Genomic DNA, 57671 nt, shown 5'->3' with positions numbered 1-57671 from the left:
GCCCTGACTTCGTCGCTGACTTCGGCTGCCGCGAGCACGCGCGCCAGTTCCACCAGCAGCGGCACACACAGCGCATTGCGCTTGTCGTGATGATTCAACGTGATTAACCAGACGAAGCGAAGTGGTTGTTCCAGCTTCAGGTACTTCAGGTCCTCGAATGCGGCCAGCGGGACCGGCGCCGCGCCGCTTCGCTCGACGTGAGTCGTGTTCATGATGAGCCTCCGTTCTCGTGTTATTTGATTGCCAGCAAGTTCGGCAGGAAGCGTGGGATATGCGGGAAGACGATGATCAGCAGCAGGTCGACCGCCAGCGCGAAGATGAACGGCAGGATCGCCCGAGTCGCTTTTTCGACGGACACGCCGCCGATGGACGCAGCCGTAAAGAGGCAAAAACCAATCGGTGGCAGGTTGATGCCGATGGCTGAGTTGACCAGTACGATGACGCCGAACACCACCGGATCGATATGCATTTGCACGACGAGCGGCAGGAACACAGGGATCACCACCGCAATACTCGAGATCGTTTCGAGTACGGTATGGGCTACCAGAAGGAAGAGATTGATCAGGATCAGCAACACGAACGCGCTGGTCGTCACGGCCAGGAAGCTGTTGGCGACGTGTAACGGAATTTGCGCCTCAATCAGATAGCGGCCGAGCACGAACGCGAGCCCGAGAAGAAACGATACCCGCGTGGTATTGATGGCCGTGCGCGTGAGTATTTCCCCGAACTGCGACAGCTTGAGCGACTTGAAGATGAAGGCGCTCACCAGCGTCACATAGAACGCCGCGACGACGCCTGCTTCTACCGGCGTGAAGACGCCGCCAAGGATCCCGCCCAGAATGATCACGGGCGTCAGCAATGCCCAGATCGCCTGTCTGAAAGTCGTCCACAGCCGCCTGGCGGAAAACGCTTCGACCGCCGTATAGTTCTGGCGCACCGCAGTCAGGTAGTTCACGAGCATGAAGGAAACGACCACCAGCAGCATCGGCACTATCCCCGCGACGAACATCGTTCCGACCGAAACGTTGGCGGTGTAGGCGTACACCAGCATGCTCATCGACACGGGCGACAGCAATCCGAGTGAGCCCGCTGCCGACTGCAGCGCGACTGCGAACGCGCGTGAATATCCCTGCTTGACCATCCCGGGGATCATGACCGAGCCGATCGCTGCGGTATCCGCAGTCGCCGAACCGGAGAGGTCGGCGAAGAACATACTCGCAACGATCGTCACCTGTCCGATGCCGCCGCGCATGAAGCCGACAAGCGCCTGCGAAAAGTCGATGATCCGGCGCGAGACGCCGCCCGCATCCATGATTGCGCCTGTCAACATGAAGAACGGGATGGCCAGCAGGCCGACGTTATTCAGGTTCGAAAACAGCTGCTGCGGAATCACCAGCAGCGGGGTTCCATTCAGCGTCAATGCAATCGTCGCCGCAATGCCGATGCAAATGGCCACCGGTACACCCAAGCCGAGGAACCCGGCGCCTAGAGCGAGTGCCCACATGTTGATTCACCTCAGATATGTTCGGAGACGCCCTGCAACAGAGACTGCCTCGTTTGCGCGCCGGGCGCGAGATGAGAAACCGCGATTCGGACCGCGGAATGAAAGACCAGCAATGCGCCGCAGACGGGAATCGAGAGATATGGGTACACCATTGAGATCGGCAGAGAGGTCGCAGTTTCGGTGCCCATCAGCTCCAGCATGTCGCCACCGTACATAAGGAAGACCACGCCGAGCGCGAGGACTACGCAGTCGGTAAGGTCCGTCAGTGTCTGCGCGAAAGCGGGCGGACAACGGTCGGCCAGTACCCGCACCTCCGGATGAACCCGCAGCTTGGCTCCTGCCGCCGCACCGAGGCACGTGAGCCACACGAACAGATAAGCCGCGAGCTCGTCGGACCACGACAGCGAGTTGTGCAGGATGAAGCGGAAGACCACCCCGAGGCCAGCGACGAACACCATCATGAGAAGTAGTCCACCGCATAGGAACAGCGTGATCTTCAGGACCAGGTCATCGATAAACAGGAGATTACGGGCAAGCTTTTCCATGGCACTCTCCCTTCATTTCGAAGCGACAGCGGACTTGTCGGCCGCCTTGATTTCCTGATAAAGCGCCTGGCCATCGGGAATGTCGCTGAGCAGGCCCTCGCGCGCCCTTGCGGTCGCGGCGGCCCACGGCACCGTGTTTATCTCGGTCACCTGGGTGCCATTCTTCTTCATCGTTGCGAGCGCGTCGTCGTACTCGTGCTTGTATTCCTTCATGTCATAGTCCGCGGCGACGGCGGCAGCGGCATGAAACGCCTGCTGCTCGTCAGGCGAAAGACGCGTCCAGGCGCTCTTGCTGATTGCCAGCACCACGGGCAGGTAGTTCACGTGGGTCAGGTAGTAATGCTTCGCGACATCGGAAAATTTGTCCTGGATGAACTGCTCCGGTGACGTATCGCCGCCGTCGACCAGGCCTTGCGAAAGCGCCAGAAATAACTGGTTATAAGGCAGCGGCGTCGGATTTGCGCCCAGTGCCTTATAGCCCGCGATATAGCCGCGACTCTGCATCACTCGAACTTTCATATCCTTCATGTCATCGAGCGAGCCGACGGGCTTTTTAGCCGTGAACAAATTGCGTTCGCCCACCGACAGCCACGTCAAGCCGATCATGTTGACCGCCGGCATCATGTCGAGGAACTTGCGGCCGACCGGTCCTTGCAGAAGCCGGTTGGCGTCGTCGATGCTGCTGAAGAGATAAGGCGTATCGAAGATCTGCCACTGCTTGATCGTGTTTCCGATCGGCGCCTGTGCGGAAATCATGAGCTCCTGGGTGCCGGTGCGCAGCGCTTGTGCCATCTGCACTTCGCCGCCGAGCTGTGACTGCGGAAAGATCTCGATCTTGACCTTGCCGTGGGTTCGCTGCGCGACCTCCTTCGCGAACACTTGGGCAGTCAGCTGATAGTGGTTGTCCGGGGCGAGGGTGTGGCCCAGCTTCATGACGATCGGCTCGTCCGCACGGGCAACGCTTGCGACAACGACGCCCGCTGCGAGCAGCGTACCCACCATCATGGTGCGCCATGCGCGGCGCGCGCTGAAGAATGATTTCATTTCGTCTCCTTCCGTACTGGAATGTAATTTTCGCGCCGCGTCAGGCCGATCCGTCTGCAGGCGCTCCAAGTATTCGTGAGTGCACGCAACGGGCGTTAGGACCGGCCGACCGATTTCTTGTACTTTTTTACGGCGTCTTCGATAGCACGCGTTTGCCAGACTGCCTGGCGATTTATCCGGCGCACACGAGGCGAAAACCCTTGGTGGTATTGACTGATAGCTGACCGGGGGCAATCCGCGGCCGCTTGCGGATCGGCCGAAGACTGCAATCACTGCGTGCATACAGTCAAAAAAGTCCAAGCATTCGCCCAAACCGTCCTAACGGTCAGCAACCCGCACTCATTAAATTTGAGTCACACCCGCCGGCCCCAATCAACAAAGAACAGGCCGGCTCCGCAACCGACTCTCACTTCCAGAACCACCATGGCCAAACGCCCGCACATGGATTGTTACGCGGTCGGCGACACTGCCGATTTCGCCAAGACCGTAACTGAATTCGATATCTACGGCTTCGCCGGGATCGTCGGCGATTTCTATGCGGTGCATTTGAACGAGGAATTCGCCAAAACCACGCGCTTCGAGAAGCGCATTGCGCAAGGATGTCTGTCGGTCGGCTTCTTATCGACCGTGATGGGCTATATGGCGCAAAAGGCGCCGAGCCCCGGTGCGGTTTCTTACCGATACGACATCACGTTCAATGCGCCGGTATTTATCGGCGACACGGTCACCGCCCGCCTCACGCTGCGCGAGAAGGACGACGATCGCAACATGTGCGTTTTCAGGGCAGACGTCACGCGCCAGGACGGCACGCTGGTCGCATCTGGCGATACCTATCTGAAGGTGCTGTAACGCAGCCCCCTGCTTCAACCCATCTCCCGCTTTTTCACAGAGTCGAACATGCCGCATTGGTTAAACGAACAACACACCGCGATACGCGACGCCGTGCGCCGTTTCGCGGAAAACGAAATCGCTCCTGTCTCGGAAGAGCTTTGGGAAGCGGAAGCCTTTCCTTACGACATCTGGAAGCGTGCCGGCGAGCTCGGCTTCGCCGGCCTGCCTTATCCGGAGAGTTGGGGCGGCGGCGGTGGCGAATGGCTTTCCTATGTAATCGTGTTAGAGGAACTCGCACGGGTAGATTGCGCAATCGCCAACTCTCTAATGGCCAATTCGACGGTCGCAAGCCTGCTTTCCAACTATGGCACCGATGAGCAAAAGGATCGTTATTTGTGCCCTATCCTCGACGGCCGCAAGGTCGGCGCGATCGGATTATCCGAGCCCAACGCGGGCTCCGACGCGGCCAACATCGCGACGCGTGCGACGCTGGAAGGCGACCAATACGTCATCGATGGATCGAAGACCTTCATTAGCAATTCCGGCACGGAAGTGACCGGGCCGGTCGTCATCGCCGCGGTAACGGGAACGCGCCCCGACGGCCGCAAGGAAATTTCTAACTTCATCGTGCCCAACGGCACCCCCGGTTTCAGCTACGGACGCAAACTGCGTAAGATCGGCTGGCGCGCATCGAGCACCTACGAGTTGTTCTTCGAGCGCTGCACGATCCCGACCGCCAACCTGCTCGGCGAACGCGGTGCGGGCTTGCGACAGACGCTCGCCCAGATCAGCACGGGCCGAATCCTGATCGGCGCGCTCGCGCTAGGCATCCTGCAGGGTTCACTGGATCGGTCGATCGCGTACATGAAGGAGCGGCGCGCATTCGGCAAGCCGATCGCCGAGTTCCAGTCGCTGCAGTTCAAGATCGCTGACATGGCGGCCCACGCGCACGCCGCGCGACTGATGCTCTACGATGCCGCCGCGCTCAAAGATGCAGGCGTTCGCTTCGATCAGCAGGCGTCGATGGCCAAGCTCTTCGCCACCGAGCGCGCGATGGAGGCGGCTCATCAGGCGTTGCAGATACATGGCGGTTACGGCGTGATGAGCGAGTACCCAGTGTCGCGCGCATTCGGCGACGCCAAGGTGCTGGAGATCGTCGAGGGCACCTCGGAGATTCAGAGAATGATCATCTCGCGAAACCTGCTTGCCTGAACCCTCAGTCAAACAGATACGGACACGCGGTCGGGAGACAAGTCATGCTGGAAGGCATCAAGGTGTTAAGTTTTACTCACTTCTTGCAGGGCCCCGCCGCCGTGCAGATGTTGGCCGACGTCGGCGCGGGCGTGATCAAGATCGAACCGCCGGGCGGCGCGTTCGAGCGCAGTTGGACCGGCTTCGATGCGTATGTCGAAGGTGTGAGCATGTTTTTTCTGCTCGGCAACCGCAATCAGCGCAGCATCTCGCTGGATCTGCGCGACGAGCGCGCGCGCGAGATCGTCTGGCGGCTGATCAAGGAAGCCGATGTCCTGATCGAAAACTACCGGCCAGGCGTCCTGCAGCGCATGGGCTTCGGTTACGACGATGTCCGCGAGATCAACCCGCGGCTCGTGTACTGTTCGTGCACCGGCTACGGGTCATCGGGACCGTATCTCAAGCGGCCAGGGCAGGACCTGCTGCTGCAGGCCATCAGTGGCATGACGATGCTCTCCGGCGAGGCCGATTCCCCGCCCACGCCCGTCGGATCCGCGATCGTCGACCAGCACGCGGCGGCGTTGGCAGCCTTCGGCGTGGTCGCGGCCTTGCAGGCGCGTGAACGCACCGGCAAAGGCACGCTGGTCGAAAGCAACCTGCTCAACGCGGCGCTCGATCTTCAGATCGAGCCGTTCACCTACTACCTGAACAAGGGACCACTCTGGCCGCGCACGAACCCGCCGACCGGCAGCCGGTTCCATCCGTCGCCCTATGGGGTTTACAGGACTCTCGACGGCTGGATCGCCGTTTCGCTCACGCCCACTGAGAAGCTGGCGGCGGCCTTGTCTCAGCCCGTGCTGGCCGGGTTTTCGCACCCAAAGGACAACGTGCGCCGCCGCGACGAATTGAACCGCATCGTTTATGACGCGCTGACTGCGCGCACGACGGCCGACTGGATGACGACCTTCGATGAGCACGACATCTGGTACGCGCCCGTGAACGACTACCATCAGGTCGAGGCCGACCCGCAAGTGGCGCACAACCGCATCATCATGGAGGTCGAGCATCCGCAGGCCGAGCCGATTCGTTTGCTCGCACATCCGGTTCGATACGACGGCGCAGCACCACCGCTCACCCGTCAGCCGCCGCGGCAAGGCGAACACACCCGCGAGGTGCTCGCCGAACTGGGCTACGAGCCGGACGAAATCGATACGCTGGTCGAAGCGGGCGCGGCGCTGACCGGGCGGAGAACTGCATGAACACTCATCTGAATCAGTGCCACGAGATGCTGCGCTTTGACGATATCCAGATTGGCCGCTGCCAGGTACTCGTGCGTACCATCGCGGAAAGTGACGTGAACGCTTTCGGCCATCTGTCGGGCGACCTCAATCCCTTACACATGGATCAGCACTTCGCGGCACGCACGCCATTCGGCCACCGCGTGGCGCACGGCCTGCTGACCGCGGCATTGGTGTCGACGACCCATACCGGGTTGACCGGTCCCGGCTTCGTCTACGTCGGGCAGGAGTTGCGCTTTCTCGGACCCGTCTTCATCGACGATACGATCAGGATCCATGTGACCGTAGTCGAGAAGAAACCCGCCAAGCGCATCCTCGTGATGGACACCATGGTTCGCAATCAGGACGGCAAGCCGGTGCTGACCGGACTGTCGGCGCTGAAGGAATTGCGTTTCCAATGATCTGACAATCGGCAGGCGAGGCCAAACCTTTGCGGGTTTTCGACAACAGCCGTCACGCCGATTTGCTATTTACAATTACACTACGTTCGATGCCGACCGGCGAAGGAGAAACAGCACGCTTGATTTAGCCAAGGAGTGCGCTGGCTAAGCGAGCCAAACAAGTGAGCTGGATGCAGGAGACAAATTAAATGCTTAGAGGTTGTGGTTGTCAGTTGCCGGTCTTCAAGATCGCCAACTATGAGTATGGGTCGCGAATCAAGTCGATCGACTTTCATTTCGCACCCCTCGAAGATATGAAATCGACGTTGCCGTATCCTCATCGGCACGAGTTCTATCACATCGTCTGGGTCGTGTCGGGCAGCGGTCACCACATCATCGACTCGATTCGCTACGAGGTGCGGCCCAATACGCTGTTCTTCATGGCGCCAGGCCAGATCCACGACTTCGCATTGTCCGAAGATACAGTCGGCCACGCGATAAGTTTCTCGTCCGAATTTTTCGCCTTCAAGGTTCAGAACCGCCATTCGCAGACGGAAATTCCGGTCTACGATTTCGAGCGAATTCCGAACACGGTTTATATGAGCGACGCACAAGCTCAGGACCTTCATCATGTGCTGGATGGAATCGATGCGGAATATCAGGGTGAAGAGGCAGGCTACGAGGACGTCATCTGGTCATATCTGCGCATTCTGCTAATCAAGTCCGTGCGTCTGGGCGGCGACGCCGTGACCGACGTCAATTCGTCGCGTAGCGTGCTGTTGTCGCGACGCTTCAAAAGCCTCCTGGAAAAACATTTCACCACGGTCCACGACGTCGCTCGCTACGCATGCCTGCTGAACGTCACAGAACGCGCGCTGAACGATGCGACGCGCCAGGCGCTCGGCAGCACGGCGGCCAAGCTGATTCGTGAACGCGTGATGCTGGAAGCGAAGCGTCTGTTGCTGCATTCGGAGGTCAATGTGGCGGAGATCGCAACACAGCTTGCCTTCGACGACCCGGCCTACTTCAGCCGATGTTTCCGCAAGCACACGGGCCGCTCGCCAATCGACTTCCGCCGCAGCCTGGAGAAACTGAGCATTTGAAGCAGTGGGACGATAGGCGTCCGGCTGCGACGTAGGAAAGTCCAATATAAGCCGCGCTTCGTCCTAACCGCTGGAACCGCCGCGCTCCTAGAATTTGCGTGCCCCCGTCACTCGGGAAACGCGAAAGTCATCAGGAGACAAAGGCGTGAATGCTTCGTACCAAGACCAAGGACTGTCCTCTGACCGGTCCGCCCTCTTCACCGATATCCTCGATCGCATTGCGACCAAAGTTGCAGAGGACGAGCCGACGCTCGGCGTCGAATTCCCCCAGATCACAGCGCCCGACGGAAAGTGGGTCCGGCTTCCGGCGTCGCTGTCCGCAGGCTACAGCGGTTCAGCGTGGAGCCACGGCAATTGGTTTTGCGGGTTCTGGGTCGGACTTTTGCTAACGTCGTATTTGCACACCGGCAACGACAAATACCTCTCGTGGGCCCGCGAGCGCATGCGTCTCGTCGCGCAGCGCGCGCAGGATCCTAACACGCACGACATCGGCTTTATCTTCGACAGCAGCGCCGTCCCGGGCTACGAAATCACCCGCGACTCGTGGTACGCGCAAATTGCGATGGAAGCCGCGGACAAACTGCGCGCGCGTCTTGTCACCACGCGCAGCGGCGCCTATCTCGCTTCCTGGGGCCCGCTTGACGATCCGCGCGGACGCAGCGCCTCGGCTATCGACACGATGGCTAATCTATCGTTGCTTTACTGGGCGGCGAACCATTCCGGGGACGGCAGTTATCGCCTCGCCGCCGAAGCGCACTCCGTCATGACCGCCAAGGCGTTTATCCGCCCCGACGATTCGACGTATCACGCGGTGGAGTACGACGTGACAACAGGTGCGCGCCAGCGCGGCTACACGTTTCAAGGCGCATTCGACGAATCGGCGTGGAGCCGGGGCCAGGCGTGGGCCGTCTATGGCTACGTGAACACGGCGCGTGAAACCGGCAAGCGCAACTGGCTAGACCTTGCCGGGCGGCTAGCGGCGTACTATCTGCGCCGGCTCGATGGACGTCCTGTGCCACCGTGGGATTTCGACGCCACTGGCGCGGACGCGGAAATCAAGGATACTGCCGCAGCAGCGGTGATGGCGTCAGCGCTGATCGAGATGGGCCGTCTGCATCCCGACCCTGCTGATGCGGTTCGCTGGCGCGAACACGGACTCGCGATGCTCGAAGCTCTATGTCGTGACGAGTTTGCCTACGAACCTGCGCAGCGGGGACTTTTGAGGAATTCCTGCTATTCGAAGCCGCACAATGAAGGCGTCGATGGCGCGACGATGTTCGGCGATTTCTTCTTCGCGGAAGCACTGAGTCGCGTGATGCTGCCAGGCAGGCTTCGGCCGGCCGACCCGCAACGCGTATCGCTCGCTTGAAGCGTATCTCCCCTCGCGGTTCCCAACTCTCGCTAGCCAGGCCGTCCATGATATCGAACGATCTTCCGCATTTTGTACCTACTGACCTACCCGATGCCCTGCTGGTCGGACGCATCTGGCGAAACGCGCCGATAGACGGGCCGTCGGTCGTCGTTGTTCGTGCCGGTCAGGCCTTCGACATCACGGCGTCGGCGCCGACGACCTCCGACCTGTTCGAGCACGTGGACCTCGTCGAGTTTGCGCATCACGTCGAGGGCGAGGCGCTCGGTCCCGTCGAGAACATCGGCCGCGCATTGCTGGCGCCGTGCGATCTTCAGGCCATCAAGGCATGCGGCGTGACCTTTGCCGTGAGCCTGCTCGAACGGGTCATTGAAGAACAGGCTAACGGCGACGCGACTCAAGCCGACACGGTCCGGGCGACGATCGCGCAACTGATCGGCACTGATCTCTCCAGGATTCGCCCCGGCACGGCAGCTGCCGACTGTCTGAAGCGGGAACTGGAACGGCGCGGCGCATGGTCGCAATATATGGAGGTCGGCATTGGGCCGGACGCAGAGGTGTTCACCAAGTCTCAACCGATGTCGGCGGTCGGCTACGGCGCGGACGTTGGGCTGCACCCGGCCTCCCGCTGGAACAATCCCGAGCCAGAAATTGTGCTGGCGGTAAACAGCCGCGGAACGATCGTCGGCGCAACCCTCGGCAACGACGTCAATCTCCGCGACATCGAGGGCCGCAGTGCGTTGCTGCTCGGCAAAGCGAAAGACAACAACGGCTCATGCGCGATCGGTCCTTTTATTCGGTTGTTCGATGAACGCTTCACCATGGACTCGGTGCGGGCGGCCAGCGTGTCGCTCAGGATAGAAGGCGCGGACGACGGATTTATTCTCGAAGGCGTGAGCCACATGCGCGAGATCAGCCGTGACCCAGAGGAACTTGTGGCCCAGACTGCCGGGCCGCATCACCAGTATCCAGACGGCTTCATGCTGTTCCTCGGCACGATGTTCTCTCCAATTGAAGACCGGCATGCTCCGGGCAGCGGCTTCACGCATCACCTCGGGGACAAGGTGACGATTGCAACACCGGAGCTCGGCGCACTTGTCAACACCGTGCAGTCGTCAACCGAAATCGCGCCCTGGCGATTCGGCGTACGCGCTCTTTACGAGACCCTTGCAAAACGGCGGGCGCTTACCCGCGCCATGGCGTAGGTACCATTCACGTGGACCGCCTCCGCGGATTCCAGCCTCGCCAAGCTACAAAGACTTTGTTCGCGAATCAGCGGAACGGGATACTAAATTTAGAAGCCCGGCGTCAGGACGACTTTCCCTGACGCCGTCCTGCCGTTCTGCAAATCGTCGAACGCCTGGCTTCCGGCATCGAGCGGCCGCACGTCGAGCCAATCCAGCGAACCGAACGCGCCTTCGTGCAACGCCGAAACCGTCGCGCGAAGATCCGCCATCGTATAGGTGTACGTACCCAGCAGCGTGATTTCAGCGAGCGTCAGCTTGCGCATATCGATTTCGCTTGCCCAGTCCTGGAGGCCGATGTGCATCACGACGCCGCCAGGCTTCACCGACGATAACGCGAGCGCGCGTGTCGGCTTTGCGCCCACGGCATCGATCACGAACTCAAACCGGCTTTCAGGCGCCGGCGCGTCCAACGGATCCCATGTCTCGCACTGCGCATGCTGCTCCGCCGATCGTCGACGCAGCGGATTGACCTCCGCCATTTCCACCGACCGGCAGCCATACGATTTCAGTAACAACGCCGACAGCAATCCAATCGCCCCGCCGCCAATGACCAGCGCGCGGGTTTCCGGCAACGGTCTTTGCAGCGCGCGCATCGACAGATTCAGCGCATGCAGCGCCGTAGCAGCCGGCTCGGTCACCGCGGCGTGCGTTGCGGGCATCTCCTGCGGAATTTCGACAACGCATCCCGCAGGCAATGACATATATTGTGCAAATGCACCCGGACGCGTCATGCCGACCATCGTCCGGTTCGCGCACAGATTGTCGCGCCCCTGCACACAATATTCACAGTGCCCGCAGGTGATCAACGGATTGCCCGTGACGCGCAAGCCTTTCATCAGATGCGGTGCGCGCGTCTCCACGATCGTGCCGGCGAACTCATGACCGAGAATGAGGCCGGGTTTGCGTCGCGGATCGTGGCCGTGGAATGCATGCATATCGGAGCCGCAAATACCGACCGCATCGATCCTGAGTATCACCTCGCCGTCGGCTGCAAGCGGTTCGGGCCGATCGAGCAACTGGACCTCATTGGGCTGCGTGTAGACAAGTGCTTTCACAAGCGTTCTCCGTCGTGCAATTGCGTTACCGCCTACCGCGCGGTGTACCCGCCGTCGACCATGATGGTCTGGCCCGTGACGTACGCGGACGCGTCACTCGCAAGAAACACCGTGACGCCATACAGATCGTCGAGTTGTCCATTGCGTCCGATGCACGTGTTCTGCGCGTGCATGTCCGCGACGCGCGCGTCGTTGAAAACGGGAGCCGTCAGCGCAGTGGGGAAAAAGCCCGGCCCAATCGCGTTGCACGTGATGCCGTAGCGTGACCACGCCTGCGCGATAGCACGCGTCAATTGCACGACACCGCCCTTCGCCGCGCCGTATGGCGCGCTATCGTTGAATGCACGGTATGACTGCAGCGACGCGATGTTGATGATGCGACCATGTCCGCGCGCCTTCATCGAGGGTGCGAGCGCCTGCGTCATGAAGAACGGCGCGCCAAGATGCAGTGCGAGCTGCTGTTGCCACGCTTGCGGCGTCACTTCATCGAATGGTTGACGCAGATTGACGCCCGCCGCGTTGACGAGAATGTCAATCTGGCCGTGCTGTGCCGCTGCATCGAGCGCGCAGGCGCGCGCCGCATGCGCGTCGCTCAGATCGCATGCGTGCATGTGCGCATCAATACCGTCATCCCGCAGCCGCATTGCCGCTTCGTCGAGCGCATCACTTCGCCGCGCCACCAGCACGACGCGCGCACCCGCCCCGCCCAACGCGCGCGCCATCGCTTCGCCGACGCCCGAGTTGCCGCCGGTCACGAGCGCGGTTCTGCCATTCAGGTCGAATAGTCGAGCGATATTCAACGGTGTCCTCCTTCGTCGTACCGATTGCACATGCCGATGGCGTTCATACCTGTACCGGTTCGCCACGCACGAATGCTTCGTCGGGAAAGTACTTCTGCAAGCGGTCGTCAGCGGTACGGGCGTGGGCTTCCATGCCTTCGAGCCGCGAGATACGCGCCGTCACTTCGCCAATGCGCTTCGCCGCATCGCGCGTCATGCGCTGCCACGTCAGCGTCTTCACGAACTTGTGCACCGAGAGCCCCCCTGAATAGCGCGCTGCGCCCTTGGTGGGCAGAACGTGATTCGGACCGCTCGCCTTGTCGCCGAATGCGACCGTCGTTTCTTCGCCGAGAAAGAGCGAGCCGTAGCACGTCAGATGATCGAGCCACCAGTCCAGATCGGCAGCCTGCACTTCGAGGTGTTCCGATGCATAGCGGTCAGACACGTCCACCACTTCCTCTCGCGTGTCGCACAGGATCACTTCGCCGTAGTCGCGCCACGCGGCGCCTGCGGCATCGCGTGCGGTCGGCGGCAACGCATCGATGAGTTGCGGAACCCGCTCAATGACCTCGTCGGCGAGCGCCTTCGACGTCGTGAACAACCATGCCGGCGACTCGTGGCCATGCTCGGCCTGGCCGACCAGATCGCTCGCGACCATCGCCGGGTCGGCACTGGCGTCGGCGATCACCGCAACTTCCGACGGCCCCGCGAAGACGTCGATCCCAACCTTGCCAAAGAGCGCGCGCTTCGCCTCCGCGACGAACTTGTTGCCCGGCCCCACCACAACGTCCGCCTGCTTGCCGGTAAAAAGCCCATACGCCATCGACGCGATCGCCTGCACGCCTCCCAGCGTCATCACGACATCGGCGCCTGCCGCCTTGAACGCATACAGCACGTACGGATGGATGCCGCCTCCGCGAAACGGGCTCGAACAGGCAATCACCGTCTTCACGCCCGCTGCCTTGGCAGTCGCAACGCCCATGTATGCCGACGCGATATGCGCGTACCTGCCAGCAGGCGCATAACAGCCGACCACGTTGACGGGCACCACTTTTTGCCCTGCCGTCACGCCTGGATACAGTTCGACCGAGAAATCCCCAATCGAGCGCCGCTGTGCGAGCGCGAAGTCGAATACCTGTTGCGCGGCGAAATCGATATCGGCCTTCACGTGCGCGGGCACTTCGAGCGCACGCCGTTCGATCTCATCGGCGCAGACGATGATCGGACCGTCCCAGTTATCGAGTTTCTTCGCATACGCACGCGCGGCGTCTTCGCCATGCGCCTGAATCTGCGCAAGCATTTCACCGACGACCTGTTGCGCCGTCGCGGTCTCGGTTTCCGGCGTCTTGGCTGCTTTCTTCAGGTAAGTCACGCTCATCGCCTTCTCCTTCATCGATGTTAGAAATAATGCAAGCGCTTGCAGCGAGGCGCTTTTAAAAGGCCACACCGTGGCCTTTTTGCGCGATCGCGACCGCGCGTTATTTGCTGCCGTCCATTGCGAACGCCGCGAGTTTAGGGTCGCCCAACACACGCTTCATCGCGCTGTCGTCGATATAGTCTTTTGCTTCGGGGACGGACGCGAGCGCGCCCGATGCATGCATGAACTGCGCGATCTTCGTGAACGAATCGTCGGCCTGCGATGCGCCTTTCGTGCGGTCCATCGCGGCGAGTTGCTGCTTCAGGTCGAAGGTCGGGCGCGTAGCGAATTCCTTGCGCATCGAATCGTCGCTGATGTTGACGCCGCCCTCCTGGTAAAACTTCTTCATCATCGCGACGGCCTGGTCAGGGTGCGCCTTCATCCACGCCCATGCATGCAGATAGACGGCGAGAAACTTTGCCACCTGATCGGGATGCTGCTTCTCGAATTCGCCACGCGTGACGAGCGCGCCGGGCACCGATGCGCCGCCGTCCTTACCGGAGCACAACACGCGCGCGCCCGCCTTCTCTTCGAGCGTATAGTCATACGGCGCCCACACGCCCGCGTAATCAGCATTGCCCGACGACACAGCGGAAATGATCTCGGCCTGGCCCATGTTCTTGAGCGTCACATCAGCCTTCGTCAGCCCATACTTTTTCAGGCATGCCTGTACCGCGTAATCACCCGTCGAGTTGGACGTCAACACGATGGTTTGGCCTTTCAGCGACGCCGGATTGCGGCGCACCGCGTCATAACGCGCCTTGCTCGCCATCAGAACGTTGCCCTGCGATTCGTCGTTTGTCAGGCCGATCACCTGAATGCCGAAGCGCTTGTAGCCGAGCACGGCCGGCACGGAACCCGTGCCGCCCACGTCCCAGGATTTCGACGCCGCCGCCGCAATCTGCGGCACGCCTGCGGGAAACACCGAAAACTCGGGCTTCAATCCGACCTCTGCCCACCACCCTTTTTCGGTTGCGACATAGAACGGCAACGCCCAATACAGCGCGGGCTGATAGCTGACCCTGATCAGAGTGAGATCGGCGGACCACACGGTGCCCGGCAACGCCGCACTGCCCGCGCAGAGCAACGCAATGAAAGGGATCGCACGCAGACGTTTCATGTTGGTCTCCTGTTTTATGGGGTATTGCGCTCAGCCGTTGGAACCGGTGGCAGTTTTATGCAGTTTCATGCAGCGACACGTTCGACAGCGCCGTGTTCGTCGCGCAACGACTTCCAGATATGCGTGCGCAACCGGACGAACGATTCGAGATCCATCACGTCTTCGATCCGCTTGCACGCGTCCCAGCCATGCTGCTCGCGCACGGACTTCACATCGATCACTTCTTTCACGCGCCCCGGCCGGCCCGTCATCACGACGACGCGATCCGCGAGATACACCGACTCTTCGACCGCGTGCGTGATGAACAGCACCGTGCGCGGATTCACGCGCGTGAGCCGCACCAGTTCTTCCTGCATGACGACCCGGGTTTGGGCATCGAGCGCGCCGAACGGCTCGTCCATCAGCAGCACGCCGGGGTCGAGCGCATACGCGCGCGCGATCGCGACGCGCTGCTGCATGCCGCCCGATAGTTGATGCGGATACGCCTGCTCGTAGCCGCGCAGATTCATCAGCGACAGATAGCGTTCGATCGTTTCGCGTCTTGCGTCGGCGGCCATGCCCTTCGCGCGTAAGCCGAGATCGATGTTGTCCCACACTGTCTTCCACGGGAACAGCGCGAACTGCTGAAAGACGACCGCGCGATCGGGTCCTGGCCGTGTCACCTTGCGGCCCGCCACCGTCACGCTGCCCGAAGTCGGAAACTCAAGACCCGCGACCATCCGCAGACACGTCGTCTTGCCACAGCCCGACGGCCCGACGATCGCAACGAATTCCTTGTCGGCGATTTCCAGTTCGACGTGTTCCAGGGCGACGACGCTCGCCTTGTCGCGCCTGAACATGCGGGACACATCATTGAAACGAATCATGCTCATCGTGCGCTCCGTCACGGTTGAGAGAGTGAAGCCACGGGTGCTAGTGCCGGGCCACGCGCCGGTTGCGCATCGCGTACGCTTCGATGCGTCCAAGCAGCAGGTCGATTGCCGCGCCCACCATACCGATTGCGATCATCGCGCTCATCACCGTCGCAGTGTCGATTGCCGCTTGTCCCTTGACCATCATGTAGCCAATGCCGCTCGACGCGACGATCAGTTCGGCGCCGACCAGCGACATCCAGCCCAGTCCCGCCGCGACGCGCACACCTGCGATCACCGACGGCAACGCGCCTGGCAGCAGCACTTCGCAGACGATCATCCGGTTCGACGCGCCGAGCATGCGCGCCGCTTCGAGCAGCCTGCCGTCGACCTGCTGCGCACCGCGATAAGCATTGACGACGCACGGCGGAAACGCACCCGCAAAAATGATCAGCACCGGGCCACCGATGCCCGTGCCGAACCACAGCGCGGCAAACGGCACCCATGCAATCGGCGCGATGAAACGCACGGTTTCGAAGAGCGGCGTCACGCAGTAGTCGAGCCAGCGGAACCAGCCCATCATCAGACCGAGCGGCACGCCCAGCGCGACGGCCAGCAAAAAGCCCATCAGATAGCGCTGCAAGCTCGACCACAGATGCACTTCGAGCGTGTAACCGACAAACGGATGCGTGAGCAGATCGGCAAACTTGTGAACGACTGCAAGCGGCGTCGGTAGAAAGATCGCGGGGACGAGTTCTGCTGCCGATGCCAGCCACCAGATGCCGAAGAATGCGATCAGCCCCGCGGCATTCAGCGTCCAGAGCGGCACGTTGCGTCGAGCCACAGCACGCCCAGGCTCGCTGACCATCTTGCGCTGGCGCCACGTGCGTGCCGCACTGCCGGACTCGCGATCGACGCCGACGGGCTCGATGTCAGGATGCGCGACACCGCGCAGATGACCCGGTTTCATCTGTTCGCTCTCCAAGGCATGAGTTGCCGTTCGATTTGCCCAAGCGCGACCGTCATCAACCATCCACACAGCGCGACCGTCAGCATCGCAACGACGATCATCGCCGGATAGATGTCGAGCGAGCCTTGCGTCAGCAGATGCCCGAGACCTTTGACCGAACCGATCAGTTCGCCCGCCACGAGCGTCGTCCATGAAGCCTGCAATGACAGGCGCAAGCCTGTGAAAATCATCGGCAGCGCGCCGGGAATCATCACTTCCAGCACGAAGCGCGAACGCCGCAAACCCAGCATCTCGGCGGCTTCGAGCATCGGCACGTCGAGATTGCGCACGCCCGCGAAACTGTTGATCACGCATGGCACGAACGCCGCGAACCAGATCACCATCACCTTCGCGGAGTCGCCGAGTCCAAGCCAGACGATCGCGAGCGGAATCCACGCGAGCGGCGGAATGGGTCGCAACAGCAGAAAGATCGGGTTGAAGAACGCTTGCGCACGCGGCGAGTAGCCCATCCATAGGCCGAGCGGCACGCCCGTCACCGCCGCCGTCGCGAAGCCGTATAGAACGAGCTTCACGCTCTGCACGATGTGCTGGTCGAGACGGCCGTCGGCATAACCGACCGTCACCACCTGGGCAAGCGCCTGCCAGGTATCGAACGGAGTGGGGAATCTCGACGCTGCGACGATGCCTGTGAGAGCCGTCAGCACGTACCACGCGGCGAGCGTTGCAGCGAGCGTGCCGATGCTGCACAGGAAGCGCGGTGAACGCAATGCGGGGAACACATTGTCTCCTGCCTGTTCAGCGGCGTGAAATGCAACGTGCCGCGCAATGAAATGTAACCGCTTGCATTTGAATATAGACGCTATGATCACGGGTCACATCGGGATTTATACCGATTCGAATGATGTTGTACTGTCGTTCGCTTGCAATCGGGCACTACAATCAATTGAGCCTATCCAAACCTGTCTGATCTGCCGCAATGAATACCTTGCCACGCGCCCGTATCAGCGATGTCGCCACACTCGCCGGCGTCTCGACGGCAACTGTGTCGCGCGCTCTCTCCAACCCCGACATGGTGAAAGCGGACACGCGCGCGCGCATCCGTGATGCGATCGCCACGCTGGGATATGTGCCCGACGGCGCGGCGCGCGCGCTTGCGCTGGGCCGTGCGCGAATGGTCGGCGCAATCGTGCCGACGCTCGACAACGCGATCTTCGCGCGTGCGGTGCAAGGCTTGCAAACCACACTGTCGAATTCCGGCTATCAGTTGCTGATCTCCGCGCACGAGTACAACCTGTCCGCGGAAATCGAAGTCGTGCGCGCGCTGCTGGAACGTGCTGTCGACGCAATCGTTCTGGTCGGCACCGACCATGCGCCGCAAACCTATGAACTGATTCGCGCGAGCCACGTCGCGCTGCTGCTGACCTGGTCGCACGCCGAGCGCCCCGGCGCAGCCGGCAGCGGCGACGCAGATTCACCGCCGTCGATTGGCTTCGACAACCAGTTGATCGGGCAACTGGCCGCTGAACATCTGCTCGAACTCGGTCATCGCCGCTTCGGCGTGATCTCGGGCTTCACGCGCCATAACGACCGCGCGCGTCAGCGGATCGAAGGCTTCCGGCGAATCCTTGCACAGCACGATATCCGTCTGCCTGATGCGAACATCATCGAACAGCCGTTCGGCTTCGAAGGCGGTCGCGCCGGGCTCAAGCTACTGACGCAATTGCGCCCTGCTCCAAGCGCCATTTTCTGCGGCAATGACGTGCTCGCGCTGGGTTGCCTGTTCGAAGCGCAATCGGCCGGTATCGCCGTGCCGCAGCAGTTATCGATTGTCGGTTGCGACAATCTGCCCATCGTCTCGCAGATCACGCCAGGTCTCACTACCGTGCTATTGCCCACTTACGAACTCGGCGAACGCGTCGCGCGCGCACTGCTGCGCTGGCTCTCGGACGGCGTGCCGCCGCAGCGCGAGTGTCTGCCGATCGAACTGATCGTGCGTGGCACGAGCGGCCCGGCGCCCGCGTGAAGTGCGCCTGGTTCCTTTCGGCGCATTCGCGCATCACGCGACCAAGGTCTGCAACTGTGTGAGCAACGCATCGGGAATCTCAATTCCATCGCGGCTTGCCGCGTCGGCCAACGCATGCCGCCGTTGCCCTGGCAAACGGACATCCGCATCCTGCAACATCGCCGCGACAAGCGCCTCGACCCGTTCTACGTACATCTCATTGCCCGCCAGCGCGCCCGGATCGATGGCCCAGAACAGATGGCCGATCCGCGAGCGTGCCCCCTCCTCGGTCAGGAACGATCCCGCTTCATAGCCGAAGTTCGCGCCCGCCAGCGCCGCCGCCAGCAGTTCGACCATCAGCGCGAGCATCGCGCCTTTCGCGCCGCCGAACGGCAGCATCATGCCGTCGAGCGCCGCCTTGGCGTCGGTGGTCGGCGTACCGTCGCGGGCGGTCGCCCAGCCGGACGGTATGGGCTTGCCATCGCGCGCCGCAACCATGATCTTGCCGCGCGCCACTTGCGACAGCGACAGGTCGACCATCAATGCGTCGCCATTGCGGCGCGGAAACACGGCGGCAATGGGATTGGTGCCGAATAGCGCATGACGCCCGCCCCACGCGGGCATCGCCGCCGGGGAATTGCTGAACGCAAGGCCCACCATGCCCGCCGCGCCGATCGCCTCCAGGTGATATGCGCCGACGCCGAAATGATGGCTGCGGGTCACGCTCGCCACTGCGCTGCCGTGTTCGCGCGCACGGCCGATCAAGGTCTCGACAGCAAGCGCGCAGGCGGGAAACGCCATGCCATCGGCGGCATCGACGAGCACGGCGGCGTTGCGCGTCGCAACAATGGAGGGCTTCGCCTGCGGATCGACGCGCCCGTTGCGCAACTGCGCGACGTACATCGGCAAACGCGAAACACCGTGCGACGACAACCCGCACGAGTCCGCATACACCAACGCGCGGGCCGTGGCCGTCGCGGTCTCCGGCGTTGCGCCCGCGTTGCGGACGGCGCGCGTCGCGAGTTCGAGCAGTTCGTCGGCTGAGACTCGCGTCATCGTGAAATTCCTTCGGTCACGTGTGAATCACGCTGCGCAAGCAGGGCCTCCGTCACGCGCGCCGCAACGAGCGTGCTGACACGTTCGTTCGACTGCATGGTCAGCCCCGCAATGTGCGGCGTGAGAATGAGGTTTGGTGCGTCGGCCAGCGGGGAACGGGCGGCGAGCGGCTCGTCGTTGAAAACGTCGAGCGCCGCGCCGCCAATGCGGCCTTCGCGCAACGCCAAGGCAAGCGCCGCTTCATCGACGATCCCGCCGCGCGACGTGTTGACGATGATCGCGTGGCGCTTCAGCGCCGCGAGTTGCGATGCGCCGAGCAGATTGCGCGTGCTGTCGACGAGCGGCACATGCAGCGTGATCACATCGGCGGCACGCAACGCTTCGTCGATGCTCACGCGGCGTGCGCCGGTCGCGGCCCAGCACGCCGCGTCGGCCGGCTGCAGCGGATCGTAGGCGAGTACCTGCATGCCCAGCGCACGCGCGAGCTGCGCAACGAGTTGCCCGATGCCGCCGAAGCCGATGACGGCAAGCGTGCTACCCGCCGCTTCACGGCCATTCGAAAGCGCCGCGCGCGGCCATTTGCCCGCCGCGACCTCCATGCTCGAACGGTATGCACCGCGCAGCAGCATCAGTGCCGTGGCGAGCACGTACTCGGCCACCGCGCGTGCATTCGCACCCGTCGCCGGGAACACCGATACGTTGCGTTGCGCGCATGCGTCCAGATCGATGTTGTCGAGCCCGACGCCCAGACGCCCGACTACGCTCAGACGCGGCGCGGCATCGAGCAGCGCGGCCCTTACCTGCGTGCGATTGCGCACGATCAGCGCGTCGGCATTGGCCAGCAACGCGTTCAACGCAACGGGTTGATCGACGAGCGACGCATCGACATGCACGTCGAAGTGCTCGCTGAGCGCTGCGACTGCGCAAGCGTCGATGAATTCGCTGATGACGATCTTCTTGCGCGTCGCGCGCGGATTGGTATTCAGGTTCGTGCTCAATTCGAGCGCTCCTGTACATACGCGGGCGGCGCCATGTCGTTGACATCGCTTGCGTTCGCTTGCGGCTCGCCGCGTTGAACTTCCGGCGGCGCGGCCAGCAGTTTGCGCGCGGCCTGCACATCGAATGCGCCTTCCCAGCGGGCGACGACAATCGTCGCCACCGCATTGCCGATCATGTTCACGATCGCGCGAATCTCGTTGAGCACGCGATCGATACCGAGTATCAGCGTAATGCCCGCAACCGGAATGATGTTGTGCGTCGACAGTGTCGCCGTCAGTGCGACCAGCGCCGCACCCGCCACGCCCGCGCCGCCCTTTGACGTCACCATCAATATCGCCAGCAGCCCGATCTGTTGCAGCAGCGTGAGATGGGTATTGGTGGCCTGCGCGATGAAGAGCGAGGTCATGGTCAGATAGATCGCGGCGCCGTCGAGGTTGAACGAATAGCCCGTCGGCAGCACGAGCCCGACTACCGGCTTCGGACACCCAAGCCGTTCGAGCTTTTCCATCAACCGAGGCAACACCGATTCCGTTGTAGACGTGCCCAATACGATCAGCAGTTCCTCACGCAGATACTTGAGCAGCGGCCACAACCCCACGCCCGCCCAGCGGCAGATCGTGCCCAGCACCAGGGCGATGAAGAGAATGCTCGTCAGATAGAAGCACACGATCAACAGACCGAGTTGCTGCAACGTCGAAATGCCATATTTTCCGACTGTGAACGCCATCGCGCCGAACGCGCCAAGGGGAGCCAGGCGCATGATCATTTCGACGATCCGCATCAGCGCTTCGCCGCTCTGTTCGATCACGCGCGACAGGAAGCGGCTGCGCCGCGACATGATCGATAGCGCGATGCCGAACAACACCGAGAACAGCAACACCTGCAACAGATCGCCCCGCGCGAACGCGCCCACGACCGAATTCGGCACAATCTCTTCGAGGAAGCTGGTGTTCGACTGCGCGTGAACTTCCGTCACGTAATGGCTGACTGCATGCGTATCGAGCGTCTTCGGATCGATGTTCAGCCCGGAGCCGGGGTGCAGCAGATTGGCGACGACAAGGCCGATGACGAGCGCCACCGTCGTCACCGCTTCGAAGTACACGATGGTTTTGAGGCCGACGCGCCCGACCTGCTTGAGATTCTCCATCCGCGCGATGCCGACGGAGACGGTACAGAAGATCACCAGCGTGATCAGCATCTTGATGAGCCGGATAAAGGTATCACCGAACGGCTTCATCTGGACGCCGAGATCCGGCCAGAAATAACCGACGAGAATGCCTGCCGCAAGTCCGATCAGAACCTGCACGTAAAGATGTTTTAGCACGCGCAAGATGGTGTCTCCTCCACTCGCTGCTGCTGGAAAATGGAACAGCGCCGTGCGGCGCGTGCCGGGCTTCTTGGGCCCGAGACGTCACGCGTGCGCGCGCTGCCGCGAAAACTCCATTGAATACGGGGGATCCGAAGCTGACGCGAAGCTAACTGTCATCGCAGCCGCCTGCGCGATCAGGATTCATGCGCTATGCAGCGCGGCCCGTCGCGAGGACGGGCCCGGAGAAATTACGCGCTTTCGAACAGGCGCGTCAACACGAACTCGCGGTGGCCGAGCGCTTCCGCCGACGTAAAGCGCCCGTTCGCGGTGCGCAGCATCGATTCCAGCAGTTTGTCGCCAGCCTGATCGAGATTCTGTTCGCGCTGCAATAGTCCCGACACATCCACGTCGATATGCTCGCTCATCGTGCGCACCGTACGCGGGTTCGCGCAAATCTTGATGACAGGCACGATCGGATTGCCGATCACGTTGCCCTGCCCGGTCGGGAAGAAATGCACGGCAAAGCCCGACGCGGCGCACAGCGTAACCATCTCGGCCGCGGCTGACGACGAATCCATGAACCACAAGCCCGGCCCCGTCGGTTCCTCGGCCTTGTCGAGCACGCCGTCGACTCTGCACTTCTTGCCGATCTTCTGGATATTGCCCAGCGCTTTTTCTTCGATGGTCGTCAGGCCGCCCGCGATGTTGCCTTTGGTCGGTTGCGACTCCGACAGATCGTCGGTCTTCCAGCGGTTGATCATGTCCTGATAGCGGTCGAACATGAACTGGAAGCGCTCGCGCACCTGGTCGTTCGCGCAACGCGCCGCAACGATCTGCTCGCCGCCCGTGAGTTCGGACGTCTCGCCGAAGACGAGCGTCGTGCCCAACCCGTAGAGCTTGTCGAACGCATTGCCGACAGTCGGGTTCGCGCCGCAGCCGGACGTGGTATCGGATTCGCCGCACTTCGTGGATACCCACAGGTCCGAAATCGGGCATTCTTCGCGATCGAGAGACGTGGCGTACTGCACCATCTCTTTCGCGGTTTTCGAGGCACGCATGATCGTATCGTGATCGCCATGCAGTTCGATGCCGAAGCCCATCACCGGCTTGCCTGACTTCGCAATGCCGTCTACGACGCGTTTGGTCCAGCCTTCCTCGATCCCGATCACGACGACCGCCGCGACATTCGGGTTGCAGCCGGCGCCGATCAGCGTGCGGAAATGCAGATCGAGGTCGGCGCCGAACTGCAGGCGGCCGTATGGATGCGGTAGCGCCATCGTGCCTTTGATGGCCGTTTCGACGGCCAGCGCGGCGGCGTTCGACAAATCGTCGACGGGCAGGATGATCACATGGTTACGCACGCCGACGCGTCCATTGGAACGGCGAAACCCGCGGAAAGTGGTGTTCTGGTCAATCACGCTCATGGTGGCTCTCTTCGATCTGGCTCTGTTGAGTGGGGAAGCTCGCTCGCAATGTCGATGCGCGAGCTGGTCGATCCTCGCGCCGGCTACCAGCGCTTCGTCTTGATGTTGTGAACATGCGCATGTTCACCCGCGCGGATCGGCGCAACGACCTTGCCGATGTCCACGCCGTACTTGAACACCGTGTCGCCGACCGCCATGTCTTTTAGCGCCACCTTGTGACCGATCGGAATGTTCTGTTTCGCCGAGATCGTCACGAGCTCGTCGTCGTCCATGATCCACGCGTTCAACTGGGTCCCCGCCTTGATGCCTTCGACAACCGCCACACCGACGGTGTCTTTCGCTTCGTGCAGCACGATATGAATCGTTTTGCGGTCTGACGAAGGGCTGGCGGAAGATCCTTCACCGGATTGTTGCGGTGCACCTGCTGCGGTGTGGCTCATCAGTTGTCTCCAGTCTGTTGGTACGGTTTGGTTCGCCTGCGTGAACCCATCTTAGGCGGCACATTTGCATGTGTCAACCATATCATCTATATGTGTTTGATGAACCGTATGAAGTAGAATCAATTGAAAGACAGCAGCAATGAAGATGCAACGACAGGATGAGATCGATGAATACGTTGACGACGGGTATCAATCTACCGAACAGTGCGGCCACCACGCCGGCAATCGGCGGCACGCGCTACAAGGAAGTGAAGAATGCGATGCTGGCCGCGCTGGCCGCGCACGAATGGAAGGGCGGCGAAACGATTCCTTCGGAAAAGCGGCTGGCCGAACGCTTCGGCGTATCGATCGGCACGCTGCGCAAGGCAATCGACGAACTGGTGGCCGACAACATTCTGGTGCGGCATCAGGGGCTCGGTACTTTCGTCGCGCAACACCAGCGTGATCGTCATTTCTTCCGCTTCTTCCGCATCGTCCGCCAGGACGGCGACAAGACCTACCCGACCGTAACGCTCGTGCAGTTCAGGAAGGCCAAGGCTACGCGCGATATCGCGACGCTGCTGAAAATCGAAACGGGCGCGCGCGTGTTCACGTTCATCAACCGTCTGGCGCTGCATGGCGAAACGGTGATGATCGACAACATCACCGTACCCGAGGCGCGTTTTGCGGGCCTGACGGAAGCCGCGCTGCGCAGCCGGCCGAGCACGCTGTACAACTTCTATCAGGATGCGTTCAACATCAACGTGCTCGGCACCGAGGAACGCGTGCGCGTCGCGGTAGCCAATGAACTCGAAAGCAAACTGCTGGAAGTGCCGCACGGCACGCCGCTTCTTGAAGTGCGGCGCGTCGCGTATTCGTATCATCAGGCGCCCGTCGAAGTGCGGATCTCGCATGCGAACACCGCACGCTACGAATACGTCGGTGCTTCGGCATCGCACGAAGAGCCGCTCTGACAAGGCCAGAAGCCAAGCGCGGTGCGCAGCGCCAAAAGCCGCCGGCCGCGCGCCGCACATGTCACGTTTTCCCGCATTTGCAATCAACAGCACGATCACCTACACTCGCTACTCATACAGATGAGTTAAATCACACGGAGCTGAATTCGCTGAATGCCACAGTCACCGAAGCAAGGCATTTCACGCGCGATCCGGTTGCCCACAACACACCATCTGTGAACCTGATTCCGGCCGCGTCGCGCAAACCGTTTTGTCGCGAGCAGGCCGGCAACAAGGAGACACTCACGATGCGTACCCCGCCTCATCGTCATCCCGCTCATGTCCTTCATGTCGCGCCTTGCCGCGTGACGCATGCGTTGCGCCGGCCGCAGCCACGCGAGACCGAATAGGCACACGCAGCCCCCACCCATCCGGTTTATCCGGTGTCGCATTTCAACAGATTGGCCGTGCCGTTCCTGTCGCAAGGAGTGTCCAGCGATGAGCCTTCGTAAAGTTGCCGTATTTCTCTCAACGCTGCTCGCTCTCGGCGCAGCTCTCACCAGTGCGCCCGCCCGCGCCGAACTGTCGGAGATCCGGATCGCGCGCCAATACGGCGTCAGCTATTTGCCGCTGATGCTGATGCAGGATCAGAAGCTGGTCGAAAAGCACGCCGCGCAACTGGGCGTGCCGAATCTGAAAGTGTCATGGGTCGAATTCGCGGGCGGCAACGTGATGAACGACGCGCTGCTGTCCGATTCGTTGCAGATCGCGTCAGGCGGCGTCGCGCCGCTCGTGCTGCTGTGGGCGCGTACGCGCGGCACGCCCGTCGAGGTCAAGGCGCTGTCGGCGATCAATTCGATGCCGCTGCTGTTGAACACCAACAATCCGACGGTGAAAACGTTGAAAGACTTCACCGGCAAGGACAAGATCGCGCTGCCCGCAGCGAAGGTGTCGATCCAGGCAATCACGTTGCAAATGGCCGCGGAAAAGGCCTTCGGCGCCGGCAACCAGGGGCAGCTCGATAAATACACTGTCTCGCTGGCTCATCCCGATGCGCAGCAGGCGCTGCTGTCGGGCAATAGCGAAGTGACCGCGCATTTCGGCTCGCCGCCGTTTCAGGAACAGGAATTGGCCCACCCTGGCGTGCGCACCGTTGTGAATTCGTATGACGTTCTGGGCGGCAAGTCGACATTCAATCTGGTCTGGTGCATGACGAAGTTCTATCAACAGAATCCGAAACTCGTGCAAGCCTTCATGGCCGCGCTCGACGATGCCGAAGCGCAGATCACCAGGGACAAGCACGCGGCCGCACTCGCCTACCTGCGCATCAGCAAGGACAAGAGCAATGTCGCCGACATCGAAAAGATGATTTCGTCGCCCGATGTCGCCTTCACGACCACGCCCGAAAACACGCTCAAATACGCGGATTTCATGGCACGCACGGGCCTGATCAAGACCAAACCCGCCTCGTGGAAGGACATGTTCTTTCCGACCGCCCAATCGCTTCAAGGGAGTTGATCATGCATCGCACGCGTGCTGGAGCCACCCGCGCCACATCCTCGCCGAGCGGCATGCCGTTACTGGATGTCGCCGGCGTAACGCTGCAATACAAGACGCCGCGGCATCTCGTGATGGCAACGTATCGCGTCGACTTTCAGGTATTCGAAGGCGACCGTTTCGTTTTGCTTGGGCCATCGGGTTGCGGGAAGTCGACGTTGCTCAAGAGCGTCGGCGGCTATCTGCTGCCGACGGAAGGTTCGATCACGCTGAAGGGCAAGACGGTGACGAAGCCGGGCCCCGACCGGATGATGGTCTTTCAGGAATTCGACCAGTTGCTGCCGTGGAAGACGGTCAAGCAGAACGTGATGTTTCCGCTGCTCGCTTCGCACCGGCTGTCGGCGCGCGAAGCGGAACAGCGCGCGATGCATTACATCGACAAGGTCAACCTCACGAAATTCTCGGACAGCCATCCGCATACGTTATCGGGCGGCATGAAGCAGCGCGTGGCGATTGCGCGCGGCATGGCGATGGAACCGGACATCCTGCTGATGGACGAGCCGTTCGCCGCACTCGATGCGCTCACGCGCCGCAAGATGCAGGACGAACTGCTGACGCTATGGCAGGAAACGCGCTTCACCGTGCTATTCGTCACGCATTCGATTCCGGAAGCGATCAAGGTCGGCAGCCGGATTCTGTTGCTGTCGCCGCACCCGGGGCAGGTCAAGGCAGAACTCGATACGGCGGCGGCAGGCGAATCCGCTGCCACGCTCGAAAAACGCATCCAGCACATGCTGTTCGAAGACGAAATCCACGAGGCAGAGAATGTCTGACGCTACCGCACACGGTTCCGCATCCGTCCATCCGCCCCGTGACGACATGATCACGCGCGCGCCGCGCGGCGAGATCATTCGCGAACCCAGCGATGCACAGCATTTCAGCGTCGTCGAAAAGCCGCTGTCACTGTTCGAGCGCCTGTACAACCAGAGCTGGCTGCGCAAGTTCCTGATCCTCGCGCTGCTCGCGCTGGTCTGGGAAGGCTACGGACGCTGGCTCAACAATCCGTTGCTGTTTCCCACTTTCAGCGCGACCGTCGACGCGTTCTGCACGAGCATCGCAAACGGCGAACTGCCCGGCAAGGCATGGGCGTCGATCCACGTATTGCTGCTCGGCTACGGCTGCGGTCTGCTGCTGGCCGCGTTGCTGACGGCCGCCGCGATCACCTCGCGCATCGGCACGGACTTTCTCGAAACGATGACGTCGATGCTCAACCCGCTGCCCGCCATCGCGCTGCTGCCGCTCGCGCTGATCTGGTTCGGGCTCGGCAACGGCAGCCTGATCTTCGTGCTCGTGCATTCGGTGACATGGTCGGTCGCGTTGAATACGCACTCGGGCTTTCTGTCGGTGAGCAACACGCTGAAAATGGTCGGGCGCAACTATGGCTTGCGCGGCGGGCGCTACGTCGCCGCGATTCTGGTGCCCGCTGCGTTCCCGAGCATTCTGACCGGCCTGAAGATCGGCTGGGCCTTCGCGTGGCGCACGCTGATCGCGGCGGAACTCGTGTTCGGCGTGAGTTCGGGTTCCGGCGGCCTCGGCTGGTTCATCTACGAAAACAAGAACCTGCTCGACATCGCGAACGTGTTCGCGGGTCTGTTCACGGTGATTCTGATTGGCCTCGCCGTCGAGAACCTGATCTTCCGCGTACTCGAACGCCATACCGTGCAACGCTGGGGCATGCAGTCGTGAAGCATGACGTGCACGCACGGGAGGCTCGTTGCTAAGCGCCGACATCGCGCTGCTGGTGATTGGAGGCAGCGCGGTCGCGGGCTTCGTGTCGGGGCTGGCGGGATTTGCGTTCGGTCTCGTCGCGATGGTGTTCTGGGCATGGGCGCTGCCGCCGCAAGCGATCGGGCCGATGCTCGTGGTCGGCTCGCTGGTCGGACAGATGCTAACCGTGCATACGGTGCGCTCGCAGATACGGCCGAAGATCATCGGTCCGTTCATCGCAGGAGGCATCGTCGGCGTGCCGATCGGCGCGATGCTGCTGCCGTTCATCGATCCCGTCGGCTTTCGGATCGGCGCCGGTCTGCTGATGATCGTCTATTGCGGCGTGATGCTCGCCGCGAAAGATCTGCCGACGGTGACGGCAGGCGGCGCCTGGGCGGACGGCGGCGTCGGTGTGGTCGGCGGCATTCTGGGCGGCATTGCGGGGCTCGTCGGTCCGGCACCGACCATATGGTGCATGCTGCGCGGTCACAACAAAGATACGCAGCGCGCGATCTGCCAAAGCTTTTTCATCGCGATGCAATCGCTGACGCTCGTCACGTATGCACTGACGGGCCTGATCGGCAAGCAGACGTTAGTACTCTTCGGCTGGATGCTGCCGTCGTCGCTGCTGTTTGCGTGGCTCGGCTCACGGCTTTATCGGCGTCTGTCGGACACCGCGTTTCGGCGGGTGCTGCTTGCGCTGCTGTTCGCTTCGGGCGTGGCGCTGCTGGGCTCATCGCTTGTTCACGCGATGAAGTAATGCCGATGCGGCAACGTCAAGCGGAGTGAGCGTCATGAGTGCGATTCGCTATTTCGTCACGTTTCTGTCCGTCGCGCGCCACGGCTCGTTCGCCGCAGCCGCCGACGAAGTGTGTCTCACGCAGGCCGCCGTGAGCCTGCAGATGCGTTCACTGGAACGCGATCTCGACATGGTGCTGTTCGAACGGAGCGCGCGCTCGGTCGCATTGAGCGAACAGGGACGCACGATCGTGCCGCTCGCCGAAACGCTGGTCGCCGACTATCGGCGGATTCTGGCCACGGCGGGCCGCGACGAACTGGCGGGCGTCGTGCGGGTCGGCGCGCTGGTGTCGTCGCTGATGGGCGCGTTCGCCGATGCGATGCTGAATCTGAAACGCCGCTACCCGCGCCTCGAACTGAAGCTTTTCACGGGCCTGTCGAGTGACTTCACGCTACGCGTGGAGAACGGAGAACTCGACGCCGCCATCGTCACGCAGTCGCCCACCGGCTTTCCCGCCGCGTTGAAGTGGACGGTGCTGTATCACGAGCCGATGGTGCTGATCTCGTCGGCTGACAATCCGCGCGCGCACGTCGACATGCTGCTTCGTGAGCCGTTCATCCGTTTCGACCGGCAGACGTGGACAGGCATGCTGATCGACGACGCGCTGCGCGGCCTCGACGCTTCCGTGCACGACATCATGGAGCTGAACTCGCTCGAATCGATCTGCGAAATGGTGAAGCGCGGTTTCGGCGTTTCGGTAGTTCCGCGCCTCGCGAATGCGAACTGGAATCACGAATCAGGGCTGCGCGTGACCGAGTTGCCCGAGCGGATCGCGCCGCGCCGCGTCGGCCTGCTGGAACGGCGCGAACACGGACGCGAAGCGTTCACGGCCGCCGTGAAGCGTCACTTCACGACGGCGGCCGACGTTTCCGCCAGTGGCAATGATTCGTCGAGCAGCGACTGACCAGGCTTCACGCGCGTGAACTGCACGCGCCGGCGGCTGGTTTCGAAGGCGTTCTGCTGAAGCCGCAGGCATACATACTCGGATGTGTCCAGATCTCCGGCATCGGGAAAGTCTTCGCGGAAATGCGCGCCGCGCGAATTCTCGCGCAGCAACGCCGACTCGGTGATCGCGCGGCTCACGAGCGTCAGGTTGTGCAGGTTCATCCAGTCGTGCCACGACAGGTTGAAGCGCAGATCGCGTCCATCGACACCCGTGCGGTCCAGCCGTTCGCCGATGTCGATCAATGCGCTTCTCGCGCGCAGCAAGCCCTGCTCGTCGCGCAGAATGCCGACGTCGCGCCACATCAACTCGTACAGGTCGTCGCGTATCGATTCGAGCTCGCCCGCAGGCTGGCCGAGCGGCCGCGTGCAACGTTCGATGGCGCGCTCGATCTGACTGGCATCGGCGGTGGCGAGGCGCCCATGGCGCGGCACCCAGCGCGCGAGCGTCTCACCCGCAATGCCGCCGAACACCGTCGAATTCGCGACGCCGTTGCCGCCCAGCCGGTTCGCGCCGTGCACGCCGCCCGCATCCTCGCCCGCGACGAAGAGGCCAGGCAGCGTCGTCGAACAGTCGGTCTCGAACAGCACGCCGCCCATCATGTAGTGCGCGGTCGGCACCACTTCGACCTGGCCGCCCGCCAGATCGAAGCCGCAATCCGCGCAGCGTTCGACCATGCCCTTGAAACGCTGGCGCACGCTGTCGGGCCCGAGATGATCCATGCGCAGATAGACGCCGCCGTTCGGCGTCGTGTTGCCCGCGCGCAGTTCACGGAAAATGCTGCGCGAGACGATGTCGCGCGTCGCGCGCTCGCCGCGCGGATCGTAGCGGTGCATAAAGCGCTCGCCGTCGCCCGTCAGCAGGTAGCCGCCCGCGCCGCGCAGCCCTTCTTCGAGCACGGTGCCCGTCATGCGCGTATGAGTGCCCGCCAGCAAGCCCGTCGGATGGAACTGCACCATCTCCATGTCGCGCAACGTGAGGCCGGCACGCAGCGCCATCGCCATGCCGTCGCAACTCTTGTCTGCGCTCGGCGTGTGGTACTTGTACATCGTGGGGCCGCCGCCCGTCGCGAGCAGCACGGCCTTCGCGCGCACGAAGACGAATTCGCCGCTGCGAATGTCGATCATCAGCACGCCGGCCAGTGCGCTGCCGTCTTCGGACTCGATGAATTCCACCGCGCGATGTTCTTCGAGCCGCTCGATCCCGCGCGCCCACACCTGTTCGGCAAGCCGGTTGATGATCTCGATGCCAGTCTGATCGCCCTTGTGCACCGTGCGGTCGAAGGTTTGCCCGGCGAATGCCTTCTGCTTCAGAGTGCCGTCCGGGTTGCGGTCGAAGAAGCAGCCCAGTTCGTTTTCGAGTTCGTTGATCCGCTCGACCGCGCGTGTCACCAGCGTCCACGCGAGTTCCTGGTTCGACAGCCATTTGCCGCCTTCGATCGTATCCATGAAGTGACGTTCGATCGAATCGCCCTGTGCTAGCGCGACGTTATAGCCGCCCTGCACCATGCGCGTACAGCCGCATTTGCCGAGCAATCCTTTCACGGCGATCGTGATGCGCAACTGCGGCGCGTCGGCCTGCGCATGCAGCGCGGCAAACAGGCCCGCGCCGCCGCTGCCGAGAATCAGGATGTCGGTATCCACGTGCTTCATGGTCGGTTCCCCGTGATGAACGACGCTGCGTTCGTTCAGCTTCTGATGCCCAGCGACGCGAGCACCGCTTCGCGCCGCTCACGCGTGCTCTGCTGGACCTTCGTGTAGACGCTGCCGCCGTGACTATCCATCGCGACGAGCAGCGGGCCGAATTCGCCGATCCTGAAGCGCCATAGCGATTCGGGGTTCAGGTCGTCGAGATCGACGTCTTCGATCTGTTCGATCCATGTCGTCTCCAGCGCCGCCGTGCCGCCGACGATCGCGAGATACACGCCGCCGTATTTTGCGAACGCATCGCTCGACGCCTGCCCGAGCCCGCCCTTGCCGATCACGATGCGCACGCCGTATTGCGCCATCAGCGCCGCGGTGAAGCGCTCCATGCGTGCGGACGTCGTCGTGCCGACGCAGACAGGCTCGTAGCCCGCCGGATGTGCGTCCGAGCGTGGCACCTTGCGCACGTTCGGCGCGGTGTGAATCACCGCATGGCCGCGCAGATCGAAGCGAGTCGTGCGGCCACGGTCGAACATGTGGATCTGCGTGGCGTCGCGGATGCCGAACAGCGTGCCTGTCAACGTAACGGTGTCGCCCGTGCGCAACGCGCGAATCTGCGCTTCGCTAGCAGGCATGGACAGGGTGTGATGAGTCATCGATCGTTCCTTGACGGTGTGCGTGCCGATGCGGACAGCCCGCGTGTCAGTAGCCGTACTCGACGCCCGCCGGCGTCAGCGTGGCGCGCGCGCGGCGGGCCGAATGACACTGCATGTTCACGGCGACCGGATTCATCGTGATATGCGTCGCCGCCAGTTCGAGGTGGACCGCGAACGACGTCGCGTCGCCGCCGAGCCCCTGCGGGCCGACGCCCAGGCGGTTCACCGCGGCCGACAGTTCCTCCTCCAGCGCGGCCGCCGCCGGATCGTCGCAATGCGTACCGAGCGCGCGCGTCGCGGCACGCTTGGCGAGCCACACGCACAGATCCGAGGTGCCGCCGATGCCCACGCCTACAATCGTCGGCGGACACGTCTTGCCGCCCGCATCGACCACGCAGTCGATCACGAAGCGTTTGATCGCGTCGACACCTTCCGCCGGAATCGCCATTTTCAGAAACGAGTTGTTTTCCGAACCGCTGCCCTTCGGAATCATTTCGATCACGAGCGTGTCGGCTGTCGAGTCGAAGTCGATATGGATCGCGGGCATCAGCACGCCGCAAGACGAATGTTCGTTGTTCCGCGTCAACGGATGCACGACCGACGAGCGCAATGGATGCTCGCGCGTGGCCCGTTCGCAGCCGCGCCGGATCGCTGCTTTCAACGCGACGCCGTCGAGCGCGAGGCCCGTGCCGATCGTCACGTTGTAGATCGGCAGCCCGGTGTCCTGGCACAGCAGGTTGTCCTGATCTTCGGCAATCGCGATATTGGTGCGCATTGTGCCCAGCACGCGGCGCGCGGTGTCGTCGGTTTCAGCGCGTTCGAGGCGCGCGATACCGTCCTTGATGTCGGGCGGCAAATGCTTCAGCGCGCGTATGTACAACTGCTTCGCGACCTCTTCGATCTGCTGCATGTCCATTGAGGAATCTCCGTCGGGGGACCGTGCGTTCACAACGTGAGCGACAGCGCAAACGCCAGCCCGATGACCAATGCGCCGCCCGCTGTCGCCGCGATCAGGTTCTTGCGCAAACCGCTCCATGGCCGGTATTCGATGAGCAGAATGCGCACGCCGCCGAACAGATGCGCGGCCAGCAACGTGACGAGGCCCCACTCGGCGAATACGAAGGCGGGTTGCCTCGTCACGGCGAGAAACGACTCGAACGATGCTGCGCCGTGCAAAGCGGTGCCGAGCGCCCAGAAGTGCAGCGGCAGAAAGAAGGCGAGCGCGAGTCCGGACAGACGGTGCACAAGAAAGGCCCACCACGCGGGATGGTTGCGCGCGCGCGAGTCGGCGCGCCGGCCAGGGGTGCGGTGTCGGGCGTGGTTCGTGTCTGTTGCTGGTTTCGCTGCGCGTGCCATGTCGCTCATTGCGGCCCTCCTACCAGCGCGAAGACCGCGCGCAGACCGGCAATCGCCAGCGCAATGCCGACGATCACGCTCGCCACCCCGACGCTGCGCCCGCGCCAGCCGAGCCACTCCTCGGCGATCCTTCTCAAGCCGACAGGCACATGCGCGGACGACGCAAGCACGAACACTGAATAGAACACCGCCCACGCCGTATTGCCGTGCAGACGCGCGATCACGTTCGCCGCGCTCAGCCCGCCATGCACGACGATAATCATGGTGACAAGATGGACGGCCACGCATAAGGTCAGCACCATCGCCGACAGGCGCTGCAACTGCCAGCCGCTCATCATCGCGGTTCTCCTTTCGGCGCATGGCCGCGAAGCCGCTTCAGGCCAGCAATGCTGGCCGTCGGCTGCAGCGACTTGGGACACCGTTCGGTGCACGAGCCGAGCGTATGGCACGAATGACAGCCTGCGTCGTTGGAGACGGCTGCGACGCGGGTTTGCTGCTGGATGTCGCGTACGTCGTTGACGAGCGTCCACGCACGGTTGAGCGCGGCGGGTCCGAGATAGTCGGGGTTCCATGCGACGACGTCGCAGCTCGCATAACAGACGCCGCAGCCAATGCATTCAATCCCCGCGTCGGCCGCCTTGCGTTCGGCGGAGGCGGGATCGACGCAAGCGGCAGGTTCGTTACGCGTGTGCTCGCCCTTGAAATAGCCCTTCGCGTCGCGCCATTTGTCGAAGAAGGCGGTCATATCCGTCGCCAGATCCTTGATGACAGGCAGGTGATTGAGAGGCGCGATTTCGAGCACGTCACCGGCATGCTTCATGACTTTGGTGACGTGCGTGCGGCAGGTCCATCGCGCGCGGCCGTTGACGGTCATTGCGCATGAACCGCACATGCCGACCCGGCACGCAAAGCGATAGGACAGCGTCGCGTCCAGATGGCGCTGGATGTGGATCACCACGTCGAGCACTGTCTGACTTTCCATGCGCGGCACGTCGAAGCGCTGAAAGCTGCCTTCGTCGTTACCGCGCCAGACGTCGACCTTGAGTTGCGGGGGAGTGGTTCGCATCGTGACCGTTGAGGTTCGAATGATTGCGAAGCCAGTCTAAGGGGCGCGCGCCGCCCGTCAAAGCCAAAGATTCTTGTTGCAAGCTCAAGGTTTTTTTATGCTCGCGGGCGTGCGAGTGCCTGTGAGAACGCTCTTGAAACCGCCCCACCAGGCTTGTCATACCAGGCTTGTCATTTCAGAGTGTTCTGAAATTCCGCGCTAACATATGTTCGATTGCCCAATTGAAGTGCGTACGCACTCGTCGACGCCTGGGAACGCCGCCGCGTCCGCGGGTCTGGTGGATCCTGAGTTGCCGCAACACGCAACTAATCCACGAAGTCGGACAGCTTTAGTCAAACGGTCTGCAGAATGAGAAAACGATTACCTCCGCTTAACTGGTTGCGCGCATTTGAATCCTCTGCCCGGCATCTCAGTTTCACCCATGCGGCGACCGAGTTGAGCCTGACCCAGGCGGCGGTAAGCCAACAGGTGAAGGGACTCGAGTCGCAGTTGGGGGCAGTCCTCTTTAAGCGCTTGCCAAGAGGACTCGAGCTCACTGAGGCCGGGCTAGCCTATTTGCCGGTTGTCCACGAGGCCGTAGAGCGACTGGCGGCCGCAACTGAAGAGATCTTCGGGCAAGGTCACGGCAGAGTCCTTACCGTTCGGGTCAGCCTGGTGTTTTTTACCCATTGGCTGGCAATGCGCTTACCCGACTTTCGTGAACGCCACCCCGAGGTCAATCTGCGTATCACCAGCAACATATGGGGGGGCGATTCGAGCGTGACCGACGTCGAAGCCGATATGGAAATCCGCTATGGACATGGAGAATGGACGGGACTCAAGGCCGAGCGGCTGACCTGGGATACGTTGCTGCCGGTCTGCGCCCCATTCTTGCCCTCCGAACAGGCGCCACTGGCTACGCCGAAGGATCTCCGTTACCACGAACTACTCCACGTCCTGGGCTACGAGGAGGGCTGGGGATACTGGTTGAAGAAAGCAGGCGCGGGACAGGTCGACTCTTCGAAGGGAATGCAGTTCGATACCTTGATCTCTGCTTTGAGAATGGCCGAGCTTGGTCAAGGGGTGGCCTTGGCGCGCTCGTCGCTGGTCCAGTCGATGCTGGACACCGGGCAACTGATAGCGCCTTTCGAATCCCGGCTTACGACCAGTGAAGCTTTCTACCTGGTCTATTCTCCGCACAGCATCGTCAACCCTGATGCCGCGGCATTCGTGGCCTGGCTGAGTGCGAAGGCTCAGGAGGGGCGTGCGCGGAACTGATCAGGCAGGTGGACATCGCACGTCCATTTCGCCGGGCTGCCAGTGATCGACTGGTCATTTTCCGGCGCATTCACTCCGCCGGCCTCAGCCATAAATAAAATAGCCCCATCCTCGGTTTTTTTATTGCTTTACCGGCTCCCCGTTGTATCCGACAGTGATCCCCAGTTCGTCGCCAAGGCCCCTCGCCTCGCATTCGAAATGCGGTTGATTGGTGCTGGCGGCGACCCACCACAATGATGACCTGCGTTTCGGAAGATCTGCAGGTCCTGGAGATGAGTCGGTGAGCCATGGGAAAGCATGATCAACTGCCTTTTAGCGGCGTGAAAGTCATCGACTTTGGCCAGTACATCGCCGGCCCGGCCGTGGCGATGATCCTGGCGGATCTCGGCGCCACCGTCATTCACGTCGATCCCCCTGCTGGGCCGCTTTGGGACAGCCCGGCCAATGCCGTACTGAACCGCAACAAGTATTGCTTGCAGCTTGACCTGAAGTCCGCGCAGGGGCTCGAGGCGGCCATGGCATTCATCGCGCGTGCCGATATCGTGATCGAGAACTTCCGGCCGGGCGTCATGACCCGGTTGGGTCTGGACTTCGCCGAGCTGCGTCGTCAAAGGCCCGAGCTCATTACGCTGTCCATCCCTGGCTTCGCCAGCAACGACCAGTTGCGTCGTCACTGGCGCGCCCTCGAGCCGATCATTGCGTCGGCCTCCGGGGTATTCACCGATATGGGTCAGAACCGCGTACTGATGGGGATAAACCCGAGCTTTTCGCCGCTGCCGCTAGCCTCGTCCTACGGCACCATGCTGGCTGTCTCCGCGGTGGCACTCGCTCTGCAAGCGCGGGAGCGCACGGGAGTGGGTGATCAAATCGAGGTGCCTCTGGCCGCGGCGGTGATGGAGGGACTGTCTTACAACTCGATCAAGATCGACGGTTATCCCGAACGCTACAAGACCTTGCGCGAAAAGGAAATTGAGCGGCGGCGGTCGGAAAATCTTCCGATGAACCTCAGCTACGAAGAACTGCAAGAATATCTCGACCCCTTTTACCGCACATACGAGTGCGCGGACGGTCGCAAGTTCTACGCGGTATGCCCGTCACACCGCTCGCACGCCAGGCGTTGCCTTCAGGCGATGGGGTTGTACGAGGAAATGCTATCTGCCGGGCTGCCGACAGTGAGCGACCCCTACCTTCCTATCTCTCAGTGGGAGGGGGACGCCTCGCTCGGTGTCTACCCGTTGCCTGACCATTGGGCCCGGCGCATTTCGGCACGCATGAAGGAGGTGTTCCTGACCAAGACATCGACCGAGTGGGAAAAAATTTTCGGCGAAGGCCGGTTTCCCGGTGCGCCCCACCGATCGACTCAAGAATGGTTGCATGACGAGCACGCCAACGCCGCGGGTCTGGTGGTCGATGTCGACGACCACCAGTACGGCAATATGAAACAGCCCGGCGCGATCGCCTGGCTGGAAGACAGTGCCGACTTGATGCTCTCGCCCGACTCACGCCGCACGGTGAGTCTCGAAGAAGCCCTGGCCATCCTGGATAAGTGCGCGCCCACGGCACTGCCGCCCCCATCTGAACAGCATGTTGGCGGCTGGCTTGACGGTGTGCGTGTCCTCGATCTGACCAATGTCATCGCGGGTCCGCATTCGACCTCCTACCTCGGCCGGTTCGGCGCCGAGGTTATCAAGCTCGACCCCGTAACGCCCAACTATGATCCCTGGAACACAGTGGTCTTTGGCATGTCATCGGGCCGCGGCAAGCAAAGCGTCCTGGTCGACCTGAACCACCCTGACGGACGCGAGGTGTTTAACCAATTGGTTCGTTCGGTTGATGTGATCGTGATGAATGCACCGGATCGTCAACTGGCACCTTTGGGTCTTGACGAAGCCAGTCTCCAGGCCGTCAACCCTGGCGTGATCTTCTGCCAACTGGATTGCTTTGGGGGACCGCGTCGCGGCCCGCGGACCGATTATCTCGGTTACGACGACTTGATCCAGGCCAGCACCGGCATCATGCTGCGCTTCGGCGGCGGCATGGCAACGCCAGAGGAACACGCTCACGTCGGAACCATTGACGTGAATTGCGGGTTCGCTGCAGCGCTCGGCGTTGCCGCCGCGTTATATCGCAAAGCCAGAACCGGCCAGATCAGCCGTGCCCGGACCTCCCTGGCATCGCTCGGCAACCTGGTGCAGATTCCCTTCTGCTACGACTACGCACGCCGGGCCCCGTTCGATGAGCCTTCCGGCCGTAGCGCCCAGGGCTTTGGCAACCTGTCACGCTTCTTTCGCGCCGCGGATGACTGGTTGTATGTGGACGCCAGCGAAAAGGAACTGGACAAGCTAAACGCCGTAGAGGGGCTGACGGGCATCCGTGACGCGGCAGATCCCGCAGCGTTTCTCAGCTCCGCGTTCGCCACGGCCTCCGCCGAAACCTGGCAGACGCGGCTGCAAGCGGCCAATGTGGCGGCAGCCATTCCGGACAATATCGACAACTTGCGCCAACGCTACAGCCGCCCTGCAGACAATCGTCCGGGTATCGATAACGCCAGCTATTCATTCAGTGTGTATGCCGAGCATCCGAGTGGACGACGCGTCATCCAACTCGATCCTTTTGCGATTCGCCCTCACGTTGCTCCGATCCGCGCACTGGCGCCAGCAGAAAAGTTTGGTGCCTCGACCCGAGGGGTGCTGCGCAAGATGGGCTACAGCGATACCCAGATTGCGACGTTGATTGCGCGAGGGGCAGTCGGCGAAAGCTGGAGCGAGGAGTACTTGCCCAGCTGAACACGTCACCGTTGCGGGCAAGCCGGAACAAATCGCGACCGCTCCGCTGATGGGTGGGCGCGGCCGATAGCAGCAAGCACCCTAGAAGAAAAAAGGCTGTAGCGAAGGGGTGTTCGAATATTTATAAGATTGGAGACGAAGATGCACGTACGACACCGCAAGCTCCCGGGTACCGAAAACACCCGGCGAGGCGCAGAAATCGTTATCGAGAACCTCAATCGAGCTACGCAGCACATGGCGCGAAAACGCCCATGGCGAGGCACGGGGAAGGAGGTACCCTGTGCGCCTCCCTGTCGCCGCAGCCGATCTGCAGACACAGCACTACCGCCTGCGCTGCCAGGTGCCTTCCGCACCGAAAGACATTGAGGGTAACGATCATGCAAGACCAGGGCAACACATTTGTGAGCTTCCGCAATGTTCGGAAGACATACGACGGAGAAACACTCGTCGTCAAAGACCTGAATCTCGACATCCAGAAGGGGGAGTTTCTCACTTTGCTTGGTCCGTCTGGCTCGGGAAAGACCACCTGTCTCATGATGCTCGCCGGGTTCGAATACCCAACCGATGGCGAAATCTGGCTGGATGGTCAGTTACTTAATCGTATTCCGCCGCATAAACGCGACATTGGAATGGTATTTCAGAACTATGCACTCTTTCCACACCTGACCGTCGGACAGAACCTCGAGTATCCCCTCAAGGTTCGCAAGATGCCGCCAGACGAGCGGGCCGCGCGCGTCAAGCGGGCGCTCGAGATGGTCCACATGGAAAAGCTGGGTAAGCGAATGCCAGGTCAGCTCTCAGGCGGTCAGCAACAGCGAGTGGCGCTTGCGCGTGCGTTGGTGTTCAACCCAAAGCTTGTGCTGATGGACGAACCGCTTGGCGCGCTGGACAAACAGCTGCGCGAGCACATGCAGATAGAGCTCAAGGCATTGCACGAATCTCTTGGCCTGACCTTTGTGTACGTCACACACGATCAAGGTGAGGCGCTCACGATGTCTGATCGAGTAGCGGTCTTTGATCAGGGGGTGATCCAACAGCTCGACCAGGTCGACTCGCTCTACGAATCGCCGAGGAATCTGTTTGTAGCCAACTTCATTGGTGACAGTAACCGGGTGGAAGGCACCGTCGTAAGCCGGGATGGTAACTATTGCGAATTGCGCATTGCAGACGGTACGACCGTACGCGCGCTGAATGTTGCCGGGCTCAATGTCGGTAGCCACGCCACAGGGGTGATCCGTCCCGAGCGGCTCTCGATTGGACGGCAATCCGAACAGCAGCGCAATGTCATCAACAGCGAAACGCTTGGGATGATCTACTTCGGCGATCACGTCCGGCTACGCTGCCGCTGCCCCGGAGAAACAGAGTGTTTCGTGAAGGTTCCGCTCGGGCAGGACGGGGCGGCCCATGTCCAACCGGGAAATCGAATCGCGTTGTCGTTTCATGAAGATCATCTAAGAGTTTTCAATTGACCACGCGTAGCGAAATCACCTTGTGCCAAGGAGAACGAAATGAGGTTCTTTAGAAATACGGTCGGCGTGGCTGCCATGATGTGTTGTTCCGCTTTCGCATTGGCCGACGGCCTTACGACGGTCAATTACGGTGGCGCCGTGGGGAACGCCGAGAAGGCTGCCTGGGTTGAACCGTTCTCGAAAGCGAGCGGTATTCCGACGAATGCGATTGAGTACACGGGCGAAATGGCCAAAGTCAAAGCGATGGTCGACGCCAAAGATGTCACGTGGGATGTCGTTGAAGTCGAGTCGGCAGACATCGGACGCGGCTGTCAGGACGGACTCTTCGAGAAGCTCGACTGGTCGAAGATCGCGAAAAAGGGTGATCTGGTGCCTGGATCGGTGACTCCCTGCGCTGCCGGTACATTCGTGTGGTCGACCGTGCTGGCATACAACCCGACGCTGACGAAGGGCACGCCACAGGGCTGGAAGGATTTTTGGGACGTCAAGAGATTTCCTGGCAAGCGTGGCATGAAAAAGGAGGCGCGTTATAACCTCGAATTCGCACTGATGGCAGATGGCGTTCCGGCGAAAGACGTGTACACCGTGCTGGGCACGGAGGCTGGCGTCAATCGGGCGTTCAAGAAGATGGCCGAGCTCAAGCCATACATTCAGTGGTGGGAGGCTGGCGCGCAGCCGCCCCAGTTCCTGGTCGCCGGTGATGTTTCGATGTCCACCGCGTATAACGGCCGCATCGATGCCGCAATGCGGGCGGGGAACAAGAACCTGGGTATTTCGTGGTACCAAAGCATCTATGAGCTGGACTATTTTGTAATTCCGAAGGGCTCGAAAAATAAGGACGCAGCCGAGAAGTACCTTGCCTACGTGCTCGAACCGCAGTCCCAAGCTGCGTTCGCGCAGCACATTCCGTACGGGCCAACCAACAAGGGCGCCTTAAAGTTGCTTGATGCAACCACTCTTGCAAACCTGCCTAACTCGCCGAAGAATGGCAAAGATGCTATCCCCAACGACGTAGGGTTCTGGACCGACCATGGTGATGCGCTAGAACAGCGTTTCACCGCGTGGGCAGCGCAATAACGCGAATCGCGTACCCATCGCTCGAACACATGGGTACGCGAAGGAGAGAGACATGAGCGCGGTAACTACTCAGCAGCAGGATTGGCATTTGCGTGAGCTCAAGCGATCGCTTAGGAACGTGAATTTACGTAAACAGATGGCGGCGCTGGCGCTGGTCGCTCCTCTTGCTATTTTCATTTTTCTGGTATTCGTGATGCCCGTTGCATCCATGATTTCGCGGTCGATTCAGAGTCCGGAAGTCGTTGACGCGTTACCAGACACGACGGCGGCGCTGCGAAACTGGGATCGGAAATCGGCAGTTCCGGATGACGCTTTTCGCGGGCTGATGCTGGATATCGAGCGCAACGGCGGGAACAACAGTTCGGGTACCGCTGCCGGTCGACTGAACGGGCAGAAGGAGGGTTTCCGTTCGCTGTTTTACAAGACTTCCAGCGCACTTCCGTTCGGCGACGATGATTCAGCGCTGCCTGCGCACGAGGTGCGACAAAAGCTGATCGAAATCGACCGGCGTTGGGAAGATCCCGGTTACTGGCAGGTAATCGCTAAAGATTCATCCCGATACACAAGCCAGTATCTCCTCGCGACGATGGACTACCGTCGCAATTCTGCTGGTGACATCGTTCCGGTTGATCCAGGCGCCTCGGCATATCGGGAGGTATTCATGCGAACGTTCGTGATTAGCGGCCTGGTAACGCTCGCCGCGCTGCTCCTCGGCTACCCCCTGGCATACTGGATCTCCAGTCTGCCGGCGGGTAAGGCAAATCTGCTGATGATCCTGGTGCTCCTTCCCTTCTGGACTTCGATCCTCGTGCGGATCTCCGCCTGGATTGTCATCCTTCAAGGATCGGGCCTCGTCAACAAGGCGTTGCTGTCGCTGGACCTGATATCGTCTCCATTGACACTGCTGTTCAACCGGACGGGGGTGCTGATCTCGATGACTCATATCCTCCTGCCGTTCATGATTCTGCCGCTGTACAGCGTCATGAAATCAGTGCCAGCCAGCTATACGAAGGCAGCGATCTCGCTGGGTAGTCACCCGTTCGGCGCGTTCTGGAAGGTCTACTTTCCGCAAACGCTGCCAGGAGTCGGCGCCGGCGGACTGCTGGTATTCATCACGGCTTTGGGCTACTACATTACTCCGGCATTGCTGGGCGGAGCCGGCGACCAGATGGTGAGCTACTACATCGCCTATTTCACGAATGTGGCCTTGAACTGGGGCATGGCGTGCGCACTGGGAGCGGTTCTGCTTCTCGTGACGTTGATACTCTTCGGTGTTTATCGAAAGATCGTCGGCAACGAACTGAAGGTAGGTTAGGACCATGAAAACGACCGTATTGCGTTTTGCACCTTATACATCGGCTCCCGAGATCGCGTGGCACTACTTTTTGCGATCGACCAATGTCATGATCCTGCTTTTTCTGGTCTTGCCGATACTGGTGATCATCCCGCTTTCTTTCACGGACAATACATTCCTGGTCTATCCGATACACAAGTTCTCGTTCAAGTGGTACCACAATCTGTTTACGTCCATTGACTGGCTTCGTGCCGGAAAAAACAGCTTCATCGTAACCCCGCTTGCCACGATCCTGGCCACTGTCCTCGGGACGTTGGCCGCGTTGGGCCTCAACAAGGCGACGTTCAAAGGCAAGGGCGCGCTGATCGGCATTTTGATCTCGCCGATGATCGTGCCGGTGATCGTCACTGCCGTCGGGATGTATCTGTTCTTTGCGAAGTGGGGCTTAGCCGGGTCGTACCTTGGTCTGATTTTGGGTCATACCGCTATCGCTGCTCCATTCGTGGTGGTCACTGTCAACGCCACCCTTGCCGGGTTCAACCAGAATTACGTGCGCGCGAGCCTGAGCCTCGGTGCGTCGCCCGTCAGGACGTTCTTCTCCGTCACCCTGCCGATCATTGCGCCGGGCGTTATTTCTGGAGCCCTGTTTGCATTCGCCACGTCGCTCGATGATGTCGTCATCACGATGTTCATCGCGGGTCCGACACAAGGTACATTGCCGTTGCAGATGTTCATCGGCCTCCGGGAAAACATTACGCCGACGATTGCTGCCCTTGCGACAATTCTGATTGTATTTTCGAGCCTGCTTCTGGTGACGATGGAGTGGCTGAGGTCCAGAAGCGCGGCGCGACAGATAGCGACGTGACATTGCTTGCCGCGGCACCTGTCGCCTTATGCCCGTGGAAGCCGTCAGGCATGGCGCAGTGGTACATCCTTGAATGGTTTATGTTGTCCGGATGTATCACTTCGCCATGCCTGACCGCCTGCGTTTACCGTCAAAGAGGTCAAGCATGGCTTTTTCAGCCCTTTATCTGCAGCAGAATGACAGCGGTTTTTCGGCCGGGGTTACCAGCCTCGATGACCGAACCCTCGACGAGCATCCCCTCGCAGCCGGCGAAGTGCTCATTCGTATCGCGCACTCGACGCTTAACTACAAGGACGCGCTAGCGGTCACGAACCGCGGTCCGGTCGTACGCGCCTGGCCAATGGTCGCGGGTATCGATGGCGCCGGCGAGGTGGTGACATCAACAGATTCTCGCTGGAAAGCGGGAGATATTGTCCTCGTCAACGGATGGGGCCTCGGCGAAACACACTGGGGGTGCCTCGCAGAGAAAGCCCGCCTGAAGGCCGACTGGCTGATTGCGGTACCGCAGGGACTATCAACGGCCGAAAGCATGGCAATCGGGACGGCCGGTTACACGGCGATGCTATCCTGCCTTGCGCTGGAACAGGCCGGTGTCAAGCCGGCCGACGGTGAAGTCCTCGTGACCGGCGCGAGCGGCGGTGTGGGCAGCGTGGCAATCTCGCTATTGAGCAGTTGGGGATTTACGGTCGTGGCATCGACGGGCAAGCCGGAGCAGGCGCATTTTCTGAAGCGTATCGGCGCCGCCGATGTGGTCGATCGGGACTCGCTGTCGGCAGCCGGCAAGCCGTTGCAGAAAGAGCGCTGGGCGGCGGTGGTGGATTCTGTCGGCTCGCATACGCTTGCCAACGCATGCGCACAGACGAAATATGGCGGCGCCGTAACGGCATGTGGTCTCGCGCAAGGCATGGAGTTCCCGGCGAACGTTGCGCCTTTCATTCTGCGCGGTATAAAACTGTTGGGCATCGACTCGGTTATGTGTCCGATCGCTCATCGTCAGATAGCGTGGAATCGGCTCGCTGCGGATCTGGATCGAGCAAAGCTCGCCGAACTCACGCACCGGATAGCGTTGCACGACGTGCCGGAGGCAGCCGTGCAAATGATGGATGGAAAGCTGAGCGGTCGCACGGTTGTCGACATTTGCCGCAGCGCATGATGTCGGGCGCTTCCGTTCGGATTTGAAGGTCTGCGACTTCAGGACCGGTAGTGTGCTCTCCCGTGCCGGGATGTGGCAGCACGGGAGCTGTAGCGGGTTTTGCAGTGGAAAGACTACCTCGCCGTCGGCATCGCGAATTCGGCACCTTGCTCGATACTCTCCGGCCAGCGTTGCATGATTGACTTCTGACGCGTATAGAACCGGACGCCTTCTTCGCCATACGCGTGCGTGTCACCGAACAAGCTACGCTTCCAGCCGCCAAATCCGTGCCACGCCATCGGTACCGGAATCGGTACGTTGATGCCAACCATTCCAACCTCAATTCTCCGGCCAAACTCGCGCGCGATGTGTCCATCGCGAGTGTAACAGGCGACGCCATTGCCGAATTCGTGCGCGTTGACCAGGTCGACGGCCTCTGTAAAGTCCTTCGCACGGACGCAGGACAGCACCGGTCCGAAGATTTCCTCTTGATAGATTCGCATCTCGGGCGTGACGTGGTCGAACAACGTGGCACCGGTAAAAAAGCCTTCCTCGTGCCCCGGAACTTTGAGGCCACGTCCATCGACAACCAGCGACGCGCCTTCTTCGACGCCAATCGCGATGTAGTTTTCAATGCGTTCCAGCGCCTGACGTGTGACGATCGGCCCCATCTCGGCGTCGGGCTCCGTGCCGTTCTTTACTATTACGGAGCGTGCTCGATCAGCGAGCCGCGGAATCAGCTTGTCCGCAACGTCGCCTACGAGGACTGCGACCGAGATCGCCATGCACCGTTCACCCGCGGAGCCGTAGCCTGCGCCGACCAAAGCGTCGACGGCTTGATCAATGTCAGCGTCGGGCATCACAACCATGTGATTCTTCGCTCCGCCAAGCGCCTGGATCCGTTTTCCGTGCTTTGCTCCCGTCTCGTAGATGTAGTTGGCAATCGGCGTCGAACCGACGAAACTGATCGCTTTTACGTCAGGATGTTCGAGCAGAGCATCCACGACTATCTTGTCCCCTTGCACGACGTTGAACACTCCGTCAGGCAACCCGGCTTCCTGCAGCAAGCGGGCCATGTAGAGCGACGCTGAGGGATCACGCTCGCTGGGCTTCAGAATGAACGCATTGCCCGCGGCAATCGCGATCGGAAACATCCAGCAAGGAACCATGCACGGAAAGTTGAAAGGCGTGATTCCCGCGACAACGCCGAGTGGTTGGCGGGTCGTCCAGTTGTCGATGTCGGTCGACACCTGTTCCGTATGGTCACCCTTCAGCAATTGCGGAATGCCGCAGGCAAACTCGATCACATCGATGCCCCGTGCCACTTCGCCTTGCGCATCGCTGAACACTTTTCCGTGCTCGGCGGTCATGATCGCTGCCAGTTCGTCCTTGTGCTGGTTCATCAGTTCGAGAAAGCGGCGCATGACGCGCGCGCGACGGATGGGTGGCGTATTACTCCATCCCTGGAACGCCTGTTTCCCCGACGCTACGGCGGCACTTACGTCGGACGCGTCGCCGAGGTGCAGCATGCGTGCCGGAGAACCGGTCGCGGGGTTGAATATCGGCTGCTTTCGAGTGCCGGTGCCTGGCACGCGGCGACCGTTGATGAAGTGAACCACGTCTGCGTCGTCGTTGAAGGGCTGCATTTCATACTCCTTGCTGGGATCGGAACAGGCTCTAAGGGCCACAAAAATGGGCGATGGGAATCGGGTTCTGCTTCCCGATGCCAAGAGATGTTGTCGCATCTGAATGACCTTCACTTTGATAGCTCAGATGCGGCTTTTTGAAGGGGGGAATTTGCTTACCAGAGACCGCGGTAGAGCTCGACCATTTCCTCGACCGAGGGCACGCGTGGGTTATTGCCAGGCGAGCCGGAGGACAGAGCCTGCTGTGCCATGGTCGGCATTAAGCTGAAGAAGCGCTCGCGGTCGATACCAAATTGTTCGGGCGTCGGCACCTGAAGGTCATCGTTGATCGACCGCAATTCAGCGAGCAACCTGGCGTTGGCGGCCTGCGTACTGTCCTGCCTGTCGGCCACGCCCATCGCACGAGCGCAATCAGCGTAGCGTTCTTCCGCCGCCGGGATCGAGAACGCGGTCACACTAGGCAGCAGCATGGCGTTGGACAGCCCATGGGGAACGTGGAAAAAGGCGCCGATCGGTCGACTCATGCCGTGTACCAGCGCCACGGACGCAGCGGAAAACGCCACACCGGCGAGCGTCGAACCAAGCATCAGGGCTTCGCGGGCGGCTGTATCCTGGCCGGATCGATAGGCTTTACGCAGATTGGGGCCAATCAGGCGCATGGCCGCCAGGGCCTGACTGTCGCTGTACAGGTTGGCTTTCTGGCTGACGTAGGCTTCGATCGCGTGGGTCAGCGCATCAATACCCGTATCGGCGGTGACGCGCGGCGGCAGGCTGAGGGTCAGGTCGTAGTCGACCAAGGCTGCCACGGGCATGAAGCCGATGCCCACACAGAGCATTTTTTCGTCGTTCTGCTGGTCAGTGATGATCGTGAAACGGGTCACTTCCGAGCCGGTTCCCGCAGTGGTGGGCACCGCGATAATGGGCAACCCAACCTCGGTAACAATGCGCGGAAACTTATAGTCGCGCATTTCTCCACCATGCTTGGCAAGAATGCCAATCGCCTTGGCGCTGTCGATCGGACTGCCGCCGCCCAGTGCAATGATACTGTCGTAGTCTCCTGCGCGAGCCTTCTCCACGCCAGCTCGAATCGAGTCAACCGTGGGCTCGGGGACCGTATCAGCGAAAATTTCGGCTGTCATGCCATTGGCGGCGAGATTTTCCTGAATGCGCCCGGCATAGCCCAACTGCACCATCATCTTGTCGGTGATGATCAGAGGTCGACTGCAGCCGAGAGTCGCCAGAACCGTGGGAACTGTCCCGCTGGCGTTGGCGCCGACCTGGAGGATGCGCGGCAAAATCACATGGTTAGACATATCGAATCCAGTATGAATGTCGGTTAAATATAAAAAACAATCCGGGATCTAATCATTAATTGAAGTCTTCATCTCGATGCCTTGTCTTTCTGATAATTTAGATAACCAGACATCGATATCTTTGCTATTGGGAATCGTGAAACTTGCCGGAGCGGTATGGTTTTCGGTGTTCGTTAATTCCCAGTTAGGCATCACCTTTTCGAGAGGTCCCTGCAGGCGTGCATCGCGATGACGCAATAAATCCAGCGTCATTAACAGAGATAGCGGCAAAGTGATATGCCCATGGCCGGGCCGACCGTGCGTTGCCCGAAGTGAATGGCCCTGACTTCGTAAGCCGATAGTTGATTAAGCTTCCACATGACTCATCGTCTCGTCTCCCGGACCCGCAGATTTGCTGCAATGCAGGTCATCATTGTCGTCGGTAGCCGTCAGCACTGATCAATCGCGTTTCGGCTGCAAGCTGCCGTGGCGGCGCGCTGAGGTTACTGTCGGTTAGAACGAGGAGCGGGTAAAGCAATAAAAAAGCCGATGATGGGTCCGCTTTACTTATGGCTATGGCCGTCGGGGCGAGGTGGAAGGCTATTTTTGCCCGTCCCCGCCGAACTGAGCGATCTGAAGAAGCAGTTACATTGATCTCGTCCACGTCATGTGAGCGGTCGCCGCGCGCGAGAGCGACCTACGGCGGGGACATCTGCGCTGATCCGCCCCGCCGCCCTCGATCGATATTACAAGCAGTTCTTCTCCGCTTCGAACACGATGTCGGTCGCGACGTTCGGCTGGTGCGAGCAGAGCGTTCGGCGCTGCAATGGCCGTTGCCAAGCCGGATCTTGAGGCGGGTGCCGCGCCTCACAGCGATCTAGCGCCGCTGTCTCAGCAAGTCGAATTGGCGCTGTTGTCTCAGCGAATTCAGTTCGCGCTGCTGCCTCACCAAATCCAGGTCGCGCTGTTGTTTCAGTAATTGGAGTTGTTCGTTCTGGAGTTCGATCTGTTGCTTCTGCGCTTCCAATTGCGCTCTATAGGCCCCCATGCTTTGGTCAGCCAGCGCTTCCTGCGGGTAAGTCTGCGCGTAGGCGATGGAACAGCCAGCCGTCAATGTCGCAGCAACGATAAGTGCTTTCATGATGCCCCCGGGCGGATGCTCTTTCGAGATATATTAGGCCAGAAAGGTGGGGCATCGGCGGGACCGACGTGGCTGTCGGCGTCGTGCGTGGATCGGTGATTGCGTATGTTGAGCGAGCGGCGTGCGTGGCAACGAGAGGCCGGCATCGACCCATGCCGGACGGTCGTCAGTTATACCGTGGTTGACTGCTGCTGAATGCTCAACAGCCGTTGACAGTACCGGCGGTCACAATGTCTGTCACGGTCCCGATCAGGAAAAGAACGCAAATAGGGAGGAGCATCGGAATCCCAGCATTTGCGCGGCTCCTCGACGTGCACAAAAGTTGATCGTAGTCCACCCAACTAGATCTTTAGGGCCGGGCCGTTCCTGTCGCTAACTACGGAACCGTTCAACGCGAAACGGACGCGCATCCGCACAGGTCGGTGTCCCTGTCATCATCTCCGCCAGCAGTCGCCCGGTCACAGGACCCAGGGTCAAGCCATGGTGGTTGTGACCGAATGCGAACCACAACCCGGGATGGCGCGGCGCGCGCCCTATGACGGGCCGCATGTCGGGTGTGCAAGGACGCAGGCCGAGCCACGGACTCGCGTCGAGTCGCTCACCCAGACCGAAGCTCGGCCGGGCGGTGCGCTCCGCGCGGTCGAGCTGGATGCCCGTGGGCCTGGCGTCGCGCCGTGCGATCTCGACCCCCGTGGTCAGCCGCAAGCGCCCTTCCATCGGCGCTACCACGTAGCCCTGCTCCGCGTCGACGAACGGCATCGACAGCATCTGCCGGGTGGGACGGTAGTGCATGTGATAACCGCGCTTCGCGCGCAAAGGAATGCGGTAGCCAAGCGGCGCGAAAACGCGGTCAGACCATGAACCGAGCGCCACCACGACTTCTTTTGCGCTGATCCTGCCCGATGACGTCTGAACCGTCCAGGCCCCCGCTTGCGCCGTTAGCGTGGTGGCGTCGCCGGTGAACACCGTCCCGCCGCCTGCTTCGAAAAGATCTGCATAACCTTTGGTCAGTGCCCCGGGATTGACGATGCTCTTCGGGTCCTGCCAATGCAACGCGCCACAAAAGCCGTCCGCGAGGCCCGGCTCGCGCGCGGCCAGCGCCGCCGAATCCAGCACCACGACCCGCAAGCCATAGGTCTTGGCAGTCATCGCGGCGGCCGCCGCCTGCCGCGAAAATTCCGCTGGGGTGCGATAGGTGTCGATCCAGCCGCTGTCGCGAACGAGATGGCCGAGTTGCGCGCGCTCGATAAGCCGATCATGTTCCGCAACGCTTTGCTGGATCAACGGCAACATGTCGCGCGCGGCGGCCATCAATCGCTCGGGGGACGATTCCCACCAGAAGCGCGCCAGCCAGCTCGCAAAGTGCGGCAACGCCCGATAGTCCCAGTACAGGTCGGTCGAACGATTCTTTGCATAGCGCAGCAACGTGCCGAAATCGCGCGGGAAACCGTAGGGAACGACCGCAGAGCTTTCAATCAGCCCCGCGTTGCCGAAGCTGGTCTCTTCGCCGGGAGCGCGCCGGTCCACCAGTGCCACCCGGCGGCATCGATCCTGCAACTGCAGCGCGGACGACACGCCGACGATCCCGGCACCCAGCACTATCACATCGAAATCCATAAGCTCGCTTCGCTCTTCTTTCCGTCGGGACTGGACGCCGGACTGCCGCGTTCTGCGCAGCAAGCCGGTGCGAAACCTCTGGCGCCGGCTCGTGGATCCGTTACTTCGCGATGATGTCGCGGTTGAAATACTTCTGCGAAAGACTGCTCAACGTGCCGTCTTTCTTCAGCGCGTCGAGCGCGGCATCGACTTTCGCGACCAGCGCCTTGTCGGTCTTGCGCAAGCCCCAGCCGGTGCCCTCGCCGAGCGTTGCCGGATCGCTCAGCGGCTTGCCGACGATCGCATACTCGTGGCCCGCGGGCTTGCCGAGGAAACCGTCCTCAGCAGTTTGCGCTTCCTGAACGGCAGCGTCGAGGCGCCCACCAATCAGGTCGGCGTAGACCTGATCCTGGTCCTGGTACGAGACGACCGTTACGCCGGCATTCGCCCAGTGAGCTTTGAGGAAATCCTCCTGCGACGACCCCTGCAACACGCCCACCCGTTTGCCCTGCAGACTTTTCACGTCGGGCAACAGGCCGGAGCCACGTCGGGCCACCATCACGATCGGCACGATATAGATCGGCTTCGTGAATTCAATCGATTGCTTGCGCTTGTCCGTGATGTTCATCGCGGAATTGATCACGTCGAATTTGCGGGCTTCCAACGCGGGAATCAGTCCATCGAACGCATTTTCGACCCACACGCACTTCACGCCCAGCTTCGTGCAGACCGCATTGCCGACGTCGACGTCGAAGCCCTGCAACTGCCCGCTCGGCGACTTGCTTTCGAACGGCGGGTAGGCTGCCTCGATGCCGAAGCGCAAGGTGTCCTGAGCCTGCGCGCCGACGGTCCCGAGCGAGCCCACCAACGCAGCAGCGACGAAAAGTGAAAGTTGAAGCTTCCGAAACATAAGAGGTTCCCTGTGTGTTTGGGCGACGACAATTGAAGGCATGCGCGACGGTTGACCGACCCGCTCCGAAACATCGCATGAGGCGGCTGACGCGCCGGGCTCACTCCTGCTCTGGATTGACAGTCTATTCTGGACAGATAGAAAAGCAAGCCATTTTCAAAATGAATGTCCAGACTGGACATTTTTGCTTAGAATCGCCTCACCGCCGAACCCCGGCAACGTTTTGGAGCGCAGTTCAATGAGCCAGTCAGAAAACGCATTGCCCCTGATCGTCGACCAGCAAGGCGTTCGCGAGGCACTACCTCACCTCGACGTGCGCAGCGTGTTGGCGCAGATGTTTCGCGCGCTGGGAAGCCACATGGCGGCGCAACCGCCACAGACGCTGACTCTTTTTCCGGAGGGCGCAGGCGACTTCATCACATATCTGGGCGTGATGGCGGACGCGAAGGTGTTCGGCGCGAAGCTGTCGCCATACATCGTCACGCAGGCGAAGCCGATCATTACCGCGTGGACGGCATTGATGTCGATGGAAACGGGACAACCGCTGATGTGGTGTGATTCAGGTCTGCTGACGATCGAGCGCACCGCCGGGGCGACCGCACTCGCGGTAGAGCAACTCGCCGCTGATCATGCGAGCCGGCTCGCGATTGTCGGCGCGGGTGCGGTGGGACAGGCTCATTTGCGCCATCTGGCGTCGGTGCGGCCGTGGCAATCGATTCGGGTGTTTTCGCCCGGACTTGCGAACGACACCGAAAAACGTGCGCAGCTCGCGGCGCTCGATGAAAGAGTCTCCATCTGCACAAGGATCGAAGACTGTGTCGCCGACGCCGACGTCGTTGCGCTGTGTACCTCGTCGGGCACCCCGGTGCTGCACGAAAACATGCTCGGCAAGCCAGCGCTCATCACGTCTATCAGCACCAACGTGGCGAACGCTCACGAGATTCCGCCCGCATGGCTTGCCGACATGGACGTCTATTGCGACTACCGCCGTACCACCCCAGCCAGTGCGGGCGAGATGAAGCTGGCTTCGGAACACCATGGCTGGCGCCCCGAAGCCGTGCTGGGCGATCTCGCTGAACTCATGTGCGGCGAAGCGATCAAGCCATCCTATCGAAAAAAGCATACGTTTTTTCGCTCGATCGGGCTGGGTCTTGAAGACGTGGCGATTGCCTATGAACTGTTCAAATATCTGACTGCTCGAGCGGGCATGGAAGTGATCGCCACGATCTTGCCGAAGCGCCAGATCGCGCCAAGTCGCCGGAGCAATGGCAAAGGCTGTTCGCCGACATGCTGGTCCGGTCCACGGCGACCAGTCCGTCGCAAGCACTGAAGCTGGAACTCGCGAAGCTGGCGATCCAACATGACATCGTGCTCGACCCCCGGTGTTTTTATCGCACGGGCGCACCTTCATCTCGCGACACCGGGCCAGCGTATCGCGATGATCGCCGGCAATGCCGTACTTCCCGAACGCATTGACGGAAAACTGCTGCATGACTCATCCAAGCCGGCCGATTCAGTCGCTTCGCCTCCGGGCCGTCGTGCTATCGAGCAGAAGTACCGTATCGCTCATGGCAAAATGCGGGACATTTTCGGACCTGCAATACCGCCCGCCCACCCGAGTGGACTTTCAGAAACCTGCAAGCACCCATCCCTATGCGAAAGCCCAAGACAACGGCCGCACGTCGGCTACTTCTGGATCGCTACAGCCGTGTCGCCGATGGCATTGCGCTGCTGTTTTTCCCGTACGTCGAAATCGTCATTCATGACCTGCAAAGTCAAACGATCGCCTATATCGCCAATAATCTGTCGAAGCGCGAACTCGGCGACGACTCCGCGCTGGAAGAGATCGACCATTCCGCGGAGTCCGGTACGGTCGGGCCGTATGAGAAAATCAATTGGGATGGGAGGCGGATGCGGTGCGTCAGCACGGTGTTGTTCGACGATGCCGGTAGCGCTGTCGGCGTGATGTGCGTGAACTACAACATCGCCGTGTTCGAAGACATCAAACATGTGATCGATCGTGTGATCTCCGGCGCCGGCGTGGTTAAGCAGCCCGAAGAGCTGTTCAAGGACGACTGGCAGGAACGCATCAACACGTTCCTTCACACGTGGCTCCAGGAACGTCAGTTGGCGCTGAATTCGCTGACTCGCGACCATCGTCGCGAGATCGTCGAAGCGCTGTGGGCCGAAGGGGCGTTCAAGGGGAAGAGCGCTGCCAACTACGTCGCGAATGTGTTGGGGATGGGACGTGCCACTGTCTATCAGCATATTAGAGATTTGCGAGGCACGGCGACCTGATACGGGACAAACAACACCGACATGCACACGATGGAAAGGTTGACCAAGTCCATCCCCGAGTGGCCGCTACAGAATTGTAGGCGACCGTCAAATGTCCGCACCGAGCCGCAGAGGACGGTCCGCAATTGGCCGACTATCGCCTCATGCGCCCAGCGTTTGCCACTCCGCAAGTGGCGCTCGACTTTCTCACGCACGGTCGCTGGCGAAAGGTTGGTCTCAGGTTGGTCTCAGGTAGTTCCGCGGCGCGCAGCACCCTCACGAATAACCGGCAGCAGGCCGCTGCCGGTTTCAACGCTCTCATCCGTCAATTTGCTGAATGCCGGCCAGTCGCCACGCCTGGTTGCCACGTGCGTCGCTGACCATGTTCCAGACTTCCTGGAACGGCTGGGCAGTCGGCGCATCGTCTTCCCGCATTTGACCGTAAAAGCGAACGCTAACCAGCGTTTCATCCGCATTGCGTTCTGTGCCAAGCACTTCCGCGTCAAGTTGCGTGACTTCCGTATGACTCACCTGGCGACCCCGAGCTTCGAGGTCCCGCTTGATTTGCGCGAACATCTCCGGCGTCGTCAATTCGAACAGGTCACCCTGCTCGTTCCGGTCCCATGCACCTTGAAGGCGCATGAACAAGGTCTTTGCCGATACAAGAAACGCCGCCTGATCTTGCTCGAGTGGTAGTCCCGTTGTCCTCTCCGTGTCCGCTGCTCCCGTCGAACCCATCGCCGCGTTCGGCCAGCCCCGCAAGTTCGCTTCAGGCCGCGCTTGCGGGATCTGATTCAGAAACCGTGAGCCGTTCGTTTGCTGGCGGTTCACGGGACCGTGTCCATAGGCAAGATCCGGACGACGCCGGTTGGCGATAAAGCGGAATAGCATCACGCCGGCGAAAATCACCGCCCCGATCAGCAACGCATTCGACAGCATCTGCGCCAGCCCTTCGCCCAGGCCAAACGACGACAGTAATGCTGCAATCCCAAGGCCCGCAGCGAGACCAGCCAGCGGGCCCATCCAGCGGTTACCCGCTGCCGCAGCAGGCGCCTGCGCGGCCTGTTGTGCCGGCTGTGCCGGCTGTGCCTGTTGTGCCTGTTGGCTTTGCTGCGCTTGTCCAGACGGCGACGCCGTCTGCGACTGCCGCCCGATGCTTTGACTCCCGCCTACGCGCTTCGCCTCGGCGTCGTTCGACGCCACGGCGCCCAGCGCCAGCAGTCCCGCCAGACCCAGCACGGCCGTCCCGCGCGTGACTGCACCGGCAGCAAGTCGTAATTTGTTGATGATTTGCGTGTACATAAAAACCTCTTTCGATGAGTCGCGAAACTGCCCGCAACGCGCTCCATTTGCGCGCGCAAATACATTACGAACAGTAATATTTTTAGCTACGCAAGCTCGCCGCTGGTTGTGCCTTCGATCCATCAAAAGCGGCGTGAAAACCGTTGCCGTGGATGTAGTGCTCCAGTTGCCGGATGGTGTGTTCCTGCTCGGAAATCAGGTTCTTGATCAGGTCGCCGATCGACACCATTCCTGTCACCTGCCCTGCCCTGATCACAGGCAGATGGCGAATCCGATGTTCTGTCATGATCGCCATGCACTCGTCCGTCGTCTGCTCCGGACTGACATAACGCACCGCCGTCGACATGATGTCGCGCACAGGCGTATTCGTTGACGAGCGTTCCATCAGAACGATCTTCCGGGCGTAATCGCGCTCCGTCACGATGCCGGCTATGCGCCCGTCGTGCGTGGCGATGAGCGCTCCAACCTCCCTGTGAGCCATGATCGATATCGCGTTGCAAACCGAAGCGGATGCCTCGATCGACCACACTGTCCGGGAAGCTTTCGCACGCAGCAATTCTGCAACCGATGCCATATGTCACCTCTGTCAGCTGTCATGAAACGCCCGCCGACGCTTCGGGGCGAGGTTTTAATCTAACTGAGCTCATGCCAACATAAAATTCGTATTTTTATTGTTGATACTTCGAGAAAAACGTATCTTTCCGTAATCGGTGGAGGGTTCGTGAATTTCAAGCATCTCTATTACTTCTGGGTCGCGGCTCGCGCGGGCGGCATCGTGCGCGCGGGCGAGCAGTTGCACATCACGCCGCAAACGCTCAGTGGCCAGATCAAGCTTCTCGAAGAGGCGCTGGATAAGAAGCTGTTCAGGAAAACCGGCCGCACGCTCGAACTGACCGATGCGGGGCGCCTCGCGCTCGACTACGCCGACGAGATATTTTCGTTAGGTTCGGAACTCGAAAGCGCTGTGCGGCGCGAAAGCGAATCCGGTGCGCAAACGCGGTTTCGCGTCGGGATCGCGGATTCGGTCCCCAAGGCGATTGCGTACCGGCTGCTGGAACCCGCGCTGAGCGCGTCGGCGTCGCTGCGCATGATCTGTCACGAAGGCAAACTGCACGCGCTGCTCGCGCAACTGGCCGTGCACCGCCTCGATCTGATCATCGCGGACGCCCCCATTCCCGTCGACGTCAACATCAAGGCGTTCAATCACCGCCTCGGACGTTCGACGCTAAGCTGCTTCGGAACCCAGGCGCTGATTCAAGGCAGCAAAAAACGCTTCCCGATGTCGCTCGACAAGCTGCCTGTGCTACTGCCCGGCACGGAATCCGCCGTGCGGCGCAAGCTGGATCACTGGCTCGCCTCGCACGCCATTTCGCCGCGCATCGTCGGCGAGTTCGACGACGGAGCGATGACCATGGCATTCGGCCGCGAAGGCCGCGGCCTGCTGTTCGCGCCAACCGTGCTCGAAAGCCAGTTGCAGACAGAGCACAACCTGACGATAGTCGGGCAGATCAATTCGATCGTCGAGGAATTTTTTGCAATCTCTATCGAGCGCCACATCAGCCACCCGGCTGTCGCGATGATCATGGACGCGGCGCGTAGCGAACTGTTCAACGTTTAGCGGGGTCGTTTCCGATGTGAACGCGACGTTCGAATGTCCTCGTGAGAGGACGTGCCGGTGGGTGGCGATGGCCGCACCCGGCCGGATGGCCACGCACTCGCATAAGCATCACGAATTGAGCAGCGGCGATAAATGAATAGGCTCCAGCAAAACGGTGGCGTTGGTATCAGGCGGAATGCCGGCAGGCGGAACCCGACTAAGGCGCCGGCGTCGTCCGCGATACGGCTGCGCTGACGATGATCGCAATGCGATAGTTCCATTGGGCCGATCGCGCCTTGCGAGCCGAGAAATGGAACCGTGCAAAGGTCGCCCATCGACCCTTTATGTCATTCGACAACAGCTCTTGCCACCGTCTCTTCCTGAAGTACTGCGGTCGTTCGTTCACTACTTTACCAACGGATGTTGGTGGAAAGCCGGCAGTACGCTGTTTCGTGGGTATTGACTGCAGTCGCACAATCGATCTCGCCTTTATCGCGGCGACGTCCCGGCAATTCGTCGCCGCGTTCGCCGGTTGCAACCGACTGAGGGGCCCGATATGGCAATGCCAGGAAGCGAATTACCCGGCGGCCGCCAAGCTTCGGTGATAGGCAGCGCCCAGCGGTGCGTTGCTATCCGAGCCTTCCAGAACCAATCGAGCGGCATTGTTTTAGGGGCAGTCCGCTAGGCCTTGTCGCGCCTAGAGGCCGCTACCCCGGTAAACCGCATCGAAATCACGGGGACCCCGAGTCGCAATGCGCGCCTGCTGCCTGCGGATGATCGAACGCGCCGCGCGGGCCAGAGCGAGATCGAGTGCGCCGCGCCAGTCTCTTGCGATCGACGTCACGACGACAGGCGTCGCATCGGGCGTCTGCACCTGCACCTGGCAGCGTTTGTCGAGTCCGCCGCGCGGGCCGTTGATGTCCGACATGCTGACGGTCGCCTTCGAAATCAGCCAGTCCATGCGGCGAAACACGAACCGGATGCGTTGGCGCGCGAAGCTGCGCAGACGGACGGCTTCACGGTCGCGGGACTTGAACAGGACTTGCATGAGACACCTCCTTCGTGGGTACGGCTCAAGAGTACGGTGAGAAGGCGTCGAGGAAAAAGCAGAAATAACGGAAATGCAGCTTCGGAAAAACCGAACCTTCTTTTTCGTGATCACGAACGCGCTCACGCATGCGCCGCACTCAACACCTTTTGCGTCAAAGGAGCAAGAATGGCATGGACGGCCAGCTTCGAAATGCCATCCGTCAAGCCGACCGCGAAGCGCGCGACGGTCCCGCTGGCCGCTTCGCGCACTTTCGTCGTGCAACGCGCGCCCGGCCGCGTCCGCGGCCCTGCACCTGCACCTGCATCAAATGCGCTCGCCAACACGAGCAGGGCACCGCCGGGAACCCTGTCCGCTTACGCGCCGGCACCCGTCTCATCGAAGAATGA

54 protein-coding genes and 1 pseudogene (1 of these 55 running past the window's edge) are annotated in these 57671 nt (G+C 61.1%); 24 read left to right on the top strand and 31 right to left on the bottom strand.

Features of this window, described 5'->3' with window-relative positions; all coding sequences use genetic code 11:
• The 4 genes in view from HDG34_RS32825 to HDG34_RS32810 are tightly spaced (at most 20 nt apart) and all read right to left on the bottom strand, a layout consistent with a single transcriptional unit that may run on beyond the window.
• Positions 1-212 carry the beginning of an enoyl-CoA hydratase-related protein gene (locus tag HDG34_RS32825; RefSeq protein WP_184066490.1) on the bottom strand. 622 nt of this gene lie to the left of the window's left edge, so 212 of the gene's 834 nt are visible here — the first part of the coding sequence; the start codon lies at positions 210-212; the stop codon falls past the left edge of the window.
• Positions 213-232: 20 nt separating this feature from the next.
• The gene (locus HDG34_RS32820) at positions 233-1504 is read right to left on the bottom strand and encodes a TRAP transporter large permease (RefSeq protein WP_090804962.1); all 1272 of its coding nucleotides are present in this window, start codon (positions 1502-1504) and stop codon (positions 233-235) included.
• An 11-nt stretch (positions 1505-1515) separates the two neighbouring features.
• The gene (locus HDG34_RS32815; RefSeq protein WP_090804963.1) at positions 1516-2049 is read right to left on the bottom strand and encodes a TRAP transporter small permease; all 534 of its coding nucleotides are present in this window, start codon (positions 2047-2049) and stop codon (positions 1516-1518) included.
• Between the two features lie 12 nt (positions 2050-2061).
• The gene (locus HDG34_RS32810) at positions 2062-3162 is read right to left on the bottom strand and encodes a TRAP transporter substrate-binding protein (protein ID WP_244144790.1); all 1101 of its coding nucleotides are present in this window, start codon (positions 3160-3162) and stop codon (positions 2062-2064) included.
• Positions 3163-3369: 207 nt separating this feature from the next.
• On the opposite strand from HDG34_RS32810, the gene HDG34_RS32805 reads away from it, so the two are divergent.
• The 7 genes from HDG34_RS32805 to HDG34_RS32775 all read left to right on the top strand — a co-directional run bounded on the left by HDG34_RS32805 (position 3370) and on the right by HDG34_RS32775 (position 10470).
• Positions 3370-3942 (top strand): MaoC family dehydratase, encoded by a 573-nt coding sequence (locus HDG34_RS32805; RefSeq protein ID WP_244144791.1) that lies wholly within the window; start codon positions 3370-3372, stop codon positions 3940-3942.
• Between the two features lie 48 nt (positions 3943-3990).
• A complete protein-coding gene (locus tag HDG34_RS32800) occupies positions 3991-5136 on the top strand; it encodes an acyl-CoA dehydrogenase family protein (RefSeq protein WP_090804968.1) in 1146 nt (381 codons plus the stop codon).
• A gap of 44 nt (positions 5137-5180) precedes the next feature.
• Positions 5181-6374 (top strand): CaiB/BaiF CoA-transferase family protein, encoded by a 1194-nt coding sequence (locus HDG34_RS32795; RefSeq protein WP_184066487.1) that lies wholly within the window; start codon positions 5181-5183, stop codon positions 6372-6374.
• Entirely contained in the window at positions 6371-6814 is a 444-nt protein-coding gene (locus tag HDG34_RS32790) for a MaoC family dehydratase (RefSeq protein ID WP_018424295.1), read from the top strand. Before HDG34_RS32795 ends, HDG34_RS32790 begins: the two co-directional genes overlap by 4 nt.
• A 188-nt stretch (positions 6815-7002) precedes the next feature.
• Positions 7003-7896 (top strand): helix-turn-helix domain-containing protein, encoded by an 894-nt coding sequence (locus tag HDG34_RS32785; protein WP_184066484.1) that lies wholly within the window; start codon positions 7003-7005, stop codon positions 7894-7896.
• A gap of 145 nt (positions 7897-8041) precedes the next feature.
• Positions 8042-9265 (top strand): glycoside hydrolase family 88 protein, encoded by a 1224-nt coding sequence (locus tag HDG34_RS32780; protein WP_184066481.1) that lies wholly within the window; start codon positions 8042-8044, stop codon positions 9263-9265.
• Positions 9266-9312: 47 nt separating this feature from the next.
• A complete protein-coding gene (locus HDG34_RS32775) occupies positions 9313-10470 on the top strand; it encodes a fumarylacetoacetate hydrolase family protein (RefSeq protein ID WP_184066478.1) in 1158 nt (385 codons plus the stop codon).
• Positions 10471-10559: 89 nt separating this feature from the next.
• Here HDG34_RS32775 and HDG34_RS32770 read toward each other — a convergent pair whose 3' ends face one another.
• The 7 genes from HDG34_RS32770 to HDG34_RS32740 form a co-directional block, all read right to left on the bottom strand.
• A complete protein-coding gene (locus HDG34_RS32770) occupies positions 10560-11567 on the bottom strand; it encodes a galactitol-1-phosphate 5-dehydrogenase (RefSeq protein WP_184066475.1) in 1008 nt (335 codons plus the stop codon).
• Between the two features lie 32 nt (positions 11568-11599).
• Positions 11600-12367, bottom strand: coding sequence for an SDR family oxidoreductase (locus tag HDG34_RS32765; protein WP_184066472.1), 768 nt, complete (start codon positions 12365-12367; stop codon positions 11600-11602).
• 43 nt (positions 12368-12410) lie between these two features.
• Positions 12411-13724 carry a histidinol dehydrogenase gene (hisD, locus tag HDG34_RS32760; protein ID WP_184066469.1) on the bottom strand — a complete coding sequence of 438 codons (1314 nt, stop codon included), beginning with the start codon at positions 13722-13724 and terminating at the stop codon, positions 12411-12413.
• Between the two features lie 100 nt (positions 13725-13824).
• Positions 13825-14883: an ABC transporter substrate-binding protein gene (locus tag HDG34_RS32755; protein ID WP_184066466.1), complete on the bottom strand. Its 1059-nt coding sequence runs from the start codon at positions 14881-14883 to the stop codon at positions 13825-13827.
• A 65-nt stretch (positions 14884-14948) separates the two neighbouring features.
• Complete coding sequence (locus HDG34_RS32750) at positions 14949-15755, bottom strand: ABC transporter ATP-binding protein (protein WP_018422900.1); 807 nt, start codon at positions 15753-15755, stop codon at positions 14949-14951.
• A gap of 40 nt (positions 15756-15795) precedes the next feature.
• Positions 15796-16704: an ABC transporter permease gene (locus tag HDG34_RS32745; RefSeq protein WP_184066463.1), complete on the bottom strand. Its 909-nt coding sequence runs from the start codon at positions 16702-16704 to the stop codon at positions 15796-15798.
• The gene (locus HDG34_RS32740) at positions 16701-17483 is read right to left on the bottom strand and encodes an ABC transporter permease (RefSeq protein WP_184066460.1); all 783 of its coding nucleotides are present in this window, start codon (positions 17481-17483) and stop codon (positions 16701-16703) included. The genes HDG34_RS32745 and HDG34_RS32740 overlap by 4 nt, the downstream gene beginning before the upstream one ends.
• A gap of 197 nt (positions 17484-17680) precedes the next feature.
• On the opposite strand from HDG34_RS32740, the gene HDG34_RS32735 reads away from it, so the two are divergent.
• A complete protein-coding gene (locus HDG34_RS32735) occupies positions 17681-18727 on the top strand; it encodes a substrate-binding domain-containing protein (RefSeq protein WP_184066457.1) in 1047 nt (348 codons plus the stop codon).
• Positions 18728-18760: 33 nt separating this feature from the next.
• Here the strand turns inward: HDG34_RS32735 and HDG34_RS32730 are convergent, their stop codons facing one another.
• The 5 genes from HDG34_RS32730 to HDG34_RS32710 all read right to left on the bottom strand — a co-directional run bounded on the left by HDG34_RS32730 (position 18761) and on the right by HDG34_RS32710 (position 23847).
• Positions 18761-19762, bottom strand: coding sequence for an Ldh family oxidoreductase (locus HDG34_RS32730; RefSeq protein WP_184066454.1), 1002 nt, complete (start codon positions 19760-19762; stop codon positions 18761-18763).
• The gene (locus HDG34_RS32725; protein WP_184066451.1) at positions 19759-20760 is read right to left on the bottom strand and encodes a hydroxyacid dehydrogenase; all 1002 of its coding nucleotides are present in this window, start codon (positions 20758-20760) and stop codon (positions 19759-19761) included. The genes HDG34_RS32730 and HDG34_RS32725 overlap by 4 nt, the downstream gene beginning before the upstream one ends.
• Positions 20757-22091 (bottom strand): C4-dicarboxylate transporter DctA, encoded by a 1335-nt coding sequence (gene dctA, locus HDG34_RS32720; RefSeq protein ID WP_184040210.1) that lies wholly within the window; start codon positions 22089-22091, stop codon positions 20757-20759. Before dctA ends, HDG34_RS32725 begins: the two co-directional genes overlap by 4 nt.
• A gap of 227 nt (positions 22092-22318) precedes the next feature.
• A complete protein-coding gene (locus HDG34_RS32715; protein ID WP_018422893.1) occupies positions 22319-23494 on the bottom strand; it encodes a UxaA family hydrolase in 1176 nt (391 codons plus the stop codon).
• 83 nt (positions 23495-23577) lie between these two features.
• Complete coding sequence (locus HDG34_RS32710) at positions 23578-23847, bottom strand: UxaA family hydrolase (protein ID WP_018422892.1); 270 nt, start codon at positions 23845-23847, stop codon at positions 23578-23580.
• Positions 23848-24101: 254 nt separating this feature from the next.
• Between HDG34_RS32710 and HDG34_RS32705 the strand changes: the two genes are divergently transcribed.
• From HDG34_RS32705 to HDG34_RS32680, 6 genes are all read left to right on the top strand, one after another.
• Positions 24102-24887 carry a GntR family transcriptional regulator gene (locus tag HDG34_RS32705; protein ID WP_184066447.1) on the top strand — a complete coding sequence of 262 codons (786 nt, stop codon included), beginning with the start codon at positions 24102-24104 and terminating at the stop codon, positions 24885-24887.
• Positions 24888-25364: 477 nt separating this feature from the next.
• Positions 25365-26384, top strand: coding sequence for an ABC transporter substrate-binding protein (locus tag HDG34_RS32700; protein WP_184066444.1), 1020 nt, complete (start codon positions 25365-25367; stop codon positions 26382-26384).
• Between the two features lie 2 nt (positions 26385-26386).
• Entirely contained in the window at positions 26387-27196 is an 810-nt protein-coding gene (locus HDG34_RS32695; protein ID WP_244144794.1) for an ABC transporter ATP-binding protein, read from the top strand.
• Entirely contained in the window at positions 27189-28109 is a 921-nt protein-coding gene (locus tag HDG34_RS32690) for an ABC transporter permease (protein WP_018422888.1), read from the top strand. The genes HDG34_RS32695 and HDG34_RS32690 overlap by 8 nt, the downstream gene beginning before the upstream one ends.
• Before the next feature lie 28 nt (positions 28110-28137).
• A complete protein-coding gene (locus HDG34_RS32685) occupies positions 28138-28890 on the top strand; it encodes a sulfite exporter TauE/SafE family protein (protein WP_184066441.1) in 753 nt (250 codons plus the stop codon).
• A 34-nt stretch (positions 28891-28924) separates the two neighbouring features.
• Positions 28925-29833, top strand: a complete 909-nt coding sequence (locus tag HDG34_RS32680) for a LysR substrate-binding domain-containing protein (RefSeq protein WP_184066438.1) — start codon at positions 28925-28927, stop codon at positions 29831-29833.
• On the opposite strand, the gene HDG34_RS32675 is transcribed toward HDG34_RS32680, so the two are convergent.
• Genes HDG34_RS32675 through HDG34_RS32650 form a run of 6 tightly spaced genes read right to left on the bottom strand, consistent with a single transcriptional unit; the run spans position 29773 to position 34593 of the window.
• A complete protein-coding gene (locus tag HDG34_RS32675) occupies positions 29773-31524 on the bottom strand; it encodes an L-aspartate oxidase (RefSeq protein WP_184066436.1) in 1752 nt (583 codons plus the stop codon). The genes HDG34_RS32680 and HDG34_RS32675 overlap by 61 nt on opposite strands.
• Positions 31525-31559: 35 nt before the next feature.
• Entirely contained in the window at positions 31560-32171 is a 612-nt protein-coding gene (locus HDG34_RS32670) for a FumA C-terminus/TtdB family hydratase beta subunit (RefSeq protein ID WP_184043520.1), read from the bottom strand.
• A 46-nt stretch (positions 32172-32217) separates the two neighbouring features.
• Positions 32218-33087, bottom strand: coding sequence for a fumarate hydratase (locus tag HDG34_RS32665; RefSeq protein WP_184040191.1), 870 nt, complete (start codon positions 33085-33087; stop codon positions 32218-32220).
• A gap of 29 nt (positions 33088-33116) precedes the next feature.
• Complete coding sequence (sdhC, locus tag HDG34_RS32660) at positions 33117-33536, bottom strand: succinate dehydrogenase, cytochrome b556 subunit (RefSeq protein WP_184043516.1); 420 nt, start codon at positions 33534-33536, stop codon at positions 33117-33119.
• Positions 33533-33865 carry a hypothetical protein gene (locus HDG34_RS32655; protein WP_018422881.1) on the bottom strand — a complete coding sequence of 111 codons (333 nt, stop codon included), beginning with the start codon at positions 33863-33865 and terminating at the stop codon, positions 33533-33535. Before HDG34_RS32655 ends, sdhC begins: the two co-directional genes overlap by 4 nt.
• Positions 33862-34593 carry a succinate dehydrogenase/fumarate reductase iron-sulfur subunit gene (locus tag HDG34_RS32650; protein WP_090805017.1) on the bottom strand — a complete coding sequence of 244 codons (732 nt, stop codon included), beginning with the start codon at positions 34591-34593 and terminating at the stop codon, positions 33862-33864. Before HDG34_RS32650 ends, HDG34_RS32655 begins: the two co-directional genes overlap by 4 nt.
• 348 nt (positions 34594-34941) lie before the next feature.
• Between HDG34_RS32650 and gcvA the strand changes: the two genes are divergently transcribed.
• The 7 genes from gcvA to HDG34_RS32615 all read left to right on the top strand — a co-directional run bounded on the left by gcvA (position 34942) and on the right by HDG34_RS32615 (position 44494).
• Positions 34942-35850, top strand: a complete 909-nt coding sequence (gene gcvA / locus HDG34_RS32645; protein ID WP_184066433.1) for a transcriptional regulator GcvA — start codon at positions 34942-34944, stop codon at positions 35848-35850.
• 287 nt (positions 35851-36137) lie between these two features.
• Entirely contained in the window at positions 36138-38636 is a 2499-nt protein-coding gene (locus tag HDG34_RS32640) for a CoA transferase (protein WP_184066430.1), read from the top strand.
• A 377-nt stretch (positions 38637-39013) separates the two neighbouring features.
• Positions 39014-40105 (top strand): ABC transporter ATP-binding protein, encoded by a 1092-nt coding sequence (locus HDG34_RS32635; RefSeq protein WP_018419956.1) that lies wholly within the window; start codon positions 39014-39016, stop codon positions 40103-40105.
• A gap of 39 nt (positions 40106-40144) precedes the next feature.
• The gene (locus tag HDG34_RS32630) at positions 40145-41182 is read left to right on the top strand and encodes an ABC transporter substrate-binding protein (protein ID WP_184066428.1); all 1038 of its coding nucleotides are present in this window, start codon (positions 40145-40147) and stop codon (positions 41180-41182) included.
• 52 nt (positions 41183-41234) lie between these two features.
• Complete coding sequence (locus HDG34_RS32625; RefSeq protein WP_184043502.1) at positions 41235-42497, top strand: ABC transporter permease; 1263 nt, start codon at positions 41235-41237, stop codon at positions 42495-42497.
• A 4-nt stretch (positions 42498-42501) separates the two neighbouring features.
• Complete coding sequence (locus HDG34_RS32620) at positions 42502-43341, top strand: ABC transporter permease (protein ID WP_184043501.1); 840 nt, start codon at positions 42502-42504, stop codon at positions 43339-43341.
• A gap of 145 nt (positions 43342-43486) precedes the next feature.
• Positions 43487-44494 (top strand): MDR family oxidoreductase, encoded by a 1008-nt coding sequence (locus HDG34_RS32615; RefSeq protein WP_184066699.1) that lies wholly within the window; start codon positions 43487-43489, stop codon positions 44492-44494.
• A 113-nt stretch (positions 44495-44607) separates the two neighbouring features.
• On the opposite strand, the gene HDG34_RS32610 is transcribed toward HDG34_RS32615, so the two are convergent.
• From HDG34_RS32610 to HDG34_RS32590, 5 genes are all read right to left on the bottom strand, one after another.
• The gene (locus HDG34_RS32610; RefSeq protein WP_184066426.1) at positions 44608-46119 is read right to left on the bottom strand and encodes a CoA-acylating methylmalonate-semialdehyde dehydrogenase; all 1512 of its coding nucleotides are present in this window, start codon (positions 46117-46119) and stop codon (positions 44608-44610) included.
• 155 nt (positions 46120-46274) lie between these two features.
• Positions 46275-47432, bottom strand: a complete 1158-nt coding sequence (locus HDG34_RS32605) for an iron-containing alcohol dehydrogenase (RefSeq protein ID WP_184066425.1) — start codon at positions 47430-47432, stop codon at positions 46275-46277.
• Between the two features lie 856 nt (positions 47433-48288).
• The gene (locus tag HDG34_RS32600; protein WP_184066422.1) at positions 48289-48552 is read right to left on the bottom strand and encodes a hypothetical protein; all 264 of its coding nucleotides are present in this window, start codon (positions 48550-48552) and stop codon (positions 48289-48291) included.
• A gap of 372 nt (positions 48553-48924) precedes the next feature.
• Entirely contained in the window at positions 48925-50169 is a 1245-nt protein-coding gene (locus HDG34_RS32595) for an FAD-binding oxidoreductase (protein WP_184066419.1), read from the bottom strand.
• 100 nt (positions 50170-50269) lie between these two features.
• Positions 50270-51058, bottom strand: a complete 789-nt coding sequence (locus HDG34_RS32590; protein WP_184066415.1) for an ABC transporter substrate-binding protein — start codon at positions 51056-51058, stop codon at positions 50270-50272.
• Between the two features lie 238 nt (positions 51059-51296).
• Here HDG34_RS32590 and HDG34_RS32585 point away from each other — a divergent pair, with 238 nt between their 5' ends.
• Positions 51297-52388, top strand: a complete 1092-nt coding sequence (locus HDG34_RS32585; protein ID WP_311734901.1) for an ornithine cyclodeaminase family protein — start codon at positions 51297-51299, stop codon at positions 52386-52388.
• 323 nt (positions 52389-52711) lie between these two features.
• Positions 52712-53356 (top strand): transcriptional regulator, encoded by a 645-nt coding sequence (locus HDG34_RS32580; protein WP_008923557.1) that lies wholly within the window; start codon positions 52712-52714, stop codon positions 53354-53356.
• Positions 53357-53653: 297 nt separating this feature from the next.
• Here the strand turns inward: HDG34_RS32580 and HDG34_RS32575 are convergent, their stop codons facing one another.
• Positions 53654-54637, bottom strand: coding sequence for a Tim44 domain-containing protein (locus HDG34_RS32575; RefSeq protein ID WP_184066696.1), 984 nt, complete (start codon positions 54635-54637; stop codon positions 53654-53656).
• Between the two features lie 82 nt (positions 54638-54719).
• On the bottom strand, positions 54720-55211 hold the full coding sequence (locus tag HDG34_RS32570) for a CBS domain-containing protein (RefSeq protein WP_184066412.1): 492 nt from the start codon (positions 55209-55211) through the stop codon (positions 54720-54722).
• A gap of 147 nt (positions 55212-55358) precedes the next feature.
• Between HDG34_RS32570 and nhaR the strand changes: the two genes are divergently transcribed.
• Positions 55359-56255, top strand: coding sequence for a transcriptional activator NhaR (nhaR, locus tag HDG34_RS32565; protein WP_018419936.1), 897 nt, complete (start codon positions 55359-55361; stop codon positions 56253-56255).
• A 676-nt stretch (positions 56256-56931) separates the two neighbouring features.
• On the opposite strand, the gene HDG34_RS32560 is transcribed toward nhaR, so the two are convergent.
• Together HDG34_RS32560 and HDG34_RS39600 are read right to left on the bottom strand one after the other, a co-directional pair.
• Positions 56932-57282, bottom strand: a complete 351-nt coding sequence (locus HDG34_RS32560) for an HPF/RaiA family ribosome-associated protein (RefSeq protein ID WP_184066411.1) — start codon at positions 57280-57282, stop codon at positions 56932-56934.
• A 155-nt stretch (positions 57283-57437) separates the two neighbouring features.
• Positions 57438-57536: pseudogene (locus HDG34_RS39600) on the bottom strand (LysR family transcriptional regulator); the annotation flags it as partial.
• Positions 57537-57671: the final 135 nt, after the last annotated feature.

This window comes from Paraburkholderia sp. HC6.4b, from assembly GCF_014200875.1.
Taxonomy (GTDB): Bacteria; Pseudomonadota; Gammaproteobacteria; order Burkholderiales; family Burkholderiaceae; genus Paraburkholderia; species Paraburkholderia tuberum.
This window is presented reverse-complemented; position numbering and strand designations above follow the sequence as displayed.

Excerpts from the sequence above, each read along its gene's own strand:
- HDG34_RS32820 (WP_090804962.1), bottom strand. The coding sequence starts at position 1,504 with ATGTGGGCACTCGCTCTAGGCGCCGGGTTCCTCGGCTTGGGTGTACCG.
- HDG34_RS32815 (WP_090804963.1), bottom strand. The coding sequence starts at position 2,049 with ATGGAAAAGCTTGCCCGTAATCTCCTGTTTATCGATGACCTGGTCCTG.
- HDG34_RS32800 (WP_090804968.1), top strand. The coding sequence starts at position 3,991 with ATGCCGCATTGGTTAAACGAACAACACACCGCGATACGCGACGCCGTG.
- HDG34_RS32795 (WP_184066487.1), top strand. The coding sequence starts at position 5,181 with ATGCTGGAAGGCATCAAGGTGTTAAGTTTTACTCACTTCTTGCAGGGC.
- HDG34_RS32790 (WP_018424295.1), top strand. The coding sequence starts at position 6,371 with ATGAACACTCATCTGAATCAGTGCCACGAGATGCTGCGCTTTGACGAT.
- HDG34_RS32785 (WP_184066484.1), top strand. The coding sequence starts at position 7,003 with ATGCTTAGAGGTTGTGGTTGTCAGTTGCCGGTCTTCAAGATCGCCAAC.
- HDG34_RS32775 (WP_184066478.1), top strand. The coding sequence starts at position 9,313 with ATGATATCGAACGATCTTCCGCATTTTGTACCTACTGACCTACCCGAT.
- hisD (WP_184066469.1), bottom strand. The coding sequence starts at position 13,724 with ATGAGCGTGACTTACCTGAAGAAAGCAGCCAAGACGCCGGAAACCGAG.
- HDG34_RS32755 (WP_184066466.1), bottom strand. The coding sequence starts at position 14,883 with ATGAAACGTCTGCGTGCGATCCCTTTCATTGCGTTGCTCTGCGCGGGC.
- HDG34_RS32750 (WP_018422900.1), bottom strand. The coding sequence starts at position 15,755 with ATGAGCATGATTCGTTTCAATGATGTGTCCCGCATGTTCAGGCGCGAC.
- HDG34_RS32745 (WP_184066463.1), bottom strand. The coding sequence starts at position 16,704 with ATGAAACCGGGTCATCTGCGCGGTGTCGCGCATCCTGACATCGAGCCC.
- HDG34_RS32735 (WP_184066457.1), top strand. The coding sequence starts at position 17,681 with ATGAATACCTTGCCACGCGCCCGTATCAGCGATGTCGCCACACTCGCC.
- HDG34_RS32730 (WP_184066454.1), bottom strand. The coding sequence starts at position 19,762 with ATGACGCGAGTCTCAGCCGACGAACTGCTCGAACTCGCGACGCGCGCC.
- HDG34_RS32715 (WP_018422893.1), bottom strand. The coding sequence starts at position 23,494 with ATGAGCGTGATTGACCAGAACACCACTTTCCGCGGGTTTCGCCGTTCC.
- HDG34_RS32705 (WP_184066447.1), top strand. The coding sequence starts at position 24,102 with ATGAATACGTTGACGACGGGTATCAATCTACCGAACAGTGCGGCCACC.
- HDG34_RS32700 (WP_184066444.1), top strand. The coding sequence starts at position 25,365 with ATGAGCCTTCGTAAAGTTGCCGTATTTCTCTCAACGCTGCTCGCTCTC.
- HDG34_RS32695 (WP_244144794.1), top strand. The coding sequence starts at position 26,387 with ATGCATCGCACGCGTGCTGGAGCCACCCGCGCCACATCCTCGCCGAGC.
- HDG34_RS32690 (WP_018422888.1), top strand. The coding sequence starts at position 27,189 with ATGTCTGACGCTACCGCACACGGTTCCGCATCCGTCCATCCGCCCCGT.
- HDG34_RS32680 (WP_184066438.1), top strand. The coding sequence starts at position 28,925 with ATGAGTGCGATTCGCTATTTCGTCACGTTTCTGTCCGTCGCGCGCCAC.
- HDG34_RS32675 (WP_184066436.1), bottom strand. The coding sequence starts at position 31,524 with ATGAAGCACGTGGATACCGACATCCTGATTCTCGGCAGCGGCGGCGCG.
- HDG34_RS32670 (WP_184043520.1), bottom strand. The coding sequence starts at position 32,171 with ATGACTCATCACACCCTGTCCATGCCTGCTAGCGAAGCGCAGATTCGC.
- HDG34_RS32665 (WP_184040191.1), bottom strand. The coding sequence starts at position 33,087 with ATGGACATGCAGCAGATCGAAGAGGTCGCGAAGCAGTTGTACATACGC.
- sdhC (WP_184043516.1), bottom strand. The coding sequence starts at position 33,536 with ATGAGCGACATGGCACGCGCAGCGAAACCAGCAACAGACACGAACCAC.
- HDG34_RS32655 (WP_018422881.1), bottom strand. The coding sequence starts at position 33,865 with ATGATGAGCGGCTGGCAGTTGCAGCGCCTGTCGGCGATGGTGCTGACC.
- HDG34_RS32650 (WP_090805017.1), bottom strand. The coding sequence starts at position 34,593 with ATGCGAACCACTCCCCCGCAACTCAAGGTCGACGTCTGGCGCGGTAAC.
- gcvA (WP_184066433.1), top strand. The coding sequence starts at position 34,942 with ATGAGAAAACGATTACCTCCGCTTAACTGGTTGCGCGCATTTGAATCC.
- HDG34_RS32640 (WP_184066430.1), top strand. The coding sequence starts at position 36,138 with ATGGGAAAGCATGATCAACTGCCTTTTAGCGGCGTGAAAGTCATCGAC.
- HDG34_RS32635 (WP_018419956.1), top strand. The coding sequence starts at position 39,014 with ATGCAAGACCAGGGCAACACATTTGTGAGCTTCCGCAATGTTCGGAAG.
- HDG34_RS32630 (WP_184066428.1), top strand. The coding sequence starts at position 40,145 with ATGAGGTTCTTTAGAAATACGGTCGGCGTGGCTGCCATGATGTGTTGT.
- HDG34_RS32625 (WP_184043502.1), top strand. The coding sequence starts at position 41,235 with ATGAGCGCGGTAACTACTCAGCAGCAGGATTGGCATTTGCGTGAGCTC.
- HDG34_RS32620 (WP_184043501.1), top strand. The coding sequence starts at position 42,502 with ATGAAAACGACCGTATTGCGTTTTGCACCTTATACATCGGCTCCCGAG.
- HDG34_RS32615 (WP_184066699.1), top strand. The coding sequence starts at position 43,487 with ATGGCTTTTTCAGCCCTTTATCTGCAGCAGAATGACAGCGGTTTTTCG.
- HDG34_RS32610 (WP_184066426.1), bottom strand. The coding sequence starts at position 46,119 with ATGCAGCCCTTCAACGACGACGCAGACGTGGTTCACTTCATCAACGGT.
- HDG34_RS32605 (WP_184066425.1), bottom strand. The coding sequence starts at position 47,432 with ATGTCTAACCATGTGATTTTGCCGCGCATCCTCCAGGTCGGCGCCAAC.
- HDG34_RS32600 (WP_184066422.1), bottom strand. The coding sequence starts at position 48,552 with ATGAAAGCACTTATCGTTGCTGCGACATTGACGGCTGGCTGTTCCATC.
- HDG34_RS32595 (WP_184066419.1), bottom strand. The coding sequence starts at position 50,169 with ATGGATTTCGATGTGATAGTGCTGGGTGCCGGGATCGTCGGCGTGTCG.
- HDG34_RS32590 (WP_184066415.1), bottom strand. The coding sequence starts at position 51,058 with ATGTTTCGGAAGCTTCAACTTTCACTTTTCGTCGCTGCTGCGTTGGTG.
- HDG34_RS32585 (WP_311734901.1), top strand. The coding sequence starts at position 51,297 with ATGAGCCAGTCAGAAAACGCATTGCCCCTGATCGTCGACCAGCAAGGC.
- HDG34_RS32580 (WP_008923557.1), top strand. The coding sequence starts at position 52,712 with ATGCGAAAGCCCAAGACAACGGCCGCACGTCGGCTACTTCTGGATCGC.
- HDG34_RS32575 (WP_184066696.1), bottom strand. The coding sequence starts at position 54,637 with ATGTACACGCAAATCATCAACAAATTACGACTTGCTGCCGGTGCAGTC.
- HDG34_RS32570 (WP_184066412.1), bottom strand. The coding sequence starts at position 55,211 with ATGGCATCGGTTGCAGAATTGCTGCGTGCGAAAGCTTCCCGGACAGTG.
- HDG34_RS32560 (WP_184066411.1), bottom strand. The coding sequence starts at position 57,282 with ATGCAAGTCCTGTTCAAGTCCCGCGACCGTGAAGCCGTCCGTCTGCGC.